This is a genomic window from Thalassococcus halodurans, assembly GCF_900108225.1.
GTDB classification, from domain to species: Bacteria; Pseudomonadota; Alphaproteobacteria; order Rhodobacterales; family Rhodobacteraceae; genus Thalassococcus; species Thalassococcus halodurans.
The window spans coordinates 1-55,753 of sequence record NZ_FNUZ01000005.1 but is presented as its reverse complement, the minus strand read 5'-3'; the positions used below and the strand labels follow the sequence as shown (position 1 = coordinate 55,753).

55 protein-coding genes, 1 tRNA gene and 1 pseudogene (1 of these 57 cut by a window edge) are annotated in these 55,753 nt (G+C 58.5%); 34 read left to right on the top strand and 23 right to left on the bottom strand.

Annotation, left to right across the window (positions count from 1 at the left end):
- On the bottom strand, positions 1-893 hold the beginning of the coding sequence (locus C4S59_RS14790; RefSeq protein WP_160006907.1) for an acyltransferase family protein. 1,108 nt of this gene lie to the left of the window's left edge; 893 of the gene's 2,001 nt are visible here — the first part of the coding sequence; it begins with the start codon at positions 891-893; its stop codon lies off the left edge, out of view.
- A 40-nt stretch (positions 894-933) separates the two neighbouring features.
- On the bottom strand, positions 934-1,599 hold the full coding sequence (locus C4S59_RS14785) for a sigma 54-interacting transcriptional regulator (protein ID WP_234994786.1): 666 nt from the start codon (positions 1,597-1,599) through the stop codon (positions 934-936).
- A 165-nt stretch (positions 1,600-1,764) separates the two neighbouring features.
- Here C4S59_RS14785 and C4S59_RS14780 point away from each other — a divergent pair, with 165 nt between their 5' ends.
- Positions 1,765-3,717 (top strand): acyltransferase family protein, encoded by a 1,953-nt coding sequence (locus C4S59_RS14780; protein WP_103911300.1) that lies wholly within the window; start codon positions 1,765-1,767, stop codon positions 3,715-3,717.
- Positions 3,718-4,465: 748 nt separating this feature from the next.
- Here the strand turns inward: C4S59_RS14780 and C4S59_RS14775 are convergent.
- Positions 4,466-4,541, bottom strand: a tRNA-Lys gene (locus tag C4S59_RS14775).
- 143 nt (positions 4,542-4,684) lie between these two features.
- On the opposite strand from C4S59_RS14775, the gene dapF reads away from it, so the two are divergent.
- The 5 genes from dapF to C4S59_RS14750 all read left to right on the top strand — a co-directional run bounded on the left by dapF (position 4,685) and on the right by C4S59_RS14750 (position 8,737).
- Positions 4,685-5,530, top strand: a complete 846-nt coding sequence (dapF, locus tag C4S59_RS14770; RefSeq protein ID WP_103911299.1) for a diaminopimelate epimerase — start codon at positions 4,685-4,687, stop codon at positions 5,528-5,530.
- Positions 5,527-6,789, top strand: a complete 1,263-nt coding sequence (mtaB, locus tag C4S59_RS14765) for a tRNA (N(6)-L-threonylcarbamoyladenosine(37)-C(2))-methylthiotransferase MtaB (protein WP_103911298.1) — start codon at positions 5,527-5,529, stop codon at positions 6,787-6,789. The genes dapF and mtaB overlap by 4 nt, the downstream gene beginning before the upstream one ends.
- A complete protein-coding gene (locus C4S59_RS14760) occupies positions 6,780-7,307 on the top strand; it encodes a chloramphenicol phosphotransferase CPT family protein (protein ID WP_103911297.1) in 528 nt (175 codons plus the stop codon). Before mtaB ends, C4S59_RS14760 begins: the two co-directional genes overlap by 10 nt.
- A gap of 31 nt (positions 7,308-7,338) precedes the next feature.
- Positions 7,339-7,965: an FMN-binding negative transcriptional regulator gene (locus tag C4S59_RS14755; RefSeq protein WP_103911296.1), complete on the top strand. Its 627-nt coding sequence runs from the start codon at positions 7,339-7,341 to the stop codon at positions 7,963-7,965.
- A gap of 79 nt (positions 7,966-8,044) precedes the next feature.
- Positions 8,045-8,737 (top strand): CDP-alcohol phosphatidyltransferase family protein, encoded by a 693-nt coding sequence (locus tag C4S59_RS14750; RefSeq protein ID WP_103911490.1) that lies wholly within the window; start codon positions 8,045-8,047, stop codon positions 8,735-8,737.
- A gap of 79 nt (positions 8,738-8,816) precedes the next feature.
- Here C4S59_RS14750 and C4S59_RS14745 read toward each other — a convergent pair whose 3' ends face one another.
- Positions 8,817-9,626: an ABC transporter permease gene (locus tag C4S59_RS14745; protein ID WP_103911295.1), complete on the bottom strand. Its 810-nt coding sequence runs from the start codon at positions 9,624-9,626 to the stop codon at positions 8,817-8,819.
- Positions 9,627-9,749: 123 nt separating this feature from the next.
- Here C4S59_RS14745 and C4S59_RS14740 point away from each other — a divergent pair, with 123 nt between their 5' ends.
- Both C4S59_RS14740 and rimO read left to right on the top strand, forming a co-directional pair.
- Positions 9,750-10,346, top strand: a complete 597-nt coding sequence (locus C4S59_RS14740) for a GcrA family cell cycle regulator (protein ID WP_103911294.1) — start codon at positions 9,750-9,752, stop codon at positions 10,344-10,346.
- Between the two features lie 118 nt (positions 10,347-10,464).
- Complete coding sequence (gene rimO, locus C4S59_RS14735) at positions 10,465-11,823, top strand: 30S ribosomal protein S12 methylthiotransferase RimO (RefSeq protein ID WP_103911293.1); 1,359 nt, start codon at positions 10,465-10,467, stop codon at positions 11,821-11,823.
- Between the two features lie 286 nt (positions 11,824-12,109).
- Here rimO and C4S59_RS14730 read toward each other — a convergent pair whose 3' ends face one another.
- Together C4S59_RS14730 and C4S59_RS14725 are read right to left on the bottom strand one after the other, a co-directional pair.
- Complete coding sequence (locus tag C4S59_RS14730; protein WP_160006904.1) at positions 12,110-12,970, bottom strand: helix-turn-helix transcriptional regulator; 861 nt, start codon at positions 12,968-12,970, stop codon at positions 12,110-12,112.
- Positions 12,971-13,016: 46 nt separating this feature from the next.
- Positions 13,017-13,481: a hypothetical protein gene (locus C4S59_RS14725; RefSeq protein WP_103911291.1), complete on the bottom strand. Its 465-nt coding sequence runs from the start codon at positions 13,479-13,481 to the stop codon at positions 13,017-13,019.
- 182 nt (positions 13,482-13,663) lie between these two features.
- On the opposite strand from C4S59_RS14725, the gene C4S59_RS14720 reads away from it, so the two are divergent.
- Positions 13,664-14,242: a thymidine kinase gene (locus C4S59_RS14720; RefSeq protein ID WP_103911290.1), complete on the top strand. Its 579-nt coding sequence runs from the start codon at positions 13,664-13,666 to the stop codon at positions 14,240-14,242.
- Positions 14,243-14,481: 239 nt separating this feature from the next.
- Here the strand turns inward: C4S59_RS14720 and C4S59_RS14715 are convergent, their stop codons facing one another.
- The 4 genes from C4S59_RS14715 to C4S59_RS14700 form a co-directional block, all read right to left on the bottom strand.
- A complete protein-coding gene (locus C4S59_RS14715; protein WP_103911289.1) occupies positions 14,482-15,600 on the bottom strand; it encodes a beta-ketoacyl-ACP synthase III in 1,119 nt (372 codons plus the stop codon).
- Positions 15,601-15,666: 66 nt separating this feature from the next.
- Positions 15,667-16,005, bottom strand: coding sequence for a tRNA-binding protein (locus C4S59_RS14710; RefSeq protein ID WP_103911288.1), 339 nt, complete (start codon positions 16,003-16,005; stop codon positions 15,667-15,669).
- Positions 15,998-16,813, bottom strand: coding sequence for a pyrroline-5-carboxylate reductase (gene proC / locus C4S59_RS14705; protein ID WP_103911287.1), 816 nt, complete (start codon positions 16,811-16,813; stop codon positions 15,998-16,000). Before proC ends, C4S59_RS14710 begins: the two co-directional genes overlap by 8 nt.
- A gap of 123 nt (positions 16,814-16,936) precedes the next feature.
- Positions 16,937-17,437: a type III secretion system chaperone family protein gene (locus C4S59_RS14700; RefSeq protein ID WP_103911286.1), complete on the bottom strand. Its 501-nt coding sequence runs from the start codon at positions 17,435-17,437 to the stop codon at positions 16,937-16,939.
- 342 nt (positions 17,438-17,779) lie between these two features.
- Here C4S59_RS14700 and C4S59_RS14695 point away from each other — a divergent pair, with 342 nt between their 5' ends.
- Positions 17,780-18,034: a hypothetical protein gene (locus C4S59_RS14695; protein WP_103911285.1), complete on the top strand. Its 255-nt coding sequence runs from the start codon at positions 17,780-17,782 to the stop codon at positions 18,032-18,034.
- 58 nt (positions 18,035-18,092) lie between these two features.
- Here the strand turns inward: C4S59_RS14695 and phnF are convergent, their stop codons facing one another.
- Positions 18,093-18,809: a phosphonate metabolism transcriptional regulator PhnF gene (phnF, locus tag C4S59_RS14690; RefSeq protein ID WP_103911284.1), complete on the bottom strand. Its 717-nt coding sequence runs from the start codon at positions 18,807-18,809 to the stop codon at positions 18,093-18,095.
- Positions 18,810-18,998: 189 nt separating this feature from the next.
- Positions 18,999-19,178 carry a hypothetical protein gene (locus C4S59_RS14685; RefSeq protein WP_146064548.1) on the bottom strand — a complete coding sequence of 60 codons (180 nt, stop codon included), beginning with the start codon at positions 19,176-19,178 and terminating at the stop codon, positions 18,999-19,001.
- Between the two features lie 131 nt (positions 19,179-19,309).
- On the opposite strand from C4S59_RS14685, the gene phnN reads away from it, so the two are divergent.
- Positions 19,310-19,840 carry a phosphonate metabolism protein/1,5-bisphosphokinase (PRPP-forming) PhnN gene (phnN, locus tag C4S59_RS14680; protein WP_160006901.1) on the top strand — a complete coding sequence of 177 codons (531 nt, stop codon included), beginning with the start codon at positions 19,310-19,312 and terminating at the stop codon, positions 19,838-19,840.
- Here the strand turns inward: phnN and C4S59_RS14675 are convergent.
- Positions 19,822-20,505 carry a DUF1045 domain-containing protein gene (locus tag C4S59_RS14675; protein ID WP_103911281.1) on the bottom strand — a complete coding sequence of 228 codons (684 nt, stop codon included), beginning with the start codon at positions 20,503-20,505 and terminating at the stop codon, positions 19,822-19,824. The two genes, phnN and C4S59_RS14675, sit on opposite strands and share 19 nt — an antisense overlap.
- A gap of 52 nt (positions 20,506-20,557) precedes the next feature.
- Here C4S59_RS14675 and C4S59_RS14670 point away from each other — a divergent pair, with 52 nt between their 5' ends.
- The 9 genes from C4S59_RS14670 to C4S59_RS14630 all read left to right on the top strand — a co-directional run bounded on the left by C4S59_RS14670 (position 20,558) and on the right by C4S59_RS14630 (position 30,376).
- A complete protein-coding gene (locus tag C4S59_RS14670) occupies positions 20,558-21,697 on the top strand; it encodes an alpha-D-ribose 1-methylphosphonate 5-triphosphate diphosphatase (RefSeq protein WP_103911489.1) in 1,140 nt (379 codons plus the stop codon).
- A 366-nt stretch (positions 21,698-22,063) separates the two neighbouring features.
- Entirely contained in the window at positions 22,064-24,931 is a 2,868-nt protein-coding gene (locus tag C4S59_RS14665; RefSeq protein ID WP_103911280.1) for a monovalent cation/H+ antiporter subunit A, read from the top strand.
- Between the two features lies 1 nt (position 24,932).
- Positions 24,933-25,271, top strand: a complete 339-nt coding sequence (locus C4S59_RS14660; protein ID WP_103911279.1) for a Na+/H+ antiporter subunit C — start codon at positions 24,933-24,935, stop codon at positions 25,269-25,271.
- On the top strand, positions 25,268-26,884 hold the full coding sequence (locus C4S59_RS14655; RefSeq protein ID WP_103911278.1) for a monovalent cation/H+ antiporter subunit D: 1,617 nt from the start codon (positions 25,268-25,270) through the stop codon (positions 26,882-26,884). Before C4S59_RS14660 ends, C4S59_RS14655 begins: the two co-directional genes overlap by 4 nt.
- Position 26,885: 1 nt before the next feature.
- Positions 26,886-27,389: a Na+/H+ antiporter subunit E gene (locus tag C4S59_RS14650; protein WP_103911277.1), complete on the top strand. Its 504-nt coding sequence runs from the start codon at positions 26,886-26,888 to the stop codon at positions 27,387-27,389.
- Complete coding sequence (locus C4S59_RS14645; RefSeq protein WP_200813239.1) at positions 27,389-27,673, top strand: K+/H+ antiporter subunit F; 285 nt, start codon at positions 27,389-27,391, stop codon at positions 27,671-27,673. Before C4S59_RS14650 ends, C4S59_RS14645 begins: the two co-directional genes overlap by 1 nt.
- Positions 27,670-28,032 carry a cation:proton antiporter gene (locus tag C4S59_RS14640; protein ID WP_103911275.1) on the top strand — a complete coding sequence of 121 codons (363 nt, stop codon included), beginning with the start codon at positions 27,670-27,672 and terminating at the stop codon, positions 28,030-28,032. The genes C4S59_RS14645 and C4S59_RS14640 overlap by 4 nt, the downstream gene beginning before the upstream one ends.
- A 136-nt stretch (positions 28,033-28,168) precedes the next feature.
- Positions 28,169-29,140, top strand: a complete 972-nt coding sequence (locus C4S59_RS14635) for a lipid A-modifier LpxR family protein (RefSeq protein WP_234994785.1) — start codon at positions 28,169-28,171, stop codon at positions 29,138-29,140.
- Between the two features lie 171 nt (positions 29,141-29,311).
- Positions 29,312-30,376, top strand: coding sequence for a Hint domain-containing protein (locus C4S59_RS14630; protein WP_103911274.1), 1,065 nt, complete (start codon positions 29,312-29,314; stop codon positions 30,374-30,376).
- Between the two features lie 41 nt (positions 30,377-30,417).
- Here C4S59_RS14630 and C4S59_RS14625 read toward each other — a convergent pair whose 3' ends face one another.
- Positions 30,418-30,918, bottom strand: coding sequence for an SH3 domain-containing protein (locus C4S59_RS14625; protein WP_103911487.1), 501 nt, complete (start codon positions 30,916-30,918; stop codon positions 30,418-30,420).
- A gap of 106 nt (positions 30,919-31,024) precedes the next feature.
- Here C4S59_RS14625 and C4S59_RS14620 point away from each other — a divergent pair, with 106 nt between their 5' ends.
- The 3 genes from C4S59_RS14620 to C4S59_RS14610 all read left to right on the top strand — a co-directional run bounded on the left by C4S59_RS14620 (position 31,025) and on the right by C4S59_RS14610 (position 34,576).
- Positions 31,025-32,011 (top strand): 2-hydroxyacid dehydrogenase, encoded by a 987-nt coding sequence (locus tag C4S59_RS14620; protein ID WP_103911273.1) that lies wholly within the window; start codon positions 31,025-31,027, stop codon positions 32,009-32,011.
- Between the two features lie 119 nt (positions 32,012-32,130).
- Entirely contained in the window at positions 32,131-33,537 is a 1,407-nt protein-coding gene (locus C4S59_RS14615; protein WP_103911272.1) for an MBOAT family O-acyltransferase, read from the top strand.
- Positions 33,527-34,576, top strand: coding sequence for an SGNH/GDSL hydrolase family protein (locus C4S59_RS14610; protein ID WP_103911271.1), 1,050 nt, complete (start codon positions 33,527-33,529; stop codon positions 34,574-34,576). The genes C4S59_RS14615 and C4S59_RS14610 overlap by 11 nt, the downstream gene beginning before the upstream one ends.
- Positions 34,577-34,674: 98 nt before the next feature.
- Here the strand turns inward: C4S59_RS14610 and C4S59_RS14605 are convergent, their stop codons facing one another.
- Complete coding sequence (locus tag C4S59_RS14605) at positions 34,675-36,246, bottom strand: 2-isopropylmalate synthase (RefSeq protein ID WP_103911270.1); 1,572 nt, start codon at positions 36,244-36,246, stop codon at positions 34,675-34,677.
- A 436-nt stretch (positions 36,247-36,682) separates the two neighbouring features.
- On the opposite strand from C4S59_RS14605, the gene C4S59_RS14595 reads away from it, so the two are divergent.
- From C4S59_RS14595 to hrpB, 3 genes are all read left to right on the top strand, one after another.
- On the top strand, positions 36,683-37,870 hold the full coding sequence (locus C4S59_RS14595) for an aspartate aminotransferase family protein (protein WP_103911268.1): 1,188 nt from the start codon (positions 36,683-36,685) through the stop codon (positions 37,868-37,870).
- Positions 37,871-37,944: 74 nt separating this feature from the next.
- A complete protein-coding gene (argF, locus tag C4S59_RS14590; protein ID WP_103911267.1) occupies positions 37,945-38,871 on the top strand; it encodes an ornithine carbamoyltransferase in 927 nt (308 codons plus the stop codon).
- 7 nt (positions 38,872-38,878) lie between these two features.
- The gene (gene hrpB / locus C4S59_RS14585; RefSeq protein ID WP_103911266.1) at positions 38,879-41,308 is read left to right on the top strand and encodes an ATP-dependent helicase HrpB; all 2,430 of its coding nucleotides are present in this window, start codon (positions 38,879-38,881) and stop codon (positions 41,306-41,308) included.
- Positions 41,309-41,312: 4 nt separating this feature from the next.
- Here hrpB and gndA read toward each other — a convergent pair whose 3' ends face one another.
- Positions 41,313-42,713: an NADP-dependent phosphogluconate dehydrogenase gene (gene gndA / locus C4S59_RS14580; protein ID WP_103911265.1), complete on the bottom strand. Its 1,401-nt coding sequence runs from the start codon at positions 42,711-42,713 to the stop codon at positions 41,313-41,315.
- A 164-nt stretch (positions 42,714-42,877) separates the two neighbouring features.
- Here gndA and meaB point away from each other — a divergent pair, with 164 nt between their 5' ends.
- Both meaB and rpmB read left to right on the top strand, forming a co-directional pair.
- On the top strand, positions 42,878-43,861 hold the full coding sequence (meaB, locus tag C4S59_RS14575) for a methylmalonyl Co-A mutase-associated GTPase MeaB (RefSeq protein WP_103911264.1): 984 nt from the start codon (positions 42,878-42,880) through the stop codon (positions 43,859-43,861).
- Positions 43,862-43,992: 131 nt separating this feature from the next.
- The gene (rpmB, locus tag C4S59_RS14570; protein ID WP_103911263.1) at positions 43,993-44,280 is read left to right on the top strand and encodes a 50S ribosomal protein L28; all 288 of its coding nucleotides are present in this window, start codon (positions 43,993-43,995) and stop codon (positions 44,278-44,280) included.
- A gap of 66 nt (positions 44,281-44,346) precedes the next feature.
- On the opposite strand, the gene C4S59_RS14565 is transcribed toward rpmB, so the two are convergent.
- On the bottom strand, positions 44,347-45,039 hold the full coding sequence (locus C4S59_RS14565) for an NAD-dependent deacylase (protein WP_103911262.1): 693 nt from the start codon (positions 45,037-45,039) through the stop codon (positions 44,347-44,349).
- Between the two features lie 62 nt (positions 45,040-45,101).
- Here C4S59_RS14565 and C4S59_RS14560 point away from each other — a divergent pair, with 62 nt between their 5' ends.
- On the top strand, positions 45,102-45,554 hold the full coding sequence (locus C4S59_RS14560; RefSeq protein ID WP_103911261.1) for a low molecular weight protein-tyrosine-phosphatase: 453 nt from the start codon (positions 45,102-45,104) through the stop codon (positions 45,552-45,554).
- Positions 45,555-45,561: 7 nt separating this feature from the next.
- Here C4S59_RS14560 and C4S59_RS14555 read toward each other — a convergent pair whose 3' ends face one another.
- Positions 45,562-45,909, bottom strand: coding sequence for a hypothetical protein (locus C4S59_RS14555; RefSeq protein WP_103911260.1), 348 nt, complete (start codon positions 45,907-45,909; stop codon positions 45,562-45,564).
- Between the two features lie 241 nt (positions 45,910-46,150).
- Positions 46,151-47,953, bottom strand: coding sequence for a translation elongation factor 4 (lepA, locus tag C4S59_RS14550; RefSeq protein ID WP_103911486.1), 1,803 nt, complete (start codon positions 47,951-47,953; stop codon positions 46,151-46,153).
- Positions 47,954-48,160: 207 nt separating this feature from the next.
- Between lepA and C4S59_RS14545 the strand changes: the two genes are divergently transcribed.
- Positions 48,161-48,505, top strand: coding sequence for a hypothetical protein (locus C4S59_RS14545; protein WP_234994784.1), 345 nt, complete (start codon positions 48,161-48,163; stop codon positions 48,503-48,505).
- On the opposite strand, the gene C4S59_RS14540 is transcribed toward C4S59_RS14545, so the two are convergent.
- Positions 48,502-49,272 (bottom strand): alpha/beta fold hydrolase, encoded by a 771-nt coding sequence (locus C4S59_RS14540; RefSeq protein ID WP_103911485.1) that lies wholly within the window; start codon positions 49,270-49,272, stop codon positions 48,502-48,504. The genes C4S59_RS14545 and C4S59_RS14540 overlap by 4 nt on opposite strands.
- Before the next feature lie 75 nt (positions 49,273-49,347).
- Here C4S59_RS14540 and C4S59_RS14535 point away from each other — a divergent pair, with 75 nt between their 5' ends.
- Complete coding sequence (locus C4S59_RS14535) at positions 49,348-49,722, top strand: hypothetical protein (RefSeq protein ID WP_103911258.1); 375 nt, start codon at positions 49,348-49,350, stop codon at positions 49,720-49,722.
- Here C4S59_RS14535 and C4S59_RS14530 read toward each other — a convergent pair.
- Entirely contained in the window at positions 49,719-50,327 is a 609-nt protein-coding gene (locus tag C4S59_RS14530; protein WP_103911257.1) for a class I SAM-dependent methyltransferase, read from the bottom strand. The genes C4S59_RS14535 and C4S59_RS14530 overlap by 4 nt on opposite strands.
- 128 nt (positions 50,328-50,455) lie before the next feature.
- On the opposite strand from C4S59_RS14530, the gene C4S59_RS14525 reads away from it, so the two are divergent.
- Complete coding sequence (locus tag C4S59_RS14525; protein ID WP_103911484.1) at positions 50,456-51,358, top strand: LysR family transcriptional regulator; 903 nt, start codon at positions 50,456-50,458, stop codon at positions 51,356-51,358.
- Between the two features lie 43 nt (positions 51,359-51,401).
- Here the strand turns inward: C4S59_RS14525 and C4S59_RS14520 are convergent, their stop codons facing one another.
- The gene (locus C4S59_RS14520) at positions 51,402-52,058 is read right to left on the bottom strand and encodes a pyridoxamine 5'-phosphate oxidase family protein (RefSeq protein ID WP_103911256.1); all 657 of its coding nucleotides are present in this window, start codon (positions 52,056-52,058) and stop codon (positions 51,402-51,404) included.
- 63 nt (positions 52,059-52,121) lie between these two features.
- Between C4S59_RS14520 and pdxR the strand changes: the two genes are divergently transcribed.
- Together pdxR and C4S59_RS14510 are read left to right on the top strand one after the other, a co-directional pair.
- On the top strand, positions 52,122-53,558 hold the full coding sequence (pdxR, locus tag C4S59_RS14515) for a MocR-like pyridoxine biosynthesis transcription factor PdxR (RefSeq protein WP_103911483.1): 1,437 nt from the start codon (positions 52,122-52,124) through the stop codon (positions 53,556-53,558).
- A 282-nt stretch (positions 53,559-53,840) separates the two neighbouring features.
- Positions 53,841-55,169 carry a DUF4041 domain-containing protein gene (locus C4S59_RS14510; RefSeq protein WP_103911255.1) on the top strand — a complete coding sequence of 443 codons (1,329 nt, stop codon included), beginning with the start codon at positions 53,841-53,843 and terminating at the stop codon, positions 55,167-55,169.
- Between the two features lie 107 nt (positions 55,170-55,276).
- Here the strand turns inward: C4S59_RS14510 and glyA are convergent.
- A pseudogene (gene glyA / locus C4S59_RS14505) lies at positions 55,277-55,753 on the bottom strand (serine hydroxymethyltransferase); the annotation flags it as partial.

Below are 55,753 nucleotides of genomic sequence, written 5' to 3'. Positions count from 1 at the left end.
CAGACGATCAATCCCGCGCCAACAGTCGCCCCGATGATCCCGTATTCCATCGTCTTGTCATCGGCGGTGGTCAATGTAGCGCTGGCAAGGATCAATGCGAGTCCGATCAGAACCTGCACCTCTGACAGGCCCCTTTTGGAAACGCTTGGCGCAAAGGCAATCATCGCGCCCAAGCCCAGTTGCCAAGCGCGTGTCGGCAACATGAAAAATGAAAACTCCGGATTGGTTCCGCGATTGAGAAGAAGCCAGGCAAAGCTTGCGGCGCAAAGCACGAACAGAACGGCGAGGTTCAGTCTTGCACTCAACTTGAGCCATGAGAGTGTCGCCACGCAGATCAGCGGCCAGATCAGGTAAAACTGTTCTTCAACGCCAAGTGACCAAGTGTGCAGAAGTGGAAGCTGATGGGCCTCCTTGCTGAAGTATCCGGTTTCGGACAGGAAATAGAAGTTTGAGACGCCGAACACGGCATACATCGCCTGTTCGCCAAGCGCCTTAAGATCAAGCGGCAGCAGTAGGATGTAGCCTGCCACAAGACTGGATCCGACCACGGCGAACAGAGCGGGAAGTATGCGCCGCGCACGACGTGCGTAGAAATCAGCGAAACGGAATTGACCGCGTTCTATCTGTGACAGAATCTGGCTGGTGATCAGAAAACCGCTGATCACAAAGAAAACATCGACGCCAAGATACCCGCCGGAAAATTGAGTTAAGCCGAAATGGTATGCTATCACCAATAGGACTGCGATTGCTCTGAGGCCGTCAATATCTGCGCGGTACTGCACTTGGGAAAACCTATTTTGTCTAAATGCAGTTAGCTTATGCTGCTGGCTTTCAGGAACAAGCAAAATTTTGCGATCAAGGGCACTTCGGGTGGCGGCATTGATTGCGCTCAAGTCGCATGGTGTTTTGAAATGTCGCCGAATAACAAAAGGCTCAGCCGTTTCGGGTGATCCTGCCGCGCGGGGCGAGTGTGCAGAGCCTGCGGATCGATCCGGAAAAATCACGAAAGTTGCCGGGCCAGTGCGTGGCGGGGTCTTTGGCGAACGCAAGATACTGGCTGCGGGCGTCCGAGTTAAAGCCGACGTGCACCCCCAAATTTCGTTCGCAACGGTCCAGTTCGTGCACCAGGTTTGCCTCGATATCCTCGGTGCGGCTGCGCAAGGGGGGCAGGGTAAAGCTCCATGTGTTCAGGCGGGCGAGCAGGTCGGGGCGAAATTGCCCCGCGGCGGCAAGGCTGCGCAGATCACGGTTGGCTCCGGCGATCAGATGGAACCGGCTTGAGATTTCGTGATCCGAACCCAGCGGATAGAACCGCCCTGTTTCAATCGCGTGAAGCAGCACGTACTGCATGTTCGGGCTTAACTCGTCCACATCGCCCAGAAACAGGACGCCGCCGTCTGCCTCGCGCAGAAGACCGCTGCGTTCGGTGCCCGCTGTCCCAAGGTATGAACGGCGCTGTCCGAAAAGCGTGGCCATGGCATCGGGGCCGTTCAAGGTTGCACAGTTCACGTGAACCGAAGCGGCACTGAGCTCGCGGAGGGAAGCGTACAAATTGTTTGGTTTTTGATGGTTCAGGCATATCAAGATTCTGCTAGTCATCGTCAAATTGTGGTTCTGCGTTTGAGCTTGAAAGGCTTGCTCCCCGCAATCGGAAAGTGGCTGAAAAGACAGCCTCTTAGACATTGACTGTCTTGCCTAGTTGCCGCCACTTGCTTGGCCGTTTGATTTCGTAAATATCGTCAGCCAAGTTAAGAGGTAGCGAACATGTCGATAGCCTATCGCCCAGAGATTGACGGGTTGCGCGCAATTGCCGTTATTCCGGTTGTTCTTTTCCATGCGGGGTTTCCCGCTTGGACCGGAGGCTTTGTTGGTGTCGACGTATTTTTTGTGATTTCGGGTTTTCTTATCAGTTCGATAATCCTAACCGACCTTGAAGCTGGCCGATTTAGTATTACTCGCTTCTGGGAAAGGCGTGCGCGGCGTATTCTTCCCGCGCTTCTTTTGGTGACTCTCGCGTCAGTGTTGGTGTCTTGGTTTTTCTTAACCCAAACTCAGCTTCGTGATTTTGGAGAAAGTGTTAGCGCGGTCGCGACGTTTTCATCCAATATCCATTTCCGTTTGGAGTCTGGCTATTTTGATAGCGCTGCTGAGATGAAGCCACTGCTGCACACGTGGAGCCTCGCTGTCGAAGAGCAGTTTTATATCATCTTTCCGGTTATCCTATGGGGCCTTTGGCGATTGCATCGCTGGGCGGCTGGAGTCGGAATTGTGGTGCTAGCGTCCATGAGCCTGATTGGGGCTCAGAATGGACTTAGCGATGATCCCGATGCCGTTTTCTTTTTACTGCCTGCAAGAATGTGGGAGTTGCTAGTCGGTGTCTTGATTGCGATTTACCTTCGATCGCCGCAGGCAATAGTCCCGCGGCGGTGGCTGGCCGAGGCGGGCTGCCTTCTTGGAATAGCTATGATCGGCTTTGCCGTCTTCTACTTCGATGACTCTATCCCCTTTCCTGGTGTGGCGGCGCTAATACCTACTCTTGGCACGGCTCTGATCTTGTTCTTCGCGCGACCCGATCTCTTAAGCAGTAGAATTCTGCAGTGGAGGCCTTTTGTGGGGTTGGGTTTGATCTCGTTCGGATTGTACCTGTGGCACCAGCCACTATTCGCCTACTTGCGTCATGGTTTTCTTGGAGCGCCTGTGCCCGCATGGGCCTTCTGGTTGGCAATAGTTGCATCTTTTGCTCTGTCGTGGGCCAGTTACGCGTTTGTCGAAAAACCCATGCGTTACAGCAAACGTTTGAGCACACGCGGCGTTTTGATTGTCGCAATCATAAGTCTTGGATCGCTTTATGGCTTAGGATGGCTGATCACTCAGCCGCAGGCTAAGTCGCTTTTACGTGTAGAGCGCCACTTCAACTATCTGGACTACCGGATCGACAACCAGCTTCTTAAAACCGAAAGCTGGAGTGAACTGCGCTTACTTGCCGGGAACGCTGACTACGGCGTGGCCAAGAATAAATTTGATAATCATCTGTGGTTCGATGATGACGGTAACGATCAGAAGATTTTGGTGATTGGGAATTCCCATGCCAAAGATGTTTTCAATATCCTTACTCGCTCCAAGGTCGTAACCGATCAAGCTCAAGTCGCACGCTTTGGTACGCAAATCGCTGACATAGACCCGCGCCTTTGGCAGAGTCCCAATTTCTTGGCTGCTAACACGATACTTATTGCAACCGCCTTTGGCCCCAATGATTTAAGCGAGTTGGAAGCGGTTGTGAAAAGGATACTTGCGGCAGGGAAATCGGTTTACATTTTGCGGCCATTTCCCAGCTTTCCAGGGACTGGGGACTACACTCTTGCAGATCAAATGGCACTGGACTGTCTTCGCAATGTGGCTTGCGACCGAGGCACGTTTCATGACCGAGTAAATTCAGCATACTTTGATCACTATTCAACAGTTGGACCAAACTCGAATGTGGTCGCTATCAACTCAGAACTGGACCGTTTAGTGGTAAAAATTCCGGCCATTACTCTAATCGGCCGCGCTGATTACATCTGCGACGATACTGTTAAGCGTTGCCTTGGCATGACGGAGGATTGGGCCAAGACGCTTTATGACACAGGGCACCACACAATTGCGGGTGCGCAAGCATTTGCTACGCGGGCAGATCTCATTGGGCTATTTCTGCCTCTAGTGGAGGGGCATAAAGATTGATAGTCTGAAGGAAAGCTAATCACGGGTTTGTCGATTGGCACCAAGTCCTGTTTGAAATTCCGGTCAACTTAAATAGATCAGCTGATCTATGTGTTCCTTTTAAACACCAGCTTGCGGTGTCCGCGATTGGTTTGGGCAATGGCTTTTGTACTCGCAATTGTCGCGGTCAGGCTCGCGTGCTACTCTCTCTAAAGTTGCAACGAGGGGCATTAGAAGGCAATCCACCACCTGCGCCGCGCTCTTGTCGTCCAGCCCGGTGCTCGCAGATCCCACCCACCATCGTCTTCAGGTTGATTTTTACTTTCGGGGTAGGACAACCAGATGTCGGGCTTGGTCTGCTGGTCTTTTCCAACGACGGCAAAGAAGAAATCGCCGGTTGCAGCACAAAGCTGCCGCCGCCTAAACTAAAACAGAAACTGAAGCAGAGCCTCCGTTGCGAAATCACCTCAGCATTCCGAGAAACTCTTACGATGGACAGAACGGCAGCTTGTATGTGTGGTGGCGTAGAATCCAGTTAGGCCATTCGATGCTCACTTCGTGCTACGAGGGTTCGCAGAGCCTCGGTCGTATTCGCCCGAAGGTGATCGAAAGATACCGAAGTAATGAAGTTCGTCGCGATCATCACCGAGATAGTCTTTGCATCCCAAGTGTCATGACTCACACTTGGGCCGAGCTTCCATGAGGCCGATGGACAAGAACCCTGTCACAAATGGCCAAGTCAGGTGTCACCCGACGATTTTATGGTAAGTGGTGAGCCGTGCAGGATTCGAACCTGCGACCCACTGATTAAAAGTCAGTTGCTCTACCAACTGAGCTAACGGCCCACTGTGGGGGGGCTTCTAGAAAGAGTGGCGGGTAGGGTCAACCCCGAAATTTGCGAAAAATTACTTTTACGCAAAACCCTATCGAAAAGACCCTGCGGCGGACCGAACGACAGGCACTGGAAAGCCCAAGCCAGCAGGCGTATATGCGGGCTATGGAACAGATGCGTGACAGTGGCCTCGGCTTTATGAAAATGCACGGGCTCGGCAATGATTTTGTCGTGCTGGATGGGCGTGTGCGCGAAATTGATGTGACACCTGCCTTGGCGCAGGCCATCGGGCACCGGAATTTTGGTGTGGGATTCGATCAACTTGCACTGATCGAGGCGCGCGGCGCAGGAGATGCGCATCTGACGTTTTACAATTCCGACGGATCCACCTCGGCGGCCTGTGGCAATGCGACTCGGTGCATTGCGGCCTATCTGATGGACGAATCCGGTCGTGACAGCCTGACGCTGACCACGGATCGCGGCGAACTGGCTGCGGTGCGCGGCGAGGGTGGTTTGGTTTCCGTAAACATGGGCCCGCCTCAGCTAGACTGGCAGGACATTCCGCTGGCCCATGAGATGGACACGCTGGAGCTGCCGATTGAGGGTGCGCCGACCGCGACCGGTATGGGCAACCCTCATTGCACTTTCTTTGTTGAGGATGCCGAGGCGGTTGATCTGCCCTCCTTTGGCGCGAAACACGAACATCATCCGCTTTATCCGCAGCGCACCAATGTGCAGGTGGCCCATGTTGTGGGGCCGGATCACCTTCGTATGCGGGTGTGGGAACGGGGCGTGGGCGTCACGCTGGCGTCTGGTTCGTCGTCTTGTGCCACTGCGGTCGCGGCCGCGCGTCGCGGGCTGACGGGGCGCAAGGTTCAGATTGATCTGGACGGCGGCACGCTGTGGATTGACTGGCGCGACGATGGTGTCTGGATGACGGGCCGAACCGCGCATGTGTTTGACGGCGTTCTGACCCAAGCGTGGCTTGAGGCGAATACATGACAGGCGTGCCCAAGTTTACCACGCTTGGTTGCCGGTTGAACGCCTACGAGACCGAAGCGATGAAGCGTATGGCCGAAGAGGCCGGCGTATCGGACGCTGTGGTGATCAACACCTGCGCTGTGACGGCCGAGGCTGTGCGCAAGGCGCGTCAGGAAATCCGCCGCCTGCGTCGCGAAAACCCCGATGCCAAGCTGATCGTAACGGGCTGCGCCGCCCAGACCGAGCCTGAAACCTTTGCCGCTATGGCCGAGGTCGACACCGTCATCGGCAATACCGAGAAGATGTCGCCCGAGACATGGGCAGGAATGGCCGCTGATTTCATCGGCGATACCGAACGTGTGCAGGTCAACGACATCATGTCCGTGACGGAAACGGCCAATCACCTGATTGACGGGTTCGGCACCCGCAGCCGCGCTTATGTGCAGGTTCAGAACGGCTGCGATCACCGCTGTACGTTCTGCATCATCCCCTATGGTCGCGGCAATTCGCGGTCTGTCCCCGCTGGCGTTGTGGTGGATCAGATCAAGCGATTGGTGGATCAGGGTTATAACGAGGTCGTGCTGACTGGCGTTGATCTGACGTCCTGGGGCGCGGATTTGCCTGCGGAACCCAAACTAGGCGATCTGGTGATGCGTATCCTGAAGCTGGTGCCTGATTTGCCGCGTCTGCGCATTTCGTCGATCGATTCCATCGAGGTGGATGAAAACCTGATGCAGGCCATTGCGACAGAGCCGCGGTTGATGCCGCACCTGCACCTGTCCTTGCAGCATGGCGATGACCTGATCCTCAAACGGATGAAGCGCCGTCACCTGCGCGATGATGCGATCCGGTTCTCGGAAGAGGCACGCAAGCTGCGCCCCGAGATGACCTTTGGCGCCGATATCATCGCGGGCTTCCCGACCGAGACCGAGGCGCATTTCGAAAACTCGCTGAAACTGGTCGAGGACTGCGCGCTGACATGGCTGCACGTCTTCCCGTACAGCCCGCGCCAAGGCACCCCAGCCGCGCGGATGCCGCAGGTGAACGGCAAAGCGATCAAGGATCGCGCCCGCCGTCTGCGCGAGGCCGGTGATCTGGCCGTCGAACGCCACCTGTCGGCGCAAGTGGGGCGTACCCATCAGGTGCTGCTGGAAGCGGCGGATATGGGGCGAACAGAGCAGTTCACCGAGGTCAGCTTTGCCACGCCCCAACCGGTGGGCCAGATCATCGAGGTGGCGATTTCGGGCCATAAGGGTGGGCAGCTGGTGGCATGTCGCTGATCATATTCCTTCACGGGGCGTCCAGCAGTGGCAAAACCACGCTGGCCCGTGCAATCCGTGATGCCTCTTACAGGCAATATGTTCAGCTGTCGTTTGACACCTTTCGCGATAGCGGAGCATTTGATCTGGACCGAGATTGGTCATCCCAGAGAAGCCGCATTTTTCAAGGTCTGCACGCTAGTTTCGCGGCATTTGCCGATGCGGGAAATGACCTGATTGTCGAACACATTCTGGATGATCCCGAATGGCATAAGGACTTGCAGGGGCTGTTCGCCGGACATCAAGTTCTGTTCGTCGGTGTTCACACGGACAAAGACACGTTGAATGACCGAGAGCGCCGTCGAGGGGATAGGCCCAAAGGCAGCGCTGCGAGGGACTTCGATACAGTTCATCGCGGGTTGAACTATGATGTCGAGGTCAATGGCACTAACGATCCCGAGGCAAATGCGGCCATTGTGCTTGCGGCGGTTGACCGGGCATCGCAACCCAGCACTTTCTTTTCGGGTGTCATTCTCTAAGCTCAACGGGCTTTTATTAGGAATTTGTCAGATGCATCCCAACCCGTCTTTTCGTGGCACCGATACGCAAACGGCCTTGGATTTTGCGGTCGAGCGAAGCTTTGGCACTTTGGCCGTCAGTTCGGATGGCGCGCCTCTTTTGTCTCATGTTCCGTTTTTGCTGAATGAGGCCCGGACCGAGGCGCAGTTGCATCTGGTGCGGTCCAATCCGATTTGTCGTGCGGCGAAAGACGGCTGTGCTGCGCGGATCGCGGTCAACGGGCCGGATGGATATATGTCTCCGGATTGGTACGGGGCTGAGGATCAGGTGCCCACGTGGAACTATATCGCGGTGCATCTGACAGGGCGGTTGGAACCTTTGCCCGAGGAGGCGTTAGAGCCGATGGTGGCGGCGCAATCGGCGTTTTTTGAGGGGCGTTTGGACAAAGCGCCTTGGACCATGGACAAAGTCAGTGACGACTTGCCAGCCAAGTTCTGGCGCATGATCCTGCCGTTCCGATTTGTGATCGAAGAGGTGGATAGCACCTTCAAGCTGAACCAGAACAAGACTGAAGGCGTGCGTCTAAGCGCGGCGGGTCGAGTGGAAGAGGGTGTGGGTGCAGAGTTGGCGCAACTGGCGGACTGGATGCGGACCCCTCCTGCGGCGAAAGGCAGCTAAGGCCAGAAGAATGCAGACAATCGTCCCATACTCCGGATGAGTGTTTGCGCTTGTATACGAATTCCGCCATGACAGTCCGATGACGATCCGAATGAAAGCTTTGCTGGTTCACCTGCTGACGGCCTCTGGTGCCGTCTTCGCCATGTTGGCGATGCTGGCGGCTGTGCAGGAAGAGTGGTCGATCATGTTTCTGTGGCTGGTGGTGGCCTTTGCCGTGGATGGCATCGATGGCCCCTTGGCGCGAAAATATGATGTGAAAACCAACGCGCCGCGTTTTGACGGTGTGCTGCTGGATCTGATCATCGACTATCTGACCTACGTGTTCATTCCGGCCTTTGCCCTGTTCCAATCAGGTCTTTTGCCCGGTTGGACGGGGTGGTTTGCGATCATCGCGATCACCTTTGCCTCGGCCATGTATTTCGCGGACTCCCGCATGAAAACGGATGATAATTCGTTCCACGGATTTCCCGGGTGCTGGAACATGTTGGTTCTGGTCATGTTCGCGATCCGACCCGAGATTATGGTGATCGTGGCGATTGTCGCGGCGCTGTCGGTGGCGATGTTCCTACCCTTGAAGTTCATCCATCCGGTACGGACAGAAAGGTGGCGGGTGGTGTCGCTGCCTGTGGCGCTGATGTGGACGGTGTTTGCGGGATGGGCGGCCTGGGTCGATTTCCACCCCGAAAGCTGGGCGCATTGGGGGTTGGTAGTTACGTCGGTTTATCTGATTTTTGTGGGCATCGCCCAGCAGATCGTCCCTTTGCGCAAGTGATGGTTTCGCCTTGCTGCGCAAGGCGACCGGTTGGGGGCGCTGCCCCCAAACCCCCGGAGTATTTCCAGACAGCTGAAACCTAGTTTTTCAGGCGATATCCGCTGCGGAACATGAGCCATGCGACGGTCAGGATGGCGGCTGTTGCCGCAAAGGCCACGGCAAAGCCCAAGGCCGGGTTGCTGTCTGATGTGCCGATCATGCCGTAGCGTGCGCCGTCGATCAGGTAGAAGATCGGGTTCACATGGGTGATTTCGCGCAGGATCGGCGGCAGGGCGCTGACCGAGTAGAAGGTGCCTGACAGGAAGGCCAGCGGCGTGACGATGAAGTTGGTGATTGCGGCCATCTGGTCGAATTTGTCGGCGAAGACACCGGCCACCATGCCGAGGCCTGACAGGAACGCCGCGCCGAGGATGACAAAGCCTGCCATGATCAGCGGGTGTTGCGGCCAGAGGCCCAGCGTCAGGCCGAAGCCCAGTGAGATGACAACAGCGACGATGGCGCCGCGCATCACACCGCCTGCGAGATACCCCAGCACCATTTCCGCGCCCGAAAGCGGGGGCATGAGGGTGTCGACGATGTTGCCCTGCACCTTGGAGATCACGATCGAAGACGAGCAGTTGGCGAAAGCGTTCTGGATCACCGTCATCATCAGGATGCCTGGTGCGATGAAGTGGGTGAAAGGCACGCCCATTACATCGCCGCGGCGGGGGCCGATGGCGATGGAAAAGATCACCATGAAAAGACCTGCTGTGACCAGCGGTGCCAGCAGTGTTTGCGTCCAGACATTGAGGAACCGTAGGGCTTCGCGCTGGGCCAACGTGTAGAGCCCAAGCCAGTTTACCTTGCCAAAGCGACGGGTTCCTTGGGAATAACGTGCTGTTTCGCTCATATCCTGCCTTTCTGACGTCTTCTTGCGGCTTGTAACTCGGGTTTGAGTGATTAGAATAGAGCCTTGACCGGAATTTTCAGGCGGCCCGCAAAATCTGGGCCGCTTTTTCAATAAGGAAGCTTCATGTCCTGGACCGACGAGCGTGTAGAACTTCTGAAGAAGATGTGGGGCGAAGGCCAATCCGCAAGCCAGATCGCGAAAGAACTGGGCGGTGTGACGCGGAACGCCGTTATCGGCAAGGTGCATCGTCTTGGCCTGTCGAACCGTGCGGGTTCGACATCTTCGTCTTCTTCGGACAGCTCAGCCACGAAGGCAGAAGCCAAGCCTAAGGCAAAGGCCGCGGCGCCCAAAGCGGCACCCGCGCCGAAGCCAGCTGCGGACAGCAAGCCCGATCTGAAGACCGAAAGCGCCGAGCCGCGCGCGCTGCCGATTTCGGCGCGCAACAAGATCATTCCCGCGGGCCAGCCGCTGCCGCCGCAGCCCTCTGCCAACGAGATCAGCCCCGAGGCGCTGGCCAAGGTGAACGAGGTCGAGAAGAAAGCCAAGAAGCTGAGCCTGATGGAGCTGACCGAGCGGACCTGCAAATGGCCGGTGGGTGACCCCGCGACAGAACACTTCTGGTTCTGCGGTCTGCCGGTTCAGCAGGGCAAGCCCTATTGCGAGGCCCACGTGGGCGTTGCGTTCCAGCCGATGTCGTCGCGTCGCGACCGTCGCCGCTAAGCGTTCCCGCCGTGTGATTTAGATGCACGGCAGTTTTGAATTCAGGGCCATGCGTGATACGCGTGGCCCGTTTTACTTCCCCGCCTCTGACCACTCTGCCACCTGATAGGCCGCCTCCATGTCCCAGAACCCGCCTGATCTTCGCCCCGACCTTGCCCGTGCCCGCATCAGCGAAACGCGGCGCGATGGGCAGCCGACCATCGGCATGGTGTCTTTGGGCTGTCCCAAGGCGCTGGTGGATAGCGAACGCATCCTGACGCGGCTGCGGGCCGAGGGTTACGGTATCTCGGCGGATTATAGCGGTGCCGATGCGGTGATTGTGAACACCTGCGGGTTTCTGGACAGCGCCAAGGCCGAAAGCCTTGAGGCGATTGGCGAGGCGCTGAATGAAAACGGCAAGGTCATCGTGACCGGCTGTCTGGGGGCCGAGCCCGAGTATATCACTGGCGTGCATCCCAAGGTTCTGGCGGTCACCGGCCCGCATCAGTACGAACAGGTTCTGGATGCGGTTCATGGTGCTGTGCCGCCCGATCCTGATCCCTTTGTGGATCTTCTGCCGGCCTCGGGTGTTAGCCTGACACCGCGCCACTACAGCTATCTGAAAATCTCGGAAGGCTGTAACCACGCCTGCAAGTTCTGCATCATCCCCGACATGCGCGGCAAACTGGCGTCGCGCCCCCATCGCGCTGTGATGCGCGAAGCAGAGAAGCTGGTCGAGGCTGGTGTCAAAGAGCTGCTGGTGATTTCGCAGGATACTTCGGCCTACGGGACGGACTGGAAAGATCGCGACGTGAAGTTCCCGATCACCGATCTGGCGCGCGATCTGGGATCGTTGGGCGCTTGGGTGCGGATGCACTACGTCTATCCGTACCCCCATGTGCGTGACATGATCCCGCTGATGGCCGAGGGCAAGGTGCTGCCCTATCTGGATATCCCGTTCCAGCACGCACATCCCGAGACACTGAAGCGCATGGCCCGTCCGGCGGCGGCATCGCGGACCTTGGATGAAATTCAGGCGTGGCGCGATATCTGTCCGGACATCACCCTGCGGTCGACCTTTATCGTGGGCTATCCGGGCGAGACCGAGGAAGAGTTCCAGACGCTGCTGGATTGGCTGGACGAAGCGCAGTTGGATCGTGTCGGTTGCTTCCAATATGAAAACGTGGATGGGGCGCGGTCGAACGCCTTGCCGGATCATGTGCCCGAAGACGTGAAGCAGGATCGCTGGGACCGTTTCATGCAAAAGGCGCAGGCGATTTCCGAGGCGAAACTGGCCGCCAAAGTGGGTCAGACCATGGATGTGATCGTTGATCTGGTCGAAGACGATGCTGCCACCTGCCGGACCAAAGCGGATGCGCCGGAGATCGACGGAAACCTGTTTGTCGACGAAGGTCACGAGGCGCTTCAACCAGGGCAAATCGTGACGGTCGAGGTGGACGAGGCCAGCGAGTACGATCTCTGGGGTCGAATCGTCTGACGCTAATCCGAGACATTTTCGGGCTTGAATGTATAAGAAATTACAGGTTTTCGTCTAAATTTGTGTCGAAAAAGCCCAGTTTCGGGTCTGATCGTATCTGCAACTAAAGACAAAATACTATCGAAAGTTTATCTTTCGCTATGTGAGCGCGATCCTTTTTCGGGTCGAGGTTTGGACCGGGGACTTCCAGTAGCGGTTTTTCTTTCCTTCGGGAAAGACTTTTGACTTTGGCCCGTTTGGGTGAGCGTGGTTTCGAGTGTTGGCGCGTCCCTTGGGGCGCCCCGTTTCAATTTCCGGGGGACGGGTTAGCGCTGTGCTTGGGGCGTCGAATGCCCCAGCCGCTGGTGCGTTTTGCAGCGGTCTTAAGCTCGATCTGGCCGATCGGTGCCGCCGCCTCGCGCGGCTGTGTCGGGTCGCCCAGCAAACCAAGCGACATTGCCAGAGCCGCCAGTTCAGCGCGGGTATGCAGGCCCGTATTTCTGGACATTGACGTCATGCGCTGACGCACGGCGGACACTGTCACGCCAAGACAGTCCGCGATTTCACGATCCTTCAGCCCCTCGCCCAGCAGGCGCAGGATATCGCATTGTTTTTCGGTGATATTGGCGCCTGTGCTGAATTCACGAAGTTGCGTTGTGATCAGCTTGGTAAAACCGACCAGCGCCACAGTTTGCAGGGCCCAGCCATGGGCCCGCAGAATGGCCAGTGTCTCGCGCCGCGATGCGTCACCACTAAATGACAGGGTGCCCTTGTAAGGCGGCGCATGCATGCTGACCGGCACCACAAAACTTGAGGTCAGGCCATTGCTGGCGGCGGCCTCATAGGCGCTTACTAAAGGGGCGGTTATTTTGGTGTGGTTGTCCAGAAATTGCTGGCCCGCAAGGCGTGGCGTCAGCCCTTGGGTCAGGGGCGCGCGGAATTCGGTCCAGGGGCAGTGATGCAACGTGTCAAACGCGCGATCAAGCCAGTCGGAATTGTAGTTCTTCCATACGTTGGCGGCCCGATCTGCTTGGTGGGGTGCTTTATAGACCAGATCCACGTGGGGAAGTCGCACAGTCGTTCCCAACTGTAGGATGGTCGCCCAGACTTCCTTGCTGGTTTTTGCCAGATCCAGTTCGCGCAGCGTGGTCTGTAAAAGTTCGGGCACATGTCCATCCGTGACGCCGGGCTGGCGCCACGCAGGAAATGTGCTCTCAGGGCTCGGCATGATCCAGATGCAGCTTGATGTCGATCAGGACCTTTTGTAGCGCGACCGTTTCTTTCAGAATACGCTGCGCTTCGTTCGCCGTAATCGTGCCGTCGGTGATCGAGGCATGATATTCGGTCATCAGCATGGCAAAGCGGCGCGACAGGCGGATGACGTCTTCGTTCACGTCGCCTTTGACGGTCGTCTGCTCATTCCGTCGCGACGCGGTCACGTCCAGTTCGAAACCACCCAGTTCGGCCAGCGCCACAGACACATGCGGGAAGGACGCGGCCGCTTCGAGTGCTGCCACCGCATCAACGGGCATGAACCGTTCTGCATGCTCATCGTGGGGCGAATAATACCGTCCCAGAGTTGCTTTGGATTTGCCGGTCAATTCACAAGCGGCTTCAATGCCCACGTCTTTCACGAGTGCTTCTGTATGTTTTTTCAAATACCTGCCGACCTGCGACATTGTCACTCCTTATTGGGGTGTGGCCCATTTCGTTTCGCTTATTAGCAGCGGACGTTTCGGACTTCTATGGTGTTTAGTGTCTGACGTTTGGAAAGTCTTCTAATTATTCCAAAACAAGAGTGAAAGAAAAACTTTAATTTCACAGCCTTGCTCTTGTTTTGCGGGTCGTGCATCAGAACACCATGGCAAAGCTTTACTTCATGTACTCCACGATGAACGCAGGGAAATCGACCCTGTTGCTTCAGGCGGCACATAACTACGAAGAACGCGGGATGGCTGTGATGCTGCTGACGGCGTCTTTCGATTCACGTGCGGGAACGGGCCGGATCGGGTCGCGGATCGGTTTGGGGCGCGATGCGGAAACCTTTGACAGCACCACAGAATTGTTCAACCGGATCGGTGAACGCGTCGGGCAGGGGCCTTTGGCCTGTGTATTCGTGGACGAAGCGCAGTTTCTAACCGAAGAACAGGTCTGGCAACTGGCGCGGGTGGCAGACGATCTGGGCGTGCCTGTGATGTGTTATGGCCTGCGCGTCGATTTTCAGGGCAAGCTGTTTCCGGGATCTTCTGCGCTTCTGGCGCTGGCTGATGACATGCGTGAGGTCCGCACAATTTGCCACTGTGGTCGCAAGGCCACGATGGTGGTGCGCCATGACGAAAACGGCAAAGTGATGAAAGACGGCGATCAGGTGCAGATCGGCGGCAACGAAACCTACGTTAGCCTGTGCCGAAAACATTGGCGCGAAGAGGTGTCGGATTGATATCAGCGAATATCCGATGAAATTGTTTTCGGAATAGATCGAATATCAGCAGTATATTGGCTGTTAATTGAATGGCTTAATTTTTTATTCGATTTCCCACATATTTAATACGTGTGATTTAATTTGCTCAATTAACCGATTGGTCAAAAAACTGAGGGACCACTATTGGGGTAACCGAGTACATCGCTTTCGCAGGAAGGGCGCTGGAATACCTTACCTTTGGGGCGCTTGGGAAATCCTCAGGCGCGTTCCACCAGAACCGAGCCGACGGAATAACCCGCCCCGAACGAACAGATCACACCTTTGTCGCCCGGCTTCAGGTCATCGGAATGCTTGGCAAAGGCGATGATCGATCCTGCGGATGACGTGTTGGCGTAGTCTTGCAGGATGTTCGGCTGTTCTTCCGGCTCTGGCACGCGGCCCAGAACCTTTTTGCCGATAAAATCGTTCATCGACTTATTCGCCTGATGCAACCACATGCGTTTGAGGTCGCCTGCGGTCCAACCCTCTTCTTCCATGTGGCCACCGATGTGGCCTGCGACCAGCGGCAGAACCTCTTTGAACACCTTGCGGCCGTTCTGCATGAACTGCATGTCGCGGCGGTCTTCCATCTGGTTGTGCGTGCGACGCAGGAAGCCGTTGTTGTTGCGGATGTTGTTGGAAAACTGGGTGCCGCAGCGCGTTGAATGCACGACGAAATGCGCGCCCTGCGCATCCTCGGCCCGTTCCAGAACCACAGCCGTCGCCACATCGCCAAAGATGAAGTGGCAGTCACGGTCACGCCATTCCAGATGGCCCGAAGTGATTTCAGGCGACACAACAATCGCCCGGCGGACGCTGCCGGAGCGGATCATGTCAGCGGCGGCCTGAATACCGAATGTGGCCGACGAACAGGCAACGTTCATATCAAAGGCAAAGCCACCGGCCCCAAGCGCCTGCTGGATTTCGATCGCAATCGCGGGGTAGGCGCGTTCGTGGTTCGATGCGGCGCAGATAATCAGATCAACGCCTTCAGCTTCGCGGCCTGCGTTTTCCAGCGCGATCTGGCAGGCCTTCACGCCGATCTCGGCCATGATGGACAGTTCTTCATCAGAGCGTGGGGCAAAATTCGGGTACATGCGGGCTGGGTCCAGCACGCCCTCTTTTTCCATCACATAGCGCTGCTCAATGCCCGATGCGGAAAAGATGAAATCCGAGCTGGAGTGCGGTTTCGCCTCAACCGTACCAGCGGCAATCTCGTCTGCATGGGTTTCATTGAACAGATCGGCATGGGCGTTATAGGACGCCACGAGTTCGTCATTGGTGATGATGTTCTCGGGCGTGAAAACGCCGCTGCCGGTGATCGCTGGTTGATGCATGTCTGCCTCCAAAGGTCTATCGACCAAACCGCAAACATGGACCTAAGGTCAAGACGCGCCGCAGCGTCAATGCATCCGTGATCCGTTCGGCACCGTTTGATCCGGCGACAGCAGCACGACTCCGCCGTCTTCGTCAGAACAGCCAAGGGTCAGGACCTCGGACATGAACGGCCCGATCTGGCGGGGCGGAAAGTTCACGACGGCCATGACCTGACGACCAACCAGCGTTTCGGGCGTGTAGTGCGCCGTGATCTGGGCCGATGTCTTCTTTTCCCCGATCTCAGGGCCGAAATCGATCCAGAGCTTGATCGCGGGTTTGCGGGCCTCGGGGAAGGGTTCAGCGCGGACAACGGTGCCCGCGCGTATGTCGACCTTTAGAAAGTCGTCAAAGCTGATCTCAGCCATTGGCCAGTTCCTTGGACCGGTTCGCCGCTGCCGCCACGGTTTTGCGCATAAGATCGGGCAGGCCATTGTCCGTGTTCATCAACACCTCAAGCCCCGCCTGTGTGGTGCCGTTGGGCGAGGTCACGTTGATCCGCAACTGTTCGGGGCTGTCATCAGACTGCATCGCCAGCGCGCCAGCACCGGCGACCGTGGCCATGGCCAGTTTCATCGACAGCTCTGCCGACAATCCCTGTGCCTCGCCTGCCGCGGCCATGCATTCGATCATGTGAAAGACATAGGCCGGGCCCGAACCGGACAGGCCGGTGACGGCATCCATCTGTGCCTCATCCTCAAGCCGCACGACCTGACCGACGGCGGACAACAGCAGCTCGGCCTGATCTAGTTGTGCGTCTGTGGTGCGGGCGTTGCCGATGATGGCGGTGATGCCTTGGGCAATGGCGGCGGGGGTGTTGGGCATTGCGCGGATGATGGGCGTGTCATCGCCAAGCAGGTCTTCGAAGCCCGCAATCGGGATGCCTGCCGCGACGGACAGGAACACTGTGTCGCTGTGCGCCATATGCGCCATGCTGGGCAGGGCCGCCTTCATGATTTGCGGTTTGACGGCGACCAGAACAATCGCGGGCGAGGCAGGCAAATCGGTGTTCAGGTGAATGCCCTGTGCCTTAAGCCAGTCTGACGGATTAGGGTCCGAGACCCAGACGCTGCTGGCGGGTAATCCCCGTTCCAGCCAACCGGCCAACATGGCCGAGCCCATCTTGCCGCATCCCAAAAGGACAAGTCCCCGATGGGCGATATCGCTGTCTTGCATCTGTGCCTCCTGCCGTTTGTCGCTTGGATCAAGCGTTACGCGGCATGAAAGCGGGCTGCAAGGGTCGCGGCCTGACCCGCCCCGTATCAAAGGGGCGCGGACATACTCTTGTAACGCCTGTGATCAGGCGGTGCCGTACGCTTCGGCAATCGCGATCTGCATCGCCTCTTTCGGGGGGCGGTTGCCCCAGCAGATCAACTGGAACGCGGGGTAGTAGCGTTCAGCCGACAGAACTGCTGCGTTGATCATCGTGTCGATCTGATCGGGGCTGGCCACCTGACCACCCGCCAGAACCAGACCGTAGCGGTAGACCATCAGTTTCTGGTCGGTCCAGTAGGAAAACGAACCGGCCCAGCACTGGTCGTTGACGCGGTTCAACCCGTCGTACAGCGCTGGAAGTGTGTCTTCCGGAGGCTCCATTTCAAAGGTACAGATCAGACGAAGCGTTTCGTCATATGCACACCACGCCAACGTGATCGAATAGGTCCGCCACTGGCCTTCTACAGCCATTGCGATCTGATCGTCGCCGATACGGTCGAAATCCCAATCGTGATGATTGGCAATGTGTTCGACGATGTCGATGGGGTGAATGTCTTCTTCGAGATACTGCTCGGACAGTGCCATGCGCCACCTCTTTTCTTTTAGCCGAGGGACTGGCAGCGTCCCCAAAGGCTAGGTGCCTGCTCTAGGATCAGCGGGGATTTCCGCTGTCCTTACTAGATATGGTGCATGTGGTAGGGGCATTCTGTAAAGCGATATTTTTGTGAAACACGCAATAAGTTGTGGAGAAAGACCCAAGTTGTTCAATATGCAGGCTGTGGGTAACTTTCGCCCTGTGGGTAAGTTTGTGGATAAATCGCAGGTGGTTGTGTCTGTTTGGTTGATCGAATTCCTGTCATTTCGACCAATGCACTTTTTTCTTCTGGGTCGCATATGTCAGGCTTTCGCGAATAAGGCCTTTAGTAAATGCAGAGGCAGATTTTGGGCGCTTTAGAAGTACTTTATTACATTATTTTTGGTGTGATTGTCGCTTACGCTGCTTGGGATGCGCGCCGTAAGCATAAACGTCGTGACAGTCTGCGTCGGAGGGACGATGGCACCTATGTCTGGACCGACTTTGATGGCACTGAACGGACATCCCGCACGCACCCAGAGAAAAAAGGCGGCGAATGGTATGTCGATGGTTCCAGCGGTGATGGTGGGGGCGATGGCGGCGACTAGGCCTCATTTGATCCACTTACCGATTTTCCAGTGCTCCGCGTAGGGCTGTCTGCCCCGTTTACTCATCAAACGTCAGTGTAACGCGGTCGCCGGGAAACCATGTTTTGCCGAACTCAACCGGCGTGCCCTGATCATCCACGTTGACCGACGTCGAAAAGACCAGCGGCGCACCTTGGGCGATTTGTAGCGCGGCGGCTTGGGTTGCGGTGGCAGCGGTGGCCGAGATGCGTGTCGAGGCGCGGGTGTAGTCGGTCACACCGCATGCTTCCAAGGCTTTGGTCACGCTGGAATGGGCGGCCAATGCGCCAGCAAATCCGGGCAGGCGATCTGCGGGGTAGGTGCTTTGAAACATCGCGACAGGCAGGGCATCGGCCAGTGATATACCGGTGCTGACGACCACAGGCGCGCCTGTTTCAAGTTGCAGCAGCCGAGCCTCGGATGCGTCACAGGCGCGAGTTTCGATGGACAGATGCGACTTGGTCGGGCGCTGGCCTGACGCGGTGATGTTCTGGTGAAAACGCACCCGCTTGCCGATGGGGTATTCCGTAGGTTTGGCCAGAACAAAGGTCCCCGCGCCGCGCCGTGAATGGGCGATCTTGGCATCAATCAGATGGGACAGCGCCTGACGCACCGTATGGCGATTGACGCCAAAGCGCGCGGCCAGTTCGGCCTCGGTCGGAAGCTTGTCGCCCGGCTTGTAGTGCCCCGCCGCGATCGCGCCGCGCAGGTCGTTTGCGATGGATTCCCAAAGGGGTGTTTTGCGGTCCGAAGGCATAGCGAAACCTTGTGGCAAATCTTTTGCTGGACCTAAAGCAAATTTTCATATTTGTATAGTTGTATAGTAATTGGCCGAGTCGAGATTGCTATGGAATGCATCGATTTCAAAGAAACTGAGTGGCAGCAGGGCGGTCTTGGGCCGAGGGGGCAGGATTATTGCCGTTCGCAGGAAGGCCGAATGGTGGGCCTAGTCGCCGCCATCCCCGCCGCCATCGCCTCCACAGCCGTCGCCCCAGCCCGAAAACCAGCTGCCGCCGTCGCTATAGCTGCTACCATCATCGCCGCGCCGCGATCCGCCAAGTATCCGGTTCAGCACCGCAAAGGCGAACACGAAGACCAGCACAAACAACATCACGTAATATTCCATGATCCACATCCTATGAACAAATGGCCTTGTTTTCTGAATGAAGACAGCTTTGCATATCCACGCTTTCAAACAAAGCATGGGTGCGAAATAGGCCGCTCAGCGCGTCAGGGTCGGGGCCGATGACAGGCCGGATGATCATATTTGTCGGCCCGTCCGGTGTCGGGAAAGACAGCGTGATCGCGGCGCTTTTTAGGGCACGGCCCGAAATCGCATGGGTGAAGCGGGCCATCACGCGGCCACATGACGATGGCAGCGAACCCCAGATCCTTATGACCGAGGATGATTTTCTGGATGCGAAAGCCAGCGGGGCCTTTTGCATGACGTGGCAGTCGCACGGGTTGCACTATGGCGTGCCGCGAGCGGTTCTTGATCAGTTGGCTATGGGGCAGGATATGGTTGCCAACCTGTCACGCGCCATGCTGCCCGAGGCGCGTCGCGTGTTTCCCGACATGGTCGTCTTTAACGTCACAGCAAGCGCCGAAATCTTGCGCCTGCGTCTGGAGCAGCGCGGGCGGGAAACGCCCGAGGGCATCGCCGCGCGGCTTGGTCGTGCTGATGCGGAAATTCCACAAGGTGTCGGGGTGATCAACGTGTCGAACGACGGGGCGATAGAAGATACGCTGGCCGTCGTTTTGGGGCATCTTCATCCGGAAAAGGTGTAGCGATGGATCGTTTGGAACATCCCGTCCGCCCGTTCTCCCACCAGCGCGATGCCCTGCAGGGCATAGGGTTGCGGCAAGTCCGGCAAGGCGCTGTCCAGCGCGGCCAGAACATCGTCGCGGTCTGCGTCCTTGACCGAACCGGTCAGGGTCATGTGAAAGCGGAATTCGTTCAGCACATAGGGATAGCCCCACTTTTCCAACAGCGCGTCTTGCGCATCGGTCAGACGGTGTTTGCGGCGGCGGGCCAGTTCATCGTCGGTCAAAGGTGCGCGCAGATGGTCAAGCTCGGTCACGCAGGCCGCGGCCATGGCGTTCAGCGCGGTCACATCGCCGGTCGGGCAAAGCGCGTGGAACCGTCCGATCTGGGACAGGGCCAAGGATTGCAGGTGGACAGGCGCAAAGCTGCAGGCGAATTCAGCCATCGCGTCTTCCACATCCCTTTGCGACACGCCATCGGCCAACCTGAACGGCGGTTTGATCGTCGCATGAAACCCGTATTTGCGCGGCTTGTTCGTGATTTTTTCGATCCTGTCACCCAGCGGATCCACGCGGGGCTGTGCTACGGGCGCGCCCTGATCCACATCCCAGCCCAACCAGGTTGCGCCGAATTCGGCCAGATCGCCTTCGGGCAAAAAGTAAACCGCAAAGCGCGAGTATTCTGACATGGACATGCATTCCTCTATTATGGCCTCGATGGCGCTTCAGGATGATCCTCAAATGACATGTGACGGCGTTTTGGCCAATGCGCATATTGTATTGCCTGATCGGGTGATGCGCGGACGTGTCGAAATCGACAATGGCACGATTGCCGCGATTGTCGAAGGCGACAAGGTGCCTGCGGGGGCGGTGGATTTCCGCGGCGACTATCTGCTGCCGGGGTTGGTTGAATTGCACACCGACAATCTGGAACGTCACATGCAACCGCGACCCAAGGTCCAATGGCCACACGAGGCCGCCATTCTGGCCCATGACGGCGAACTGGCGTCTTGCGGGGTGACCACGGTGTTCGATGCGATGCGGGTCGGGTCGATCGCCAGCCAAGAAGGCCGCTATACCGAATACGCCCGTGATCTGGCGTCGGAAATGCTGGCGCTTCGGGATGCAGGGGCGCTGCGCATCCGTCATCTATTGCATCTGCGGGCCGAGGTTTGCTCGGAAACCCTGCTGGCGGAAATGGCCAAGTTCGGACCGGATGACCGGATCGGACTGGTCAGCTTGATGGATCACACGCCGGGCCAGCGCCAGTTTCGCGATATGGCCAAGCTGGAACAATACGTGCGCGGCAAGCACAATATGAATGGCGAACAGTTCATCGCACATGTCGCCAGCCTCAAAAGCCTGCGCGACCGTTTTGGCGACGCGCATGAGGCAGGGGCAATTGCCAATGCAGACCGTTTTGGCGCTGTGCTGGCCAGCCATGACGACACGACCGCCGAACAGGTCGCGCGATCGGCGGCGCACGGGATCAAGCTGGCTGAATTCCCCACCACGGTCGAGGCCGCGCAAGCCTGCCACGATCACGGGATCGCCGTGATGATGGGCGCGCCCAATGTCATTCGCGGCGGGTCGCATTCGGGCAACGTATCAGCGCTGGAACTGGCCGAGATGGGGCTGCTGGATATTCTGTCGTCCGATTATGTGCCCTACGGCCTGATCGTTGCGGCCTTCAGATTGGCCGAGATGTGGGGCGATCTGCCCCGTGCGGTGCGCACCGTGACCGCCGCGCCTGCAACAGCGGTCGGGTTGATGGATCGTGGCCGGATCGCCGAGGGCCGCAAGGCCGATGTGATCCGTGTCGGCACGCGTGGCAACACGCCGATTGTGCGCGGCACATGGGTGGCAGGACTTCAGGTTTGATAATCCGAAAGGGTTAGTCAAACGCACTACAATTCACGGGTGTCTGACCGTTCTCATGCATAGGTTGCGCTGCCTGACCCCTCGCGCCCCCGCTGCCGGCTTTGGCCGAAAGCACAGAGGTCAGGTTGCGCCATCGCAGGAGGCGTTTGATGATTGGAAACCGTGGACCAGTGGCCTGTGTTGGCCTTAACAGCGTAACCGCCTTTTTACCGCTCAACCCTGAAACGATCCGCCGGAATCTGGATTTTTCCGCTTTCGGGACCAATTCTATCCGAAAGACTGGGGGAAAAGCTCCTTCTAGTCTTGAGGATTTGCAGAATTTTTCGCACTAACGCCTGAATCCCCAGCCACGCCGCAGGAGGTCCCGTGTCGCTACTTCTAATTGTTGCCCTTCCATTTCTGGGCGCGCTTCTTCCAGGTATTCTGAACTCTGCCGGACGTCAGGCCTGTGCTGGCGGAACGCTTGCGGTCACGCTGACTGCCTTGATCGGGTTGATATCCAACATCCCCGATCTGATGGCCGGAGAGGTGATCACCCAACGGTTTGAATGGCTTCCTGCCTTGGGGTTGAATGTGACCCTGATGCTGGATCCGCTTGGTGCGTTCTTTGCGGCGCTGATCCTCGGCATCGGGACGCTGATCATCATTTACGGGCGCTATTACCTGTCGCGGAATGACAATATGGGTGAGTTCTTCACCTATCTGCTGCTGTTCCAGGGCGCGATGGTGGGCATCGTTCTGTCCGACAACATCCTGCTGTTGCTGGTGTTCTGGGAACTGACATCTTTGTCGTCCTTCCTTCTGATCGGCTATTGGAAACACCTGCCCGAAGGCCGTCAGGGCGCGCGTATGGCGCTGACTGTGACGGGTATGGGCGGTCTGGCGATGATCGGGGGCATGATGATCCTTGGTCAGATCGCAGGATCGTATGATCTGAGCGTCATTCTGCAGAACCGCGAGGCGATCCAGTCGTCCGACCTGTACGTGCCTGCGCTGATCCTGATCCTGTTGGGCTGTTTCACCAAATCCGCGCAGTTCCCGTTCCATTTCTGGCTGCCCCACGCGATGGCGGCGCCGACGCCGGTTTCGGCCTATCTGCACTCGGCTACGATGGTGAAGGCCGGTATCTTCCTGATGGCGCGGATGTGGCCGGTTCTGTCCGGCACGCCCGAGTGGTTCTACATCGTGACGACCGCGGGCCTGATCACCATGGTTCTGGGCGCGGTGATTGCGCTGTTCAAACACGATCTAAAGGCGCTTCTGGCGTTTTCGACCGTGTCGCATCTGGGCCTGATCACCATGCTGTTGGGCACAGGTACGGCCTTTGGTGTGCTGACGGCGGTCTTCCACATCCTGAACCACGCGACGTTCAAGGCGGCGCTCTTTATGTCGGCAGGTATTGTCGATCACGAGGCGCACACACGTGACATCCGCCGCCTTGGCGGTCTGCGTCACCTGATGCCGATCACGGCAGCAATCGCAACTGTCGCGGCGCTGTCGATGGCGGGTATCCCACTGTTCAACGGCTTCATCTCGAAGGAAATGATGCTGGAGGAAACGCTGGAGACGCAGTTGTTCGGGCCGCATTGGCTGGTCCCTGCGATTGCCACGTTCGGCGCGCTATTCTCGGCGGCCTATTCCTTCCGCTTTATCGTACACACCTTCTTTGGTCCCAAGCGCGACGATTATCCGGGCCATCCGCATGATCCGAACAAAGGCATGTGGTTCTCGCCCGCGCTGTTGGTGACGCTGGTTGTTATCATCGGTGTCGCACCGTTCCTGGTCGAGCCGCTGGTCAAGACAGTCGCTGGCGCAGTTCTGGGCGGTGTCTATGCAGTGCCCGATTATCACCTTGCGATCTGGCACGGCTTTAAACCGCCGCTTTATATGTCGATGATCGCGGTTGCGGGTGGTCTGATCCTGCTGGCAATGCACAAAGGTGCGCAGGCGGCATGGGATGCCACCCCGCGCCCCGAGGCCAAGACGATCTTCGAAGGCATCATCGCGTTCTTTGCGGGTCTTGCGGAAAAGATCACGGCCACCCTGCATGACGGCGCGTTCACCCGCTACGCGGCGATCCTGTCGCTGACTATCACGGCACTGGCGGGGCACGCATGGATGACCGGCAATTCCGGTGGCCGCGTGTTCGAACCGCAGCCGATGACCGAGGTCGCCTTGCTGGGCTGGGTGGCGCTGGTCGCGGCGACGCTGTTCCTTGTGTTCAAACACCGTGATCGTCTGGTTGCCCTGATCCTGATGGGCATCATCGGCACAGTCGTATCCGTCGGCTTCGCCTATTTCAGCGCGCCTGACCTTGCGATGACGCAGATCTCGGTCGAGGTGGTGACGATCATCCTGATGCTGTTGGCGCTGAACTTCCTGCCGGATGTGACGCCTGCTGAAAGCAGCGCCGGTCACAAGCTGGGCAATGCCGTTGTCGCCGTGTTGGGCGGTCTGGGTGCCGCGGCGCTAACCTATCATCTGTTGCTGGGCGATTTCGTGCAGAATTCGATCTCGGAATACCATCTGGCGAATTCCTACAAAGGCGGCGGAGGTACCAACGTTGTGAACGTCATCCTCGTTGATTTCCGTGGCTTTGATACCTTCGGCGAAATCATCGTTCTGGGGATCGCGGCGCTGGTCATCTATGCGCTGACAGAAACGTTGCTGAACGGCCCTGTGCGGGCGCGGTTGTTGAACCGTGTGCCGGACAAGCCGCTGGCGGGCGACCGTCACCCGACGATGATGGTTGTTCTGACACGCATCATGATGCCGGTTGTTCTGCTGGTGGGTGTCTACATCTTCCTGCGCGGTCACAACGAACCGGGTGGCGGCTTTATCGCCGGTCTGGTCGTCGCGATTGCGGTGGTGATGCAGTATATGGCGTCGGGTTTCGCATGGGCGTCTGATCGTCAGCGGTATCCGTACCACGGGATCATTGGCGCAGGTGTTCTGGCGGCTGGCCTGACGGGGATCGGCGCGTGGTTCACAGGCCACGAATTCCTGACATCGTCGTTCGGTTACTTCCGCATCCCGCCGATGGAAAAGTTCGAACTGGCCTCGGCCATGGGCTTTGACCTTGGCGTGTTCCTTGCGGTTGTCGGTGCGGTGATGCTGTCGCTTGAAAGCTTCTCGCGTCTGGCGCGCCGTGCGCATGTGCCGGACAGCGATTACCCGATGGATATCGATCCGTCCCGCGAAGAAGAAACTCCCAACCAAGAAGGAGCTGCGTGATATGGAACTGCTTGTCGCAAGTGCAATTGGCATCCTGACAGCCGCAGGGCTGTATCTGGCGATGCGCCTTCGGACCTTTCCGGTCATCATCGGCATGTCGCTTCTGACCTACGCGGTGAACATCTTTCTGTTCGCATCCGGTGGTCTGACAGTGGGCGCGCCGCCGATCCTGTCGGATGCAACAACCTACACCGATCCGCTGCCGCAGGCGCTGGTTCTGACCGCGATCGTGATTTCCTTTGGTATGACGGCGGTTGTCGTGGTCATCGCCTTGGGCGCCTATCTGGGGGCCAATGATGATCACGTGAACGATCTGGACGAAAAGGAGGGTCAGGCATGAGCCACTGGATTGCTTTGCCCATCGTCCTTCCGGCGATGCTGGCGGCCTTTATCGTTCTGGTCGCGCGTTTCCATCTGACCATCCAGCGGGTGTTCAACCTTGCCGGCACCACGGCGCTGGTGGCTTTGGCCGCCGGTCTGGCGTGGAATGCCTCTGACGGCACGATCACGCTGTATCAAATGGGCGACTGGGCCGCGCCGTTCGGCATCGTTCTGGTGGGCGACCGCCTGTCGACGATGATGGTTCTGCTGACGGCCGTTCTGGCGATGTGTGTTCTGCTTTATGCCATCGGTTCTGGCTGGGACAAACGCGGGCAGCATTTCCATGCGCTGTTCCAGTTCCAGCTGATGGGCATCATGGGCGCGTTCCTGACGGGCGACTTGTTCAACCTGTTTGTCTTCTTCGAAGTGCTGCTGATCGCCTCTTACGGTCTGATGATCCACGGTGGCGGCACCAAGCGCCTGAAGGCGGGTACGCAATACGTGCTGTATAACCTGCTGGGCTCGACCCTGTTCCTGTTCGCGCTGGGCGCGCTTTATGCGGAAACCGGTACGCTGAACATGGCCGATCTGGCGAACCGCGTCGCGGCGATCCAGTCTGAGGGCAGCGCAGGTATCCGCGTGGCGGCTGTTCTGCTGATCTTGGTATTCGCGATCAAGGCGGCGATTGCGCCGATCCACTTCTGGCTGCCGTCGTCCTATGCCGAGGCCCCCGGTCCGGTGGCCGCGCTGTTTGCGATCATGACCAAGGTCGGTGCCTATGCGATCATCCGCACCTACACGATGGTCTTCCCGCCCGAGTTGGAGATCACTCAAGGACTGTTCGATACGTGGCTGATGCCGCTGGGTCTGATCGGCCTTGTCGTCGGCATGGTTGGCGTTCTGGGTGCGAAACAGCTGGATCGTCTGGTGGCTTTTTCTGTCATCGGGTCGATGGGCATGCTGACCACGGCTGTATCGCTGTTCACCGAAACTGGCATCACTGCCGCGCTTTATTATGTGGTGCATTCCACACTGGCGACCGCAGCACTGTTCCTGATTGTCGATCAGGTGCGTGAACAGCGGGGCGAGGCGGGGCTGGCGCTGACTGCGACCAAACCGATCCAGAGTGCGGCCTTGTTGTCGGGCATGTTCTTTGTCGCGGCGATTGCGATGGCGGGCTTGCCGCCGCTGTCTGGATTTGTCGGCAAGCTTCTGATCCTGAACGCCACCTATTCGTCCGAACTGGTCGTCTGGGCGTGGGCCGTGATCCTTGGCACATCGCTGATTGCTGTGGTCGGTTTCGGTCGTGCGGGCTCCACCGTGTTCTGGAAGGCCCGTCAGGTTGCAGACACCGAAGAACCGTCCGAGGATGTCCCGGAGCAGCCCAAGGCACCGGTTCTGCCGTTCGTCGCCATCGGCATGCTGATTGCGCTGATCGTGGCTCATACGGTTCTGGCCGGTCCGATCAACCGCTATCTGGCGGCGACCTCGGCCCAGTTGTTTGCACCGCAGCCCTATATTTCCGAAGTTCTGGAAACACCGGGCAAGGACCTGTCCAATGCGCATGACAAAGACTACGGCGACAAAAAAGACGACGCCCACGGCGTAGCAGACGAGAAGGAGGGACACTGATATGGCGCGTTCAGTCCTGCGACGGCTTTTGCCGCACCCTGCACTGACCCTGATCCTTATTCTGGTCTGGGCGATCCTGAATTCCAGCCTCAGCCTTGGGACCATCGTGTTCGGTGCGATCCTTGGCATCCTGATCCCGCAGGCAACGGTGGCCTACTGGCCGGACGTGCCGCGCGGTATCCGCTTTGGCAAGCTGGTCAGCTACACGCTGTTGGTGGTCTGGGATATTCTGGTGGCCAACGTTCAGGTCGCGTGGATCGTGATGACCAAACCGAACGCCAAGATGAAATCCACGTGGGTCAACGTCCCGCTGGATATCAAAACGCCCGAAGCGATCACCATGCTGGCGGGCACCATCACCCTGACTCCCGGCACCGTGTCTGCCGATTTGTCGGACGAAGGCCACTGCCTGCTGGTTCACGCACTGGATGCAGAAGATGCAGACGCTGTGCGCGACGATATCAAACAGCGCTACGAGGCCCGCCTGAAGGAGATTTTCGAATGATGTCACCCGAAGTCTTTGCCGACTACGCGTTGATGATCGCCTTTGTGGCGGTGTCGGTCAGCCAGCTTTTGGCGATGGTGCGTCTGGTGATCGGGCCGGGGGCGGGGGACCGTATCCTTGCGCTTGATACCATGGTGATCAACGGCATCGGTCTGATCGTTCTTGTGGGGCTCTATCAGGGCACACAGGTTTATTTCGAAGCGGCGCTGATCTTTGCCATGCTGGGCTTTGTGTCCACCGTGGCCTATGCGCGCTTCTTGCTGCGGGGGGACATCATCGAATGACCGGTTTTGCTGACATTCTGATCGGGCTTAGCCTGCTGATCGGGGCGCTGTTCACCTTTGTGGGCTCTTTTGGCTTGCTGAAGCTGGATATGCCGATGAAGCGCCTGCATGGCCCGACCAAGGCTGGTACTTTGGGAATTGGTGCGTTGCTGATGGCGGCGATGATCGATTCCTTTCTGAGCGGGCACGGCACCATCCAGCACATCCTGATCATGGCCTTCCTGTTTGTGACCGCGCCCATTTCGGCGCTGTTCATCGCCAAGGTGCATATCCATACCGGCACCTGTCAAAAGCCGCCGCAGCCCAGTGAGGATTCCCAATGGGCGACCAAGGCGGTGGTCGACACGCAGGAAACCTAAGCATCGAAACAAAGGCAGGCCCCACTTCGGGGCCTGTTGCGTTTGAACGTCGGCTGGTAGATTTTTCCGGCAAAGTTTCCCGTCGGAATGGCGCGGGGTTTGCAGGCATCGTAGGGTAACAAGTGGACACCCAACGATGAAAAAAGCAGTCACAATGTTCCGACTATTTGCAGGCCAGCCTTTCGGCAAAACCGTTCTTTCCCTGATCGCCCTGTTGGTGATCGGGTTGATTGGCATGACGCATAGTGCTTCGGCCCAAGCGCGGGAAAAGCTGGGTTACGGGCTTTTGCTGACCAACGACACGTTGGGTGATTTCGAGGATCGCTGGCAGACAGGGTCCATCACCGCAAGCCGTATCTGGGGGCCTGCGTGGATGGGCGAACTGCCGACCGAGGCGGGCGCCATTCTGGAATTGCGCAGCCATGGTCGGGTGATCGGTCCGTCCAACCTTGTGTATTTCAACCCCGACGACCGCCGCTATGCGGGCATCGTGTCCTTCGGTCTGCACACCCATTTCCAGCGGGGCGGGGCGGACATTGCGCTTGGCACCGATCTGGTGATGACTGGTCCGCAGACCGGCGTGTCACAGGTGCAGACGGCCATGCACGACATCATGGGGATCAACCCGCCCAGCCAGTCGGTTCTGTCGAACCAGATCGAAAACGGGTTTCATCCCACCTTTGTGGGCGAAGTCGGGCGCGGTTACAGCCTTGGGTCTATCGCCGAGGTGCGCCCCTTTGCGGAACTGCGTGTGGGCGACGAAACCCTAGGACGCGTCGGTTTTGATCTGACGTTCGGCCAGTATGGGCAGGGCGGTCTGCTGGTCCGCGATCCTGTGACAGGGCATCGCTACGAGGTGATCCGTGGCGGACAGGACGGCTTTTCGTTCTTGCTGGGTGGTGACCTGACCCAGATGGAAAGCAGCATCTATCTTCCCGAGAGCACAGGCCCCGAAATGGAAGAAACCCGCGCCCGTCTGCGGGCAGGGGGCAATTTCCAGCGTGGCAACCTGAGCCTTTTCTACGGCACGTCGTGGTTGCAAGAGGAATTTGAGGGCCAACCCGAGGGTCAGTTTGTGGGTGCCACCCAGCTCAAATTCTCATTTTGACTGTGTTTCGCGGCAAAGTTGCATGATTTGTTGCATTTACGCACCACAATTCCTGACCAATTCGTTAATTTTGAGTTAATTGCTTTGCGTTGTCCTTTGATAAATCACTAACTTTTGATATACGTTTAAAAAACAAAAAAACGACAAAACAACGAGCAGGCATACAGGCACATGGGGACTGACTATAGGGGCACCTTCGTGGTCTCTTGGTCGCAAACTAGTGTGGATGGGTTGGATGCAGCGCCACTGGCGTCTCTGATTGTTGGGGCTTCTTGGTCTTGGCAAGGGGAACCGGTATGCGTAGACGGCCCGAGTTCCATACTGCGGCTGGAGCAAACCGAAGACATGGTGAAAAACCGGCGCCGTGCGGCACGCATGGTGCATCGACTTGTCGGTGCAGCGCTGGAAAACAAACCGTTCGTCGCGGAACCCGAGACGGACTTCACCCAGATGGACCAACACTTTGTGGTCTCAAACGGGGTGCAAAGCTATACGATCACGCTGATTGATACAGGCAATGGCACGCAGCCGTTGCTGATGTTTGCGGGCGAACAGCCGCCGCGGAACACCGATTTGTGGATCGTGCATCATACGATTGATCAACGCCATTTCCCGTCCGTTGAGGGGCGCACGGGTGGTGTGATCTGCTTTACGCCCGGTACACGGATCATGACCGAATACGGCGAGCGTCCGGTGGAAGACCTGCGCGAAGGCGATCTGGTTCAGACCAAAGACAGCGGTTTGCAGGAAATCCTGTGGACGGGTGCGCGTCGTATGACTGGCGCACGTCTGTTTGCGATGCCGAAACTGCGTCCCGTGCGTATCCGCGCCGGTGCTTTCGGGATCGGACGGCCTGAGGATGAATTCCTTGTCTCGCCGGAGCATCGTCTGATCGTGCGCGGGGCAGTGGCCCAATCGCTGTTTAATGAACGCGAAGTGCTGGTCGCCGCGAAAGACCTGATCAACGGCGAAACCATCATTCAGGATTCAGCAATGCGCGAGGTGACCTATGTGCACCTGATGCTGCCGAAGCATGAAGTGATCTTTGCCAATGGCGTGGAAACCGAAAGCTTCCATCCGGCCATGGCGTCGCTGTCTTCGCTGGATTCGCACGACCGTACGCGCCTGTTGGATCTGATGCCCAAGCTGTCGGACAACCCCTACAGCTATGGTCAGTCGGCGCGTCGCAACCTGATCACATCCGAGGCCGCAATCCTGATGCACGAAGCGGGTTAACAACGTCGTCTTTGTTTAACGAGTGACCCGCTTCGGTGTGATTATTCGCGGATTTCATCCGGTTTGACGCCCCAAAAGGCGTTCTTCGGGGCCCAGCCATCATAGCCGCCGGCCTCGACACGGCACCATGTTGCGGTGCATTCATCCAGCTTGGCGATCACGCCCAACGCCAGACGCGCCGTGACCTGTGACCGTTCATCAGGTTTGGCGTAAAGATCCAGCATATCGCGTTCCACGATCACAGTGCGCACACCGCTGAGAAGTGAATAGTGCACCCAGCCGCCCGCGCCATCACGGTCGCGCACGCGGCGCCAGTGTCCGAATTCGGCGGTGATTTCCAGCGGCATGTCGCGGCGCACATAGACCCAATCGATCCGGTGGCTCAGCGATGGGCCGCGACGCACGTTGCCCTCGGATGCTTTCATCGACACAAAGCGGGGCAAAGGCAGGTTCGTCACCGACCCGCGCGCATCCTGCGCCACTGTGGCTACAGGCGCCAGCATCAGGGCGGCGATCAGCCCCAAAGCTTTCACTTTCGTCATCATTTGCTGTCCTGCTCTAGTTTTTCCGGCGGGGTTCTTGTGCCCCGTCCCGACTTAAGACACTCTGCCTTTAAAGCCGTTTCAGGGAAAGCCCGAGGATCTTTAGATGCCATCAAAACGTCTGAGTGTTGTTGTCACGCGACGCCTACCCACACAGGTCGAAACAAGACTGAGCGAATTGTTCAACGTCACATTGCGCGAAGACGATACGCCCATGTCGAAACACGATCTGGTCGAAGCGATGAAAACCGCAGATGTGCTGGTGCCGACGCTGACAGATCACATTGATGCAGGCATGATCGGGCAGGCTGGACCCCAGTTGAAACTGATCGCCAACTACGGCGCTGGTGTGGACCACATCGATGTGGACACCGCACGCAACCGCGGGATCATGGTGTCGAACACGCCGGGCGTTGTGACGGATGACACCGCGGATATGGTTATGGCGCTGATTATGGGTGTTACACGCCGCATTCCCGAAGGGATGGCCGTGATGCAATCGGGTGATTGGGCCGGTTGGGCACCGACCGCCTTTCTGGGCGGCCGCCTGAGCGGGCGTCGTCTGGGTATTCTGGGCATGGGCCGGATCGGCAGCGCGGTGGCCAAACGCGCGCAGGCCTTCGGCATGCAAATCCACTACCACAACCGCAAACGCCTGCGCCCCGAGGTCGAAGAGTCGCTGGACGCGACCTATTGGGACAGTCTGGACCAGATGGTGGCGCGTATGGACATCGTATCGATCAACTGCCCGCACACGCCGTCCACGTTCCACCTGATGAATGCGCGTCGCCTGAAACTGATGAAGCCTGACGCCGTGATCGTGAACGCCTCTCGGGGCGAGGTGATCGACGAAAACGCGCTTGGACGGATGCTTGAAGCGGGGGAACTGGCCGGTGCCGGACTGGACGTTTACGAACACGGCACCGACGTGAATCCAGCGCTGCGGAACCTGCCCAACGTCGTGTTGCTCCCCCACATGGGATCGGCCACACGCGAAGGCCGTCTGGAAATGGGTGAAAAAGTGATCATCAACATCAAAACATTTGCAGATGGTCACCGTCCGCCGGATCAAGTGCTGGTTTCTATGCTTTGACATTTGGCGTCTGTGATGTGAATGCCGCATCATGACGCTTAAATGCCCAGAAGGTGCCGTTGTATAGCGCGAATTAGGGTTACACTCCCGCGTTAACAATAAGACGGCAGCAGCAGTAGATGTCTTTCACTTCGTTACCTTTTGCGATTTTCACCCCGCTTTTTCTTTTGGGGTACTTTGCGATCTCGGCGCAGAAGCGACCGGTGCTGTTGGCGTTGGCGTCGATCATTTTCTATACGTGGTACGACCCCAAATATCTGCCGCTTCTGGTAGGCTCGGCTGTCATCGACTATGTGGCGGGCCGCAAAATTTACGCCGCAGACCAACAGCGTGACCGTAAGACGTGGCTGATCCTGTCGATCCTGTTCAATCTGGGTCTGTTGTTCTTCTTCAAATACTGGAATTTCTTTGCCACCAACGTGCAGGCGGTGACCGGCACGGATATGGTGCTGCACAACCTTGTGCTACCTTTGGGGATTTCGTTCTACACGCTCCAAACCATGAGCTATACGTTCGATATCTACCGCAAAAAGCTGAAGCCAGAGGAAAGCTTTTTCACGTATTTTCTGTATGTTAGCTTTTTCCCGCAGCTGGTTGCGGGACCCATTGAACGGGCCGGGCGGCTTATGCCCCAGATCAAGGCGCTTCCAATGCCCAGCCGTGACATGTGCGAAAGCGGCATGGTTCTGGTGGCGTGGGGTGTGTTCTGCAAACTGGCTGTGGCCGACAACATCGCAGGCTTTGTGCAATCTGCGCTTTGGACCAGCGAAGGCGGGCTGTTGATGTGGGGCGTGGGGTTCTGCGCCACGGTGCAGGTCTATGCGGATTTTCTGGCTTACACGCTGATCGCGCGCGGGCTGGGACGGATGATGGGGATCACCTTGTCTGAAAACTTCCGCCAGCCGTTCTTTGCCCGCAACCTGACGGGCTTCTGGCAACGCTGGCACATCACGCTGACCCGCTGGGTGACGGACTACATCCACATCCCCATCGCACGGCGCTATCCGCAGGAACCGTGGCGGTCTTTGACGGCAATTATGGCGATGGTGATCATCGGATTGTGGCACGGGGCGTCGTGGAACTTTGTTTTGTTCGGTTTGACGCAGGGTATTCTGATGCGTGTTTGGGGGCCGGTTTCCGGTCTATTGGCGCGTTTTAACGGGCCTGAATGGCTGGCCAAGATGACAGGACATACGGCGGTTTTGCTGACCTGCTCGATCTCGGCTCCGATGTTTTTCATCACCGACACGCAGCATCTAATCAGCCAGCTTGGCACGATGTTTTCAACCGATCTGGGGATCGGCATTATCGCCGACGGTCAGTATCGCGAAAACTTTGTGGTGGGATTGGGCATGATGGTGTTCCTGTTCCTGAACGACTGGAACGCATGGCGCGGCAACCGCTGGAATGTCGAGGCGCTGGCCGAGGTGCCGCTGGCCCGTCCGATCCTGATCGGGCTGATCTGTGCTGCGGTGATCCTGCTGGGTAACTTCAACACGCAGGAGTTTATCTACTTTGAGTTTTAAGCGCCTGTTCCTGTGGTTCGTTGCCCTGACGGCCTTTGTCTTTGCGGTTCCCTTTGTCGTGGGCACGGTGTTCGTGCCCAAAGTACAGCGCGTCGAGCCGGTTGAAGCCTTTTATGAGGTGGAAGACAGGTTGGACGCGATCACGTTGGGCGCGTCCCATGGACGGGCGGTCTATTATCCGGCGATGGGATTGGTCGGGCATTCCTTGAACGAAGATCTGGGGGATATCTGGACGGCTGATCTGAAACTGCGGGCAGCGCTGTCGCGTGTGGAGGGGCTGGATTATGTCTTCATGCCCGTGTCGCCCGCGCTTTTGGATCATGATCATCGGATCACAACGCCGGAGAACTGGTTGATCGAGTCGTCATGGCTGCAAAACACGCCGATGCCCGCCGATGACGCCAACATGAGCTTTGCCGAGCGGGCACGGATTTTCTTTCACACGCATTTTTCGGTCATGCCGTTTGTGCGCGTGAACCAGATGACCAAAGACGCGATTTCCCAGCTTGTGCGCCGCGCGATGGGGGATGTGGATGACGCGATCGCCGCGCAGGGCTGTGGCGTGCTGCGCAATCCGCTGAGCCACCCCCATGAGTTCGGCCAGCGCAACGGGTTCCCGCGTTATCCGATGGCGGCCCATTGTCTGGATAATTCAGGCCAGTTGAACGCGTGGGATCACGGTGAACGCGCAAAATCGGCATTGGAACAAGTGCCGGGCATCCGTGATTTCAATCTGTCGTTGCTGCGCAAGATGATCGTGGAAACCGAAGCCGCAGGCGCCGAGTTCGTGATGTTCGTGGCACCGATGACGGAAACCTATTTCAACGATCCGGTGTTGAACGCGCTTTGGGAAGAGGAACGCCCGCGGATCGAGGCCTTGGCCGAGGAAACCGGCGTTGCCTTTTATGATTTTCACGACCTGTTCTGGGGCGAGTACCGTGAGGACAATCAGGTTTATACGGACGGCAACCACCTGACGCTTGAAGGTGCGCGGCAGTTTTCTGAAGCGTTTGCCGAGGCGTTGGGTCTGGAGAGCTAGGCTTTACCAAAAGGAACGCGGCCCCGATGGGACCGCGTGCTGGTTTATCTCGTCGTTGGCCTTTGGCCGCCTCCTCGGGCGGGTGCCTTTGGCGGGCGTCAGTTGACGTCTTTGTAGCTGACTTCCTTGGCATCCGATCCTTCGGATTTGGACCGGCGCATGATCAGGCGGTTGAGCGCGTTCACATAGGCCTTGGCCGAGGCATAGACGGTGTCTGTGTCGGCGGACTGGCCCGTGGCGATCATGCCGTCTTCTTCCAGACGGACGGTGACAGTGGCCTGTGCATCGGTGCCCTCGGTCACAGCGTGAACCTGATAGAGTTGCAAGCGTGCCTTGTTCGGGTGCAGCATACGGACCGCTTTGAAGGTCGCATCCACCGGACCGTCGCCTTCGGAAACGGCAGTTTGTTCCTTGCCGTCGATTTCCATTTCAAGCGTCGCCTCTGCCGGGCCGCCTGTGCCGCAGATGACCTTGAGGTTCACGATCTGCAGGCTGTCCGAGATGGCATCGGTGTTGGTGGCTGTGACAAGCGCGAGGATGTCTTCGTCGTAGACCTCTTTCTTGCGGTCGGCGAGATCCTTGAACCGCACGAAGATGTCCTTGAGCTGGTTGTCACCCACGTCGACGCCCAGCTGGCGCAGTTTGTCACGCAGGGCGGCACGGCCCGAATGTTTGCCCAAGGGCAGGGACGTGCCGGAAAGGCCCACGTCTTCGGGGCGCATGATTTCGAAGGTTTCGGCGTTTTTCAGCATGCCGTCCTGATGGATGCCCGATTCATGCGCGAAGGCGTTTTTGCCGACGATGGCCTTGTTGAACTGCACGGGGAAGCCCGACACAGCCGCCACGCGACGCGAAATGTGCATGATTTTCTTGGTGTCGATGCCGGTTTCAAAGGGCATGATATCGCCGCGCACCTTGAGGGCCATGACGACCTCTTCCAATGCCGTGTTGCCAGCGCGTTCGCCGAGACCGTTGATCGTACATTCGATCTGGCGTGCGCCGCCTTCGACAGCGGCCAACGCGTTTGCCGTCGCCATGCCAAGGTCGTTGTGGCAGTGCGTGGCAAAGACCACCTCATCCGCGCCCGGCACCGTTTCGATCAGGCGTTTGATCAGATCGGCGCTTTCGCGCGGGGCGGTGTAGCCCACGGTGTCGGGGATGTTGATCGTGGTGGCACCGGCCTTGATCGCGATTTCGACCACGCGGCAGAGGTAATCCCATTCGGTACGGGTGGCATCCATCGGCGACCACTGGACGTTGTCGCAAAGGTTGCGGGCATGTGTGACCGTTTCTTCGATCTTCACCGCCATTTCATCCATGGTCAGATTTGGAATCGCGCGGTGCAGGGGCGATGTACCGATGAACGTATGGATGCGCGGCTGGGCGGCTTTTTTCACGGCCTCATAGCAGCGGTCGATGTCGTTGAAATTAGCGCGCGCCAGACCACAGATTACCGAGTTCTTAGAGCGCTCGGCGATTTCCGACACAGCGCGGAAGTCACCTTCGGAGGCGATGGGGAAGCCGGCCTCGATAATGTCGACGCCCATGTCATCCAGCAGCTCGGCAATCTCGAGCTTTTCGTCATGGGTCATTGTGGCGCCGGGCGATTGTTCGCCGTCGCGCAGAGTGGTGTCGAAAATAACCACGCGGTCTTTGGTCGTGTCTGTCATGTCAGGTCTCTCTTCTATCTTCTCCTGGGTCCTTGTCCGACGCGTATCCCGGTACTCCTCTGAGCGGCCGCGCCGTTAGGGACGCGCTCAGAGGCGAGTTAGGAGAAGAAGCAGGCCAAGCGTCGCCGCCGCCGAAGGGCGGTGCGAAAGTGCTGTGATATGGCCTTTGATCATCATGAGCGCGACTATACGCAGCATGTTCTGAATGAAAAGACCGAAAACGCGCGCCCACGTAAGGAATCTCTTGCCAGAGGGGGGATCTGCTGCCATAGCGCCGCTTATGAACACTGATCTGATCTTGCGACGAGACATCTAAGTCTCTTTTTCCTGCCGAAATGCGGCGGGCCGATCCTGTTCACCCCTTTCAAACACTGCAAAACCTTGACTTGCCCCCGTGCCCTTGGCACCAATCGGGCTCTTTTATGAGGATAACACTATGATCCCGTCTATTCTGCCGACCTACAATCGTGCTCCGCTGACGTTCGTCAAAGGCGAAGGAAGCTGGTTGATTGAGGCAGACGGCCGACGTTTTCTGGACCTTGGCGCAGGGATTGCGGTGAATGCGCTGGGGCATGCGCATCCTGAACTGGTTCAGGTGCTGACCGATCAGGCGAACAAGCTGTGGCATGTGTCGAACCTGTACCAGATCCCCGAACAGCAGGCGCTGGCGGACAAGCTGGTGGAACACACATTTGCCGACACGGTGTTCTTTACCAACTCGGGCACCGAAAGCTGCGAACTGGCCGTGAAAATGGCGCGCAAGTACTGGTACGACAAAGGCGATGAGGGCCGGACCGAGATCGTCACGTTTGGCGGTTCGTTCCATGGACGGTCTTCTGCGGGTATTGCTGCGGCCGGATCCGAGAAGATGGTGAAGGGTTTCGCGCCCCTGTTGCCTGGCTTCACCCATATCGCTTGGGGCGATCACGACGCGACACGTGCGGCGATCACGGATCGCACCGCGGCTGTTCTGATCGAACCCGTTCAGGGGGAAGGCGGCATTCGCCCCGTTCCGGATCAGTGCCTGAAAGGCCTGCGCGATCTGTGCGACGAAACCGGCACGCTTCTGATCTTTGACGAGGTCCAGTGCGGCATGGGCCGGACAGGCAAATTGTTTGCGCATGAATGGGCCGGTGTGACGCCGGATATCATGATGGTCGCCAAAGGCATCGGTGGTGGCTTCCCGCTGGGTGCTGTTCTGGCGACAGAAATGGCAGCGTCCGGCATGACGGCGGGCACGCATGGGTCCACTTACGGCGGCAACCCGCTGGCCTGTGCTGTGGGCGGCAAGGTTATGGATATCGTCGCGGACGAGGAATTTCTGGCCGAGGTAAACCGCAAGGCCGGTCATCTGCGTCAGGGGCTTGAAGGTCTGGTCGCGCTGCACCCGCAGGTGTTCGAAGAAGTGCGCGGCAGCGGCCTGATGCTGGGTCTGAAATGCCGCGTGGCCAATATGGATGTCGTCAACAATGCCTATGACAACGAACTGATCACCGTACCTGCGGCGGACAACGTGGTGCGTCTGTTGCCACCCCTGACGCTGAGCATGGCCGAGATCGACGAAGCGCTGACACGTCTGACCACGGTGGCAACCGCGCTCGCGGCGCAGGGTGCCTCTGCCTGATCTTAATCACATGAATATATTGCGGGGGTGGGCGGCCTGATCGCTGCCTTCGCCAAAGGAAAAGAAACGCTGTTATGAACCATTTTCTGGATATCCATAAAACCGATCCCGCCGATTTGCGGCAGATGATCGAACAGGCCAAAGACATGAAGCAGGCCCGCAACGGTGCGCCCAAGGCGACGCCGGATGCGGACCAGCCGCTGAAAAACCACATGGTTGCTTTGATCTTTGAAAAACCGTCGACGCGGACGCGCGTGTCGTTCGACGTGGGCGTGCGCCAGATGGGCGGCGAAACCATGGTGCTGTCGGGCAACGACATGCAGCTGGGTCACGGCGAAACCATCGCCGACACGGCCCGTGTTCTGTCGCGCTATGTGGACATGATCATGATCCGCACCTTCGACGAAGCCGTGCTTGAGGAAATGGCAGAATATGCCAGCGTACCGGTGATTAACGGCCTGACCGATCGCACGCACCCCTGCCAGATCATGGCTGATGTCATGACGTTCGAAGAACACCGTGGCCCCATCGCGGGCAAAAAGGTGGTCTGGGCCGGTGACGGTAACAACGTCTGTGCATCCTGGTTGCATGCGGCGGGGCAGTTCGGCTGTGACCTGACCTTTACCGGTCCGGTGCAACTGGACCCCGAGATGGAATTCGTGGGCTTTGCCCGCAACAAGGGCGCGCAGATCACGATTGAACGCGATCCGATGAAAGCCGTGGAAAATGCCGATCTGATCATCGCTGACACGTGGGTGTCGATGCATGACGCGCAATCGGCCAAGGAACGCCGCCACAATATGCTGCGCCCCTATCAGGTGAACCGCCAGTTGATGGAAGCCGCCAAGCCCGACGCGCTGTTCATGCACTGCTTGCCCGCCCACCGCGAGGAAGAGGTCACATCCGAAGTCATGGACGGCCCGAACTCGGTCATCTGGGACGAGGCCGAAAACCGCCTGCACGCGCAAAAGGCGGTGATGCGCTGGTGTCTCGGGGTGTGATGATCCCATGCGCCTTCCCATAGAAGACGCACTACCGGACTTGCTGACGGCCCTGCAATCGCGGGGCCGCGCTGTTCTTGAGGCCCCGCCGGGTGCGGGTAAAACCACCCGTGTGCCCTTGGCGATGCTTGAGGCCGGATTGACCGACGGCACCATCCTGATGCTGGAACCCCGCCGTCTGGCGGCCCGCGCCAGCGCCGAACGCATGGCCGATGTGTTGGGCGAAAAGGTCGGCCAAACCGTTGGTTACCGCGTGCGCGGTGAGGCCAAGGTCAGCGCCAACACGCGGATCGAGGTGGTGACCGAAGGCATCCTGACCCGCCGCCTGCAATCCGATCCGGGGCTGGAGGGCGTCGGTGCGGTGATCTTTGACGAATTCCACGAACGGTCTTTGAATGCCGATCTGGGGCTCGCACTGTGTCTTGAGGTGGCAGGCGCGCTGCGGGATGATCTGATCCTGTTGGCGATGTCTGCAACGCTGGATGCAGGCCCCTTGGCCGTACTGATGGACGCCCCGCGTGTCACGTCCGAAGGCCGCAGTTTTCCTGTGGAAACCCGTTGGCTGGATCGCCCCGTGCCCAAGGGCAAATGGTTCGAGGATGCGGTCGCCGATCTGGTTGTCTCTGCTGCCGCAGAAACCGAAGGTGGCATACTGGTGTTCCTGCCGGGCGAGGGCGAAATCCGCAGGGTTGAAAGCAAACTGACGGGCCGTCTGCCACCCGATCACAACATCAGGCCGCTTTACGGCGCGATGGATTTCGCCGCCCAACGCGCAGCGATCCGGCCCGAAACCAAAGGCCGTAAGGTGGTGCTGGCCACGTCCATTGCCGAAACCTCGCTGACGATCGAAGACATCTGCGTTGTCATCGACGGGGGCCGCGCCCGCCGTGCGCGGTTCGACCCATCCTCGGGCATGTCGCGGCTGGTGACGGAACGCGTCACACGGGCCGAAGCGACACAGCGGGCTGGCCGCGCGGGCCGCGTGGCGGAAGGCACCTGCTACCGCCTGTGGACCAAGGGCGAAGAGGGCGGGATGCAGCCCTTCTCACCCGCCGAGATCGAGGCCGCTGACCTGACCGGACTTGCGCTGGAACTGGCGCTTTGGGGGGCTGAGGCCGGTGATCTGCTGTTTCTGACCCAACCCAACGCGGGCGTTCTGGGCGAGGCGAAGACGTTGCTGCACATGTTGGGGGCGTTGGACGGGCAGGGGCGCATCACCGATCACGGTCGCCAGATCGCCGCGCTGCCGCTGCACCCGCGTCTGGCGCATATGATGGTGCTGGGCGGGGCAGATGCCGCGCCTTTGGCGGCGCTTCTGGCGGATCGTGATCCGCTGCGTGGTGCGCCATCTGACCTGACGCTGCGCCTGAAGGCGCTGGATGATCTGCGCGCGTTCCGCGACCGCCATCCCTATGACGTGAACCGCCCCGCGCTGGACCGTATCAGAACCGAGGTCAAGCGCCTGCGCGGCAAGACCCCTTCTAAAGGCATGAGTGCGGCAGAACTGGCGGCATTGGCCTATCCCGACCGCATCGGTCTGCGCCGCAAAGGCGATGCGCCACGGTTCCAGTTGTCAGGGGGTAAGGGCGCCATCTTTGCGCCGGATGACCCGTTGGGCGCAAGCCGCCTGATCGTTGCGACCGATCTGGATGGCGACCCGCGCGAGGCCAAGATAAGGCAGGCGATTGCCATCAGTGACAGCGAAGTGAGGGGGCTGTTTGCCGAACAGATCGTCTGGGAAGACAGCTGCGCGTGGTCCAAACGCGATCGGCGTGTTGTGGCGCGTCAGCAGGAACGGCTGGGGGCCATCGCGCTGGATGATCGCATCTGGAAAGACGCGCCCTCTGATGCCGTGGCGAATGCAATGCTGGATGGTGTCCCTGATCTGGGCCTGTCGCTGTCCGATGCGGCCAAACGGTTCCGCGCCCGCGTGATGCTGGTGCGGGACGCAGGTGGCGATCTGCCGGATATGTCGGACGTGGCCTTGATGGACAGTTTGGACTACTGGCTGCTACCCCATCTGACCGGCGTCAAAACCGCCGATGATTGGAAGAAGTTCGATCTTCTGCCCGCGCTCCGCGCCATGCTGGATTGGAACCAGATGCAGGCGCTGGACGCAGCCGCCCCTGCGGCGTTCAAAACGCCTTTGGGCCGTGACATCCCGATTGATTATTCAGGCGACGATCCGGAAATTTCCCTGCGCCTTCAGGAAATGTTCGGCCAGACGGTACATCCCGTTGTGGCAAAACGGCCGTTGCGCGTGACGCTACTGTCACCGGCGGGTCGGCCTGTGCAGACCACGATGGATATCCCGAATTTCTGGGACACCTCCTATGCCGACGTGCGCAAGGATATGCGCGGGCGCTATCCGAAACATCCGTGGCCGGAAAACCCGCGCGAGGCTGATCCGACGCTTCGGGCAAAGCGCCGGACCTAGGCGTTCAGTCCCACCAAGGGCCGTGATGCGCGCCCTCGGCGTCCAGCCGTTCAAAGCCGTGACGACCAAAGAAATCACGTTGTGCCTGAACCACATTCGCCGTCCCGCGCGACTGGCGCATCGTGTCGTACCACGCCAGCGCCGAGGCCAAGGCAGGCACGGGCAGGCCCGCGGCGACGGCCGTGCCCACGACCTGACGCAGGGCGGGGATGCCGTCTTGGATCGTGTCGCGGAAGGCAGACGCCAGCAGCAACTGGCCCTCGGGCGCGCCATCGCGGAATGCGGCTGAAATATCGTCGAGCATCTTGGCGCGGATGATACAGCCTGCGCGCCAGATTTCAGCGATGCGGGCGGGGTCAAGGTTCCAGTCGTATTCATCCGACGCGGCCTTCAGAATGCGGAAGCCTTGGGCGTATTCCAGCACACGGGCCACGCGCAGGGCGGCCTCGATCGTGGTCACGTCTAGATCAAGCGCGCCGCGATCCTCGCCAAAGGCCTTGGCGGCCAGTTCGCGCAACGGCTTTTCCGCCGACCACGCGCGGCCTGCAACGGCGGCTTCGATCATTGTGGCGGATTGGCCCAGCTTTACGGCCTCGATCACCGTCCAGCGGCCTGTGCCTTTCTGGCCGGCGCTGTCGCGGATCACATCGACGGCGGGTTTGCCGGTTTCGGGATCGTCATAGCGCAGCACCTTGGCGGTGATCTCCATCAGATAGCTGCCAAGGGGGCCATCGTTCCACGCGTCGAACTGGTCGGCGACGGCAGGCAGATCCATGCCCAGACCATTGCGCAGAATATCGTAGGTTTCCGCGATCACCTGCATGTCAGCGTATTCGATGCCGTTATGAACTGTCTTTACGAAATGGCCTGCGCCATCGGGGCCAAGGTGATCGACGCAAGGTGCGCCGTCGAACTTGGCGGCGATTTTTTCCAGAACGGGCTTCAGTTCTGACCAGCTGTGATCTGTGCCGCCCATCATCATCGACGGGCCGTGCCGCGCCCCTTCTTCACCACCGGAAACCCCTAAACCCACAAAGTGCAGATCGTGTTCGGCCAGACGCGCCGCACGGGCGCGGGTGGAATGGAAATCGGCGTTGCCCGCATCGATCACGGTGTCGCCAGCCTCTAGCATCGGGATCACATCATCCAGAAACGCATCCATCGGGCCGGTCGAGGGGATCATGGCCAACAGGTTGCGCGGTTTTGGCAGCGCGTCGATCAGCGCCTTCAGGTCGTCCACAGCGGTGATATTCTCCGCCAGATCGCCCGCGCGCTCCATAAACTCGGGAATGACCGAGGCCGTCCGGTTCGACGCCGCGATGGCAATTCCCTTGTCCGCCATGTTCAACGCAAGCGCCGCGCCCATGGTGCCCAATCCGTAAATACCGATTTTCGGGTCCGACATGATGAAAAGCTCCTGTTTGAATAACCGTTAGCGCTGACGTGGGTCACAAGGCCGCAGAAGTAAAGGTGTATCGGCGCACAGCGGCCATGCATAAGCCCTTTGGCGACTGGACAAGCCTGTCTCTGCCATGCAGAAAACCCCGAACGGATGGGAGGCCACACACCATGGATATCGACGCCCTAGCCAGCGGAATTCTGGCCAGCGACCGCCGCGCCTTGGCCCGTGGGATCACTCTGGTGGAAAGCGGCCGCGATGATCACCGGCAAATGGCGACCGAGCTTCTGGAGAAGGTGAACGCGCAAGGCGGCGGGAAATCGGCGCTGCGCATTGGTCTGTCGGGCACACCGGGTGTGGGCAAATCCACCTTTATCGAATCCTTCGGCATGATGCTGATCGAACAGGGGCTGAAGGTTGCTGTTCTGGCGGTTGATCCATCTTCGGCGCGCTCGGGTGGATCGATTCTGGGTGACAAAACGCGGATGGACCGCCTGTCGCGCGAAAAGAACGCCTTTATCCGCCCGTCCCCCAGCCAGTCCCACCTTGGTGGCGTCGCTCGCCGCACACGCGAGGCGATTGGCCTGTGCGAGGCATGGGGGTTTGACGTGATCCTTGTGGAAACCGTGGGCGTCGGCCAGTCCGAGACTGTGGTTGCCGAAATGTCCGACCTGTTCCTGCTGCTGCTGGCCCCTGCGGGTGGCGACGAATTGCAGGGCGTGAAGCGCGGTATCATGGAAATGGCCGATATCATTCTGGTCAACAAAGCCGACGGTGATCTGAAGGCCACGGCCACCCGCACCTGTGCCGATTATGCCGGTGCGCTGCGCCTGTTGCGCAAGCGCCCGCAAGATCCCCAAGGCTTCCCCAAGGCGCTGACGGTGTCCGCGCTGGAAGAAAAGGGATTGGCGCAGGCGTGGGACGAAATGCAGGCGCTGGCGGATTGGCGGCGTGAAAACGGCCACTGGGACAGCCGCCGCGCGGCACAGGCGCGCTACTGGTTCGAATCAGAGGTGCGCGAAGGTTTGCTGTCGCGACTCAGTAAAGAGCCGCTAAAAGGCGCGATGCAGGCGCTTTCGCACGATGTAGAACAGGGTGAATTGACCGCTGCGGCCGCTGCAGACAGGTTTCTGAGGACCTACTTGCAAAGCTAGGCGCAGATAGGCTTGACGCGCACATGCTTAGTGCCTAGAGAAGCCCGACGAGATTCCGGGCGCTGCTTAATCGGCGCCCTTTGATTTTGGCGGATGGCCGATCATTCGCCCTTAGAGACGAGGAAAAGACCATGTCGCGTGTTTGCGAACTGACCGGTAAGGGCCCGATGGTTGGCAACAATGTCAGCCACGCCAACAACAAGACCAAGCGTCGCTTTCTGCCGAACCTGAACGACGTAACTCTGCAGTCCGAAACACTGGGCCGCGGTATCAAACTGCGTATTTCGGCAGCTGCTCTGCGTACTGTCGATCACCGCGGTGGTCTGGACAAGTTCCTGGCAAAAGCAAAAGACACTGAGCTTTCGGCAACAGCGCTGAAAGTGAAGAAAGAAATCGCCAAGGCACAAGCCGAAGCGTAAGCTTTCTATCCTGTTGGATGCGAAAAGCCCCACCGGAAACGGTCGGGGCTTTTTCTGTTGTCCGGATCACGCCAGCAGGCTGTCGACCCACGCGGGCACGGTTGTGCTGGCAGGGCCGACGATGTGGTTGTCGAAATCACGGGCCACGTCGCTTGGATCCAGATTTAACTCGACTGTCCACGCGCCCGCGGCCTTGGCTTCGCGCACGAATCCCGCCGCCGGATAAACCCGCCCGGATGTGCCGATCGCGGCAAAGAGCGTCGCGTCATAGAGGTGATCGATGATCTCATCCATGTGATAGGGCATCTCGCCGAACCAGACGATGTCAGGGCGGCCTGTGGGCGCATTACAGGCGGGGCAGGGATGTTGGGCCTGCATTTCCAACGGCGCGGCCCAGCGGTGCCCGCATGTGGCACAGAGCGCCTGATCCAGCTGCCCGTGCATATGGATGACCTTTGCACCTGCGGCCTCGTGCAGGCCATCGACGTTTTGGGTGATGAGCACGACCTCTCCGTCGTAGTCTGCCTGCAACCGTGCCAGCGCGTGATGGGCGGGGTTGGGTTCGGCCTTGGCCCCTTGGGCGCGGCGCATGTTGTAGAAGTCCTGCACAAGCGCGGGGTCGCGGGCAAAGGCCTCGGGCGTGGCGACATCCTCGACGCGATGTTCGTGCCAGAGCCCGTCAGAGGCGCGAAACGTCTGAAGTCCGCTTTCGGCAGAAACCCCTGCGCCTGTCAGAATGACGATTTTCCGTTGCACCATCGCTGTTTACCCCCGCCCGTCGCGTGTTAGGTTATGCCCTGTGAACCAGCAAAGGGCATGACATGTCGCACCGTATCCTATTCGTCTGTCTGGGCAACATCTGCCGCTCTCCCAGCGCCGAGGGCGTTTTGCGCGCCAAGGCTGACGGATTGGGCGTGCGGTTAGAGATCGACAGCGCAGGCACAGGCGACTGGCACGTGGGCGAGCCGCCCTACGGCTCGATGCAGGCTGCGGCCAAGGCGCGTGGGTATGACCTGTCGCCATTGCGGGCACGGCAAGTCACGGCGCAGGATTTCTACGACTTCGATCTGATTATCGCGATGGACGAAAGCAACCTGTCAAACCTGTCCCGCATCCAGCCAGCGGGCGCGCGGGCGACGGTGGCGCTGTTCACCGACTACGCCGCTCACACAGGCGCGGATCATGTGCCAGATCCATATTACACACGCGATTTCGACGGTTGTCTTGATCTGGTGGAACACTGCGCCGATGGGCTGTTGGCCGAGCTGGGGTAAGCCGCAATCACAGATGAACCATGGTGATCACCGTGGCCTGGTCGATCCGGTCGGGCGACGCCGGCAGTTCTGCGATTTCGCGCAGGACCTTGGCACGGATTGAAGGCGGCACAGGGGCCACGCGCCAGAACCGCGCCAGCGTTGCAGGGTCGTCCAGATCGTCGATGTGATCGGCTAGGAATGCCTTCACCCGATCCCGCTGCGCCTGATAGCCTGCGTTTTCGATGCCGTTTGCCACGGCCCGAACGGGCAGAGTCAGGGGATTGCCCAGATGGCCCGTGTCACAGGCCGCAAGCAGACAGATCAAAGCCAACGCACGCATGGTGTTAAAGGTAAGATCGGTCGCGCCGATCACAAGCTATGTATGCAACATAGCGCCATAGATGACGCGTGCGATGGTGCTCATGCGTTGGAATAGCAGTGCTTTATCTTTGCCAAGTCCGTAGGACCTAAGGCGGGAAGTGACCGATCCGCCAAAGAGCCGCCGCGTTGGGGCGCGTCGTCTCTGGTGCGGGGGCTTGCAGCCCTGATTCCGCACAATCCCCTAAACAAAAAAACGCGCCCGAAGGCGCGTCTTTGTTTGCTTGTGAACCGGTTCAGCTATCCATCTTAAGGGCCGAGATAAACGCCTCTTGCGGGATTTCCACCTTGCCGAACTGGCGCATCTTTTTCTTACCGGCTTTCTGCTTTTCCAGCAGTTTCTTCTTACGCGTCGCGTCACCGCCGTAACATTTCGCGGTCACGTCCTTGCGCAGCGCCGACAGGGTTTCGCGCGCGATCACCTTGCCGCCGATCGCCGCCTGGATCGGGATTTTGAACATGTGACGCGGGATCAGATCCTTCAGCTTTTCGCACATCGCGCGGCCACGCATTTCAGCGCGGTCGCGGTGAACCATCATCGACAGGGCGTCGACCGGTTCGTCGTTCACAAGGATCGACATCTTGACCAGATTGTCTTCGCGGTAGCCGATCATCTGGTAGTCAAAGGACGCATAGCCTTTGGTCACCGATTTCAGGCGGTCGTAGAAGTCAAAGACCACTTCGTTCAGCGGCAGATCGTACACCACCATTGCACGAGAGCCTGCATAGGTCAGGTCCAGCTGGATGCCGCGACGGTCCTGGCACAGCTTCAGCACGTCGCCCAGATATTCGTCGGGCACAAGGATCGTCGCTTTGATGCGCGGTTCTTCGATATGGTCGATCTTGGACGGGTCGGGCATGTCTGCGGGGTTGTGCAGATCGATCTGTTCGCCGTCTTTCATATAGATGTGGTAGATAACCGAAGGCGCTGTTGTGATCAGGTCGATGTCATATTCGCGTTCCAGACGGTCGCGGATAACCTCAAGGTGCAACAGGCCAAGGAAACCACAGCGGAAACCGAAACCAAGCGCGGCAGATGTTTCCATTTCGGCGGTAAAGGACGCGTCGTTCAGGGCCAGCTTTTCGATGGCGTCGCGCATGTCCTCAAAGTCGTTGGCGTCCACAGGGAACAGACCACAGAAAACCACAGGCACAGACGGCTTAAAGCCCGGCAGCGGTTTTTCGCATTGGCGGCGTTCGTGTGTGATCGTATCGCCGACCTTGGTGTCGCGCACCTGTTTGATCGACGCGGTCAGGAAGCCGATTTCACCCGGTCCCAGTTCATCGACATTCTGCATCGCCGGGCGGAAGACACCCAGACGGTCGACGCCGTAACGCGCACCGGTTTGCATCATGCGGATGTTGTCGCCCTTTTTCAGGGTGCCCTGCATGATCCGGACCAGAACCACAACGCCAAGGTACGAGTCGTAATAGCTGTCCACCAGCATCGCCTGCAGCGGCGCATCGGGATCGCCGGACGCGGGCGCGGGCAGGCGGGTGACGATGGCTTCCAGCACATCGGGGATACCCAGACCTGTCTTGGCCGAAATCTCGACGGCGTTGTCGGCTTCGATGCCGATCACGTCTTCGATCTGTTCCTTGACGCGTTCGGGTTCGGCGGCGGGCAGATCGATTTTGTTCAGAACGGGCACGATCTCGTGGTCCGCTTCAATCGCGGTATAGACGTTGGCCAATGTCTGCGCCTCGACGCCTTGGGTCGCGTCCACCACCAGCAGCGATCCTTCGACCGCGCGCATGGAACGGCTGACTTCGTAGGCAAAGTCGACGTGTCCGGGCGTGTCGATCAGGTTCAGCACATAGGTCTCGCCATCCTTGGCGGGGTATTCGATCCGCACGGTGTTGGCTTTGATCGTGATGCCGCGTTCCCGTTCGATATCCATCGAGTCGAGAAGCTGTGCTTTCATATCCCGTTCGGCCACGGTGCCGGTCAACTGAATGAGCCGGTCAGCGAGGGTCGATTTTCCGTGGTCGATATGGGCCACGATCGAGAAATTTCGGATGCGAGAAAGTGGTGTCATAAACGCGGATATGAAGCGGAAACAGGGGCCGGTCAAGGTGGCATGATGCGCTACACGCCAAGGGCGCATGGTTTCGCGTCGATTCTGGCGGTCGGGCCATAGAAAACAGGGCCATTTCAGAACGTGAATTGCCTTGTCAGCCGTTTTCGCGCATTATGTTTGCAATCAAACAGCCGGCGCAGACCGGCGCGATATATGAGCAGAAATATGAGAGTTTTGGCAGCACTGTGCATTTGTGCCATCGTGGCGGGCTGTGGCGGCAGCACCCGTAGCTATGGTTCCCCCCAAGTGACCCGTTTCGCAACCGGCCCGATCTATTCGGCTTGTATGTCGTCAGACCGTAAGGCGCGCAGCCGGTCGTTGTGCGGATGTGTGCAGGCCACAGCGGACCGGACGTTGTCGTCGTCGGATCAATCGATCGCGGTCAGCTTCTTCAAAGATCCGCAGCGCGCGCAGGACATCAAGATGTCTAAGCGTCCGAACCATGACCGGTTCTGGGATCGTTACAAAGAATTCTACGGACGCGCCGAACAGGTCTGCCGCGGCGTTTAATCGCCGAAATCGTAATTCAGAAACGTTCTGACCGAGGCTTCGAATTCACGCGGTTTTTCCGCGTGAAGCCAATGTCCTGTGCCCGGAAATTTGGCAAAGCGGGCGCGTGGGAACAGTTCGCGGATATGGGCGCGGTGTTCGGGCAGGACATAGTCGCTTTCGCTGCCGGTCAGGAACAGGGTCGGGTGGGGGAATTCGCCCGTGGTGCCGGGCCAGCCGATGATATTCGGCATTTCGGCCCCCAGCACATCCAGATTCAGCAGCCAGCGTTTGTTGGCGACATCCAGGCTTTGGGTGAAAAAGCTTTGTAGCGTCTTTTCCGGCACCAGTTTCGCCAGTTGTTCCACCGCATCGGATCGGCGCGCGACCTTATCCAGATCAATAGACTTCATCGCGTTGATATATTGCGTCTGATCGTGGCTGTAGGCCACGGGCGCAATGTCGGCCACCACAAGCCGCCCCACCTTTTCCGGATGGGTCAGCGCCAGAACCATCGCCGCTTTGCCGCCCATGGAATGGCCCATGACATCCATCTGACCGCCGTGGGCGTCGATGACTTCGGCCAGATCACCCGCCATGTCGTGATAGCCGTGCTGGTCGGCGCGGAAACTGTTGCCATGGTTGCGCTGATCGACGGCAACCACCTGCCGTTCGTCAGACAGACGTTTCGCGATCACACCCCAGTTGCGCGCCGATCCATAAAGACCATGCACGATCAAAAGCGGGGGCTTGTCGGTCGGGGTGCCATGCACAACGGTGTTCAACATGTCGAAGGGATAGCGCGGCACTTTACCAGTGACCAGCGCCTTTTCTGCGCTGCGAAAATCGGTTAGCGATAACTCATGATCAACACGACCACACTGACTGCCGATATCGAACGGCTTGAAACGCTTCTGGCAGACAAGCTAGGTGCGCGCCGTGGCAATCTGGCGCGTCGTGCGGCCAAGGCAGGGCGGCGCCTGCCCAAATGGGTGCGCCGTGATCTTGAGTTTCTGTCGCAGTGCGGACACATCGCGGGCCACCCGCAACTAGCCAGCACCGTTGAACCCGCAGTGATCGCCCGCGCGGTTGAACGCAGCGAACGACACCTGAGCGCCATCGACGTCAAAGAACGCCGGATCAAGACAGCTCTGGGTATTGCGGCGGGGCTGATCGTGCAGTTTGTGATCCTGTTTGCCGTCGCCGTTGCCGTGATGCGTTGGCGGGGCCTGATCTAGGCCCGCGCCACGATAAACCGCGCGGGCGGTTTTTTCGGGAAAACGCCAGTTTCAACGGTATCAAAGCCCGCATCCGCAAACATCGCGTCCAGTTCCTCGACCGTCATGAAGTTCACGTAGGGCGCTTTGCCGATCCATTGAAGCACCGGCAGGAACAGCCCGATAAATGGCATCGCGCCTTTGACACAGGCGGATTTGGTGATGACCAGTCCACCGGGTTTCAGCCGTGATTTGATCGCTTGCAGCGCGCCGGGAACATCTTCGACCAGATGCAGCAGATTATAGGCCATGATGACGTCAAACGGGCCCTCGGGCGCATCCAGAATGCCGTTGACCGCGAACTGCACGTTGGGCGTGTCTGCCCCTTTTTCACGGGCGATCTCGATCATGCCGGGGGCCAGATCGGTGGCGGTGATCTGCGCGCCTGATGCGGCCAGTCGCAGCGCCGTGGTGCCGGTGCCGCAGCCCAGTTCCAGCACCGAATGGTCGGGCGACAGATAGGACAGCGTCCGTTCCAGCGTGTGTTCATATGACGCCATATCCTTGACCGGATGTTTGGCGTAGCGGGGGGCAATCTTGGTCCAGAATTTTTTCGGGTCAATCATCGGGGCGGTCCTGCAATCTGAATATCTTTGCCAAAGTCAGTAAGGTGTCTGAAAGGATAGCTGTCATCTAATCTTTTGCGCGTCCCATGCATATTGCCGAGATTTGACTATGTGCTATGCGTATCTGCATGAACTGGTCTGCTATTCGATTTGATTGGAACTGCGCCCGGGCCTTTCTGGTCACGGCGGAAACCGGTTCGTTTTCCGCAGCCGCGCGTGAACTGGATGTGGCCCAGCCCACAATCGGCCGTCAGGTGGCGGCGCTTGAGGAAGAACTGGACATCATTCTGTTCGAACGTCTGGGCCGTGGCCTCGCGCTGACGGCGGCGGGCAAGATGCTGTTGACCCACATCCGCGCGATGGGCGACGCGGCCTTCCGCACGTCGATCACGGCCGCCGGTCAAGTACAGTCTGTGGGCGGTAAGGTCAGCGTGTCGGTTACCGATATGATGGCTGCCGTCGTGATGCCGGAACTGGTGACACGCCTGCGCATGATCGCCCCCCAGATCGAGATCGAGGTGATTTCATCCAACGACATCAGTGACCTACAAAGGCGCGAGGCCGATATCGCTGTCCGCCATGTGCGTCCCGAGCAGCCCGAACTGATCGCCCGCAAACTGCGCGATTCCGAGGCCTGCCTTTATGCCTCGATTGACTACCTCGAACGCGTCGGGCGTCCCGAGACGCCCGAGGACGTTCTGAACCTTGATTTCGTCGCCATGGGCACCGCTGAACAGCTTGCTCCGTTTCTGGAACGTATGGGCATCCCTGCGGGTGTGCCCAAGGTCAGCCTGCAGTCAGACAGCGGATTGGTGTGCTGGGAACTGGCCAAACGGGGGCAGGGCGTTGTGCCGATGATTTCCGATTTGGCCGACCAGTCGCCCGAGATGGAAAACATCCTGCCCGAACTGAAGCCGATTATCGTGCCCTACTGGCTGGTCACGCACAGCGAACTTCACAGCGCCAAACGCATCCGGATCGTGTTCGATTTTCTGGCCGAGGCCCTGTCGCAGCCGCGGTTCGGAATCTAGGCGGTGTCGCGCGGAGCCAACGACCCGCGCGCTATCAAGCATCTCAGTTCTTACCGTATTTGAACCCTGTCACATGATCCGGCGCGGTCAGGCCGTCCAGATTGCGTGGGTCATCAATCGGTGCACCGATGGTGGTGGTCACAGGGATCACGCCCGCCCAGATCGGCAGATCGTAGTCTTCCTCATCATCGGCAGGCGGGCCTGTGCGAATTTTTGCGCTGCCTTCCTCGATATCCAGCGCAAGGATCATCGTCGCTTTGCGTTCCTGCTCAGAATTCGGGCGCAGGATTTCCGACCGCCCCGGAAACAGGTGGTTGATGAAGTTGCACAGCTTCTCTTCCTTCTCTTCGTGCGACACCTGACGGGCCGTGCCGAACAGCGTGACCGAGCGGGTGTTCAGAGAATGGTGCATGCCAGAGCGGGCCATGACAAAACCATCAAGGATCGCAACGCTCAGACAGACCTCGGCATCGCGCGAATTTTTCAGCGCGCGCGACGCGGATGAGCCGTGCCAATACACGGTGTTCCCTTCACGCCATTGCAGCGTCGGCGTCACATAGGGTTTGCCGTCGATGACATAGCCCACGGTGCACATGGGCTGGGCGTCGAGAATGGCGTTGACGGTGTGACGGTCGAAATGCCCGCGATTGTGCGACCGGCGCAGGCGGGAACGGTCGGTTTTCTGTAGGTCTGTGGTCATGGCTTTGCTTTGGTCTTGTGGCTTTTTCTGAAGGGGGTTTCGTGCAATATTGGCTTTATGAAAATGACCAATTTGCCGGAAAACAATAAGGCCAATTTGCAGGCGGCCCTTCTAGCCCTGACGCTGGACCGCTCCGGACAGGTGCCGATGCATGTCCAATTGGCCGAGGCATTGCGCGATCTGATCCGGCGGGGCGTGGCCCCGTCGGGCGCGGCTTTGCCTGCCAGTCGCGCCTTGGCCAAGGATCTGGGCATTTCGCGGGTCACGACGCTGGGCGCCTATGATCAACTGGTGGCCGAGGGCTATCTGGACACACGCCAAGGCGCGGGCACCTTTGTGGCCGCCGATTTACCCCCGATGGAAGAGTCGCGGCCTGATCCTGTGTCCGCAACGCCGCCCATCGGTGCGCAGCCTTTGGTGCCGTTCCACCCCGGCTTGCCCGACACAGAACATTTCCCCCATGCGCAGTGGGCGAAGCACCTTGAGGCCGTGTGGCGCAGGCCCGATCCCGATCTTCTGGCCCAGCCCGACCCCTTGGGCTGGCCCCCGTTGCGGGCGGCGATTGCGGATCATCTGAATGCGTGGCGGGGGCTGTCTTGTAGCGCGGGGCAGGTGGTGATCACGTCCGGCTCGGTGGAGGCGTTTTCGCTGCTGTCGCGTCTGATGGATCAGGGCGACACCGTGCTGACCGAGGCCCCCTGCTACGGCCCGATGTTGCAAGCATTCCGAGGTCGGGGATTGGCATGTCGCTCTGTCCCCGTGGATGCGCAGGGCTTGCAAACCGACGCTTTGCCTACAGCAAAGGCCGTCGCCGTCACACCATCGCGCAACTATCCCTTGGGCATGACGCTGCCCCTGTCGCGGAGGCTGGCGCTCTTGGATTGGGCCAAGGCGCAAGACGCCTTGGTGATCGAAGACGACTATGACAGCGAATTCCGCTTCAGTGGCCCACCTTTGCCCGCGCTGGCCAGTTTGTCTGCCGACAGGGTGATCTATGTCGGCAGCTTTTCCAAACTGATGATGCCCGCGCTCAGGCTGGCGTATCTGGTGGTACCCGATCGTTTGGTGGCAAAGGTCACGGCCTTGTTGCAGCCAATGGGCAGTCAGGCCTCGGTTCTTCCGCAACCGGCGCTGGCGCGGTTTATGGAGGCGGGCGAATTCGCCACGCACCTGCGCCGCATGCGTCGGATCTATGGCCAGCGGCGTTTGGCTTTGATGAAGGCGTTGGCCGATCATTTGCCCAATCACCTGATCCCGCAGGATGTGGCGTCGGGGATGCATCTGATCTGTGACCTTGGGCCTGCGTTGGCGGGGCTTCGCGACGTGGATGTTGCCGCGATTGGCCAAAAGGCGGGGCTGTCGCTGCGCGCGCTGTCACGCTACCCCGAAGCGCCGGAGGACCTGCAAGGCGTTGTTATGGGCTATGCGGCTTTTGAGGAGGGCGCATTGGTTGGCGCAGTTAAGACCTTGGCCCAAGCGTTGAGTGCATCAGAAAAATGACAAGCACTGACCAGCTGCGGCGGCCTGTTGCATTTGAACCAAAAGGCCAAGCGCGATGACGAATGCGGTCAACGGAAGGCTGGATTTGAACGGTGTACGCATGGGTCCCTCGTAAACTTTATTTCTGGGTCATACGTGCAAGGCGTCGGTTTCCGTCGGCTGAAAAGAAAATCACTTAGCCTACAGTTTGAAATTCCAATCAAGTCGGTCTCAATGCGTAGGTTGACTGGAATTACGACTCAGGGGAGAATTTTCTGTAATCAAATCAATTAGAGATATGAAATGGATATTTTTGCGTTTTTAATTCTGCTCTGGTTTTTACTTCCGATACCTTTCTTGGTGTTGTGGCTTTTAAACAGGGATGCTCGCAAGAAATCGGATGCGGAAGCCTCTTCTCTCAAAGAAAGGTTTGCTCCGATTACTTCACTCGAAGATGAGCGTTCCCGACTTGCAGAAGAAATCAAAGAAACCAAGGCAAAAACAGAAGCTGTACGAGCGGCATACGCGGAAAAGCGTAAGCTGCTTGAAACATTGCAAACACAAGTTGCTGTCTATGATGAACGTTTATCGTTCGCCGAACTTGGTGTTTATGAGCCTCACTTCGATTTTGGCGACAGCGAGGCTTTCAAAGAAAAGATAAAGGAAGTCAGAGAACGCCAAAAAGCAATGGTGTCTTCAAAAGAAGCAACTCTTTGCCCAACCCAATGGACTGTCGAGGGAAGTAGATCGAAGGGCAAAACGATGATCAATCGTCAGACCCGACTGACGATGCGTGCGTTCAATAATGAATGTGAGGCTGCTATTGCAAACATCCGTTGGAACAATGCCGCAGCGATGGAAAAGCGAATTTTGAACGCGGCGAAGCAAATTGATAGCGCCAATTCCTCGATGAACCTCCGCATCAACGACGAATACGTTGCTCTGAAACTCGAAGAATTATTTCTTACGCATGAGTATCGCGAGCAGCTGAAGATTGAAAAGGAAGAAAGGGCCGAACTTGCCCGAGCTGAACGAGAAGAAAAGAAACTTTTGGCTGACGCAGAAGCTGCTGACAGAAAAGAGCGTGAATATCAGAAGCTTCTAGACAAAGCTCGAAGCGAGGTTGGGGCAGATCAGGGCAGAATTGCAGAATTGGAAGCCCAACTTGCTGAAGCGCATGCGATGGGTGAGCGCGCGCGCGCAATGGCTGAGATGACAAGATCAGGGTACGTCTATGTCATCTCAAATATTGGTTCATTTGGAGAGGACGTCGTCAAAATTGGTCTTACTCGCCGTCTTGAGCCCGACGACAGGGTGAAAGAGCTTGGCGATGCAAGTGTGCCTTTCGGTTTCGACACCCACGCAATGATTTACTCGGACGAAGCGCCAGCCTTGGAGAATGCGCTTCACAAGGAATTTGCGGATCGAAGAATTAATATGTCCAATATGCGAAAAGAGTTTTTTCGGGTCGAACTCGCAGAAGTCGAAGATGCGGTTCGGAAGCTGGCTCCTGATGCGAATTTCTTTACAGATCGTGAGGCGCAGGAATGGCATGAGACTTTGGCGCGACGCCGCCAGACTTTGGAGCAATTGCAAACACAAGGTGAAAACGCGTTGCCTGCCGAGATTTGAACATCCGCTGCCTAGATTAGAGCAGGACTGATAGCGCTGTGAAGTGTTTAAAATCTAAAAAAGCCCCCTGTGTTTGGGGGCTTTTTGTTTGTGTTTTTGTGACCCGATCAGAGGTTTGGGTAGATCGGGAATTTGGCGCAGAGTTGGGCGACTTCGGCTTTGACTTTGGCTTCGACCTCGCCGTTGCCGTCTTCGCCGTTCTCGCGCAGGCCATCGACCACTTCGATGATCCAGTCCGCGATCTGGCGGAACTCGGCCTCGCCGAAGCCGCGGGTGGTGCCGGCGGGCGAACCAAGGCGGATGCCGCTGGTGACCATCGGTTTTTCCGGATCAAACGGAACGCCGTTCTTGTTGCAGGTGATATGCGCGCGGCCCAGAGCCTTTTCGGTCGCGTTGCCTTTGACGCCTTTGGGGCGCAGGTCTACCAGCACGACGTGGGTGTCGGTGCCGTGTGTGACCGTGTCCAGACCGCCCTTGATCAGCTGGTCAGACAGCGCCTGCGCGTTCTTGATGACCTGCTGCTGGTAGGTTTTGAACGACGGGCGCAGCGCTTCGCCAAACGCAACCGCCTTGGCCGCGATCAC

Excerpts from the sequence above, each read along its gene's own strand:
- C4S59_RS14785 (WP_234994786.1), bottom strand. The coding sequence starts at position 1,599 with ATGACTAGCAGAATCTTGATATGCCTGAACCATCAAAAACCAAACAAT.
- C4S59_RS14780 (WP_103911300.1), top strand. The coding sequence starts at position 1,765 with ATGTCGATAGCCTATCGCCCAGAGATTGACGGGTTGCGCGCAATTGCC.
- dapF (WP_103911299.1), top strand. The coding sequence starts at position 4,685 with ATGCGGGCTATGGAACAGATGCGTGACAGTGGCCTCGGCTTTATGAAA.
- mtaB (WP_103911298.1), top strand. The coding sequence starts at position 5,527 with ATGACAGGCGTGCCCAAGTTTACCACGCTTGGTTGCCGGTTGAACGCC.
- C4S59_RS14760 (WP_103911297.1), top strand. The coding sequence starts at position 6,780 with ATGTCGCTGATCATATTCCTTCACGGGGCGTCCAGCAGTGGCAAAACC.
- C4S59_RS14755 (WP_103911296.1), top strand. The coding sequence starts at position 7,339 with ATGCATCCCAACCCGTCTTTTCGTGGCACCGATACGCAAACGGCCTTG.
- C4S59_RS14750 (WP_103911490.1), top strand. The coding sequence starts at position 8,045 with ATGACGATCCGAATGAAAGCTTTGCTGGTTCACCTGCTGACGGCCTCT.
- C4S59_RS14745 (WP_103911295.1), bottom strand. The coding sequence starts at position 9,626 with ATGAGCGAAACAGCACGTTATTCCCAAGGAACCCGTCGCTTTGGCAAG.
- C4S59_RS14740 (WP_103911294.1), top strand. The coding sequence starts at position 9,750 with ATGTCCTGGACCGACGAGCGTGTAGAACTTCTGAAGAAGATGTGGGGC.
- rimO (WP_103911293.1), top strand. The coding sequence starts at position 10,465 with ATGTCCCAGAACCCGCCTGATCTTCGCCCCGACCTTGCCCGTGCCCGC.
- C4S59_RS14725 (WP_103911291.1), bottom strand. The coding sequence starts at position 13,481 with ATGTCGCAGGTCGGCAGGTATTTGAAAAAACATACAGAAGCACTCGTG.
- C4S59_RS14720 (WP_103911290.1), top strand. The coding sequence starts at position 13,664 with ATGGCAAAGCTTTACTTCATGTACTCCACGATGAACGCAGGGAAATCG.
- C4S59_RS14715 (WP_103911289.1), bottom strand. The coding sequence starts at position 15,600 with ATGCATCAACCAGCGATCACCGGCAGCGGCGTTTTCACGCCCGAGAAC.
- C4S59_RS14710 (WP_103911288.1), bottom strand. The coding sequence starts at position 16,005 with ATGGCTGAGATCAGCTTTGACGACTTTCTAAAGGTCGACATACGCGCG.
- proC (WP_103911287.1), bottom strand. The coding sequence starts at position 16,813 with ATGCAAGACAGCGATATCGCCCATCGGGGACTTGTCCTTTTGGGATGC.
- C4S59_RS14700 (WP_103911286.1), bottom strand. The coding sequence starts at position 17,437 with ATGGCACTGTCCGAGCAGTATCTCGAAGAAGACATTCACCCCATCGAC.
- C4S59_RS14695 (WP_103911285.1), top strand. The coding sequence starts at position 17,780 with ATGCAGAGGCAGATTTTGGGCGCTTTAGAAGTACTTTATTACATTATT.
- phnF (WP_103911284.1), bottom strand. The coding sequence starts at position 18,809 with ATGCCTTCGGACCGCAAAACACCCCTTTGGGAATCCATCGCAAACGAC.
- C4S59_RS14685 (WP_146064548.1), bottom strand. The coding sequence starts at position 19,178 with ATGGAATATTACGTGATGTTGTTTGTGCTGGTCTTCGTGTTCGCCTTT.
- phnN (WP_160006901.1), top strand. The coding sequence starts at position 19,310 with ATGATCATATTTGTCGGCCCGTCCGGTGTCGGGAAAGACAGCGTGATC.
- C4S59_RS14675 (WP_103911281.1), bottom strand. The coding sequence starts at position 20,505 with ATGTCAGAATACTCGCGCTTTGCGGTTTACTTTTTGCCCGAAGGCGAT.
- C4S59_RS14670 (WP_103911489.1), top strand. The coding sequence starts at position 20,558 with ATGACATGTGACGGCGTTTTGGCCAATGCGCATATTGTATTGCCTGAT.
- C4S59_RS14660 (WP_103911279.1), top strand. The coding sequence starts at position 24,933 with ATGGAACTGCTTGTCGCAAGTGCAATTGGCATCCTGACAGCCGCAGGG.
- C4S59_RS14655 (WP_103911278.1), top strand. The coding sequence starts at position 25,268 with ATGAGCCACTGGATTGCTTTGCCCATCGTCCTTCCGGCGATGCTGGCG.
- C4S59_RS14650 (WP_103911277.1), top strand. The coding sequence starts at position 26,886 with ATGGCGCGTTCAGTCCTGCGACGGCTTTTGCCGCACCCTGCACTGACC.
- C4S59_RS14645 (WP_200813239.1), top strand. The coding sequence starts at position 27,389 with ATGTCACCCGAAGTCTTTGCCGACTACGCGTTGATGATCGCCTTTGTG.
- C4S59_RS14640 (WP_103911275.1), top strand. The coding sequence starts at position 27,670 with ATGACCGGTTTTGCTGACATTCTGATCGGGCTTAGCCTGCTGATCGGG.
- C4S59_RS14635 (WP_234994785.1), top strand. The coding sequence starts at position 28,169 with ATGAAAAAAGCAGTCACAATGTTCCGACTATTTGCAGGCCAGCCTTTC.
- C4S59_RS14630 (WP_103911274.1), top strand. The coding sequence starts at position 29,312 with ATGGGGACTGACTATAGGGGCACCTTCGTGGTCTCTTGGTCGCAAACT.
- C4S59_RS14625 (WP_103911487.1), bottom strand. The coding sequence starts at position 30,918 with ATGACGAAAGTGAAAGCTTTGGGGCTGATCGCCGCCCTGATGCTGGCG.
- C4S59_RS14620 (WP_103911273.1), top strand. The coding sequence starts at position 31,025 with ATGCCATCAAAACGTCTGAGTGTTGTTGTCACGCGACGCCTACCCACA.
- C4S59_RS14615 (WP_103911272.1), top strand. The coding sequence starts at position 32,131 with ATGTCTTTCACTTCGTTACCTTTTGCGATTTTCACCCCGCTTTTTCTT.
- C4S59_RS14605 (WP_103911270.1), bottom strand. The coding sequence starts at position 36,246 with ATGACAGACACGACCAAAGACCGCGTGGTTATTTTCGACACCACTCTG.
- C4S59_RS14595 (WP_103911268.1), top strand. The coding sequence starts at position 36,683 with ATGATCCCGTCTATTCTGCCGACCTACAATCGTGCTCCGCTGACGTTC.
- argF (WP_103911267.1), top strand. The coding sequence starts at position 37,945 with ATGAACCATTTTCTGGATATCCATAAAACCGATCCCGCCGATTTGCGG.
- hrpB (WP_103911266.1), top strand. The coding sequence starts at position 38,879 with ATGCGCCTTCCCATAGAAGACGCACTACCGGACTTGCTGACGGCCCTG.
- gndA (WP_103911265.1), bottom strand. The coding sequence starts at position 42,713 with ATGTCGGACCCGAAAATCGGTATTTACGGATTGGGCACCATGGGCGCG.
- meaB (WP_103911264.1), top strand. The coding sequence starts at position 42,878 with ATGGATATCGACGCCCTAGCCAGCGGAATTCTGGCCAGCGACCGCCGC.
- rpmB (WP_103911263.1), top strand. The coding sequence starts at position 43,993 with ATGTCGCGTGTTTGCGAACTGACCGGTAAGGGCCCGATGGTTGGCAAC.
- C4S59_RS14565 (WP_103911262.1), bottom strand. The coding sequence starts at position 45,039 with ATGGTGCAACGGAAAATCGTCATTCTGACAGGCGCAGGGGTTTCTGCC.
- C4S59_RS14560 (WP_103911261.1), top strand. The coding sequence starts at position 45,102 with ATGTCGCACCGTATCCTATTCGTCTGTCTGGGCAACATCTGCCGCTCT.
- lepA (WP_103911486.1), bottom strand. The coding sequence starts at position 47,953 with ATGACACCACTTTCTCGCATCCGAAATTTCTCGATCGTGGCCCATATC.
- C4S59_RS14545 (WP_234994784.1), top strand. The coding sequence starts at position 48,161 with ATGAGAGTTTTGGCAGCACTGTGCATTTGTGCCATCGTGGCGGGCTGT.
- C4S59_RS14540 (WP_103911485.1), bottom strand. The coding sequence starts at position 49,272 with ATGTTGAACACCGTTGTGCATGGCACCCCGACCGACAAGCCCCCGCTT.
- C4S59_RS14535 (WP_103911258.1), top strand. The coding sequence starts at position 49,348 with ATGATCAACACGACCACACTGACTGCCGATATCGAACGGCTTGAAACG.
- C4S59_RS14530 (WP_103911257.1), bottom strand. The coding sequence starts at position 50,327 with ATGATTGACCCGAAAAAATTCTGGACCAAGATTGCCCCCCGCTACGCC.
- C4S59_RS14525 (WP_103911484.1), top strand. The coding sequence starts at position 50,456 with ATGAACTGGTCTGCTATTCGATTTGATTGGAACTGCGCCCGGGCCTTT.
- C4S59_RS14520 (WP_103911256.1), bottom strand. The coding sequence starts at position 52,058 with ATGACCACAGACCTACAGAAAACCGACCGTTCCCGCCTGCGCCGGTCG.
- pdxR (WP_103911483.1), top strand. The coding sequence starts at position 52,122 with ATGACCAATTTGCCGGAAAACAATAAGGCCAATTTGCAGGCGGCCCTT.
- C4S59_RS14510 (WP_103911255.1), top strand. The coding sequence starts at position 53,841 with ATGGATATTTTTGCGTTTTTAATTCTGCTCTGGTTTTTACTTCCGATA.